51 protein-coding genes and 1 pseudogene (1 of these 52 cut by a window edge) are annotated in these 55527 nt (G+C 71.7%); 23 read left to right on the top strand and 29 right to left on the bottom strand.

Translation table 11 applies throughout. The annotated features are described in order from the left end of the window. The first annotated feature begins 71 nt into the window (after positions 1-71). Together AQI94_RS15780 and AQI94_RS15775 are read left to right on the top strand one after the other, a co-directional pair. The gene (locus AQI94_RS15780) at positions 72-2126 is read left to right on the top strand and encodes a phosphocholine-specific phospholipase C (RefSeq protein WP_031042301.1); all 2055 of its coding nucleotides are present in this window, start codon (positions 72-74) and stop codon (positions 2124-2126) included. A 63-nt stretch (positions 2127-2189) separates the two neighbouring features. Further along, a complete protein-coding gene (locus AQI94_RS15775) occupies positions 2190-3047 on the top strand; it encodes a phospholipid scramblase-related protein (protein ID WP_031042303.1) in 858 nt (285 codons plus the stop codon). 6 nt (positions 3048-3053) lie between these two features. Here the strand turns inward: AQI94_RS15775 and AQI94_RS15770 are convergent, their stop codons facing one another. Then, positions 3054-4004: a DMT family protein gene (locus AQI94_RS15770; RefSeq protein ID WP_031042306.1), complete on the bottom strand. Its 951-nt coding sequence runs from the start codon at positions 4002-4004 to the stop codon at positions 3054-3056. Continuing rightward, positions 4001-4804 carry a phosphatase PAP2 family protein gene (locus AQI94_RS15765; RefSeq protein ID WP_031042309.1) on the bottom strand — a complete coding sequence of 268 codons (804 nt, stop codon included), beginning with the start codon at positions 4802-4804 and terminating at the stop codon, positions 4001-4003. Before AQI94_RS15765 ends, AQI94_RS15770 begins: the two co-directional genes overlap by 4 nt. 232 nt (positions 4805-5036) lie before the next feature. Between AQI94_RS15765 and AQI94_RS15760 the strand changes: the two genes are divergently transcribed. Next, positions 5037-5651 (top strand): TetR/AcrR family transcriptional regulator, encoded by a 615-nt coding sequence (locus tag AQI94_RS15760; RefSeq protein ID WP_031042312.1) that lies wholly within the window; start codon positions 5037-5039, stop codon positions 5649-5651. A gap of 150 nt (positions 5652-5801) precedes the next feature. On the opposite strand, the gene AQI94_RS15755 is transcribed toward AQI94_RS15760, so the two are convergent. From AQI94_RS15755 to AQI94_RS15745, 3 genes and pseudogenes are all read right to left on the bottom strand, one after another. Then, positions 5802-6791 (bottom strand): DUF2510 domain-containing protein, encoded by a 990-nt coding sequence (locus AQI94_RS15755; RefSeq protein ID WP_031042315.1) that lies wholly within the window; start codon positions 6789-6791, stop codon positions 5802-5804. A gap of 49 nt (positions 6792-6840) precedes the next feature. Then, positions 6841-6987, bottom strand: a pseudogene (locus AQI94_RS46710) (anhydro-N-acetylmuramic acid kinase); the annotation flags it as partial. A gap of 94 nt (positions 6988-7081) precedes the next feature. Beyond that, the gene (locus AQI94_RS15745) at positions 7082-7327 is read right to left on the bottom strand and encodes an MFS transporter (protein ID WP_391270259.1); all 246 of its coding nucleotides are present in this window, start codon (positions 7325-7327) and stop codon (positions 7082-7084) included. A gap of 239 nt (positions 7328-7566) precedes the next feature. On the opposite strand from AQI94_RS15745, the gene AQI94_RS15740 reads away from it, so the two are divergent. After that, complete coding sequence (locus tag AQI94_RS15740; RefSeq protein ID WP_031042320.1) at positions 7567-10236, top strand: ATP-binding protein; 2670 nt, start codon at positions 7567-7569, stop codon at positions 10234-10236. A 55-nt stretch (positions 10237-10291) separates the two neighbouring features. On the opposite strand, the gene AQI94_RS15735 is transcribed toward AQI94_RS15740, so the two are convergent. The 8 genes from AQI94_RS15735 to AQI94_RS15700 are packed head-to-tail and all read right to left on the bottom strand — an operon-like array spanning position 10292 to position 17581. Continuing rightward, complete coding sequence (locus AQI94_RS15735) at positions 10292-11083, bottom strand: SDR family NAD(P)-dependent oxidoreductase (protein ID WP_031042323.1); 792 nt, start codon at positions 11081-11083, stop codon at positions 10292-10294. A gap of 49 nt (positions 11084-11132) precedes the next feature. Then, a complete protein-coding gene (pcaDC, locus tag AQI94_RS15730) occupies positions 11133-12254 on the bottom strand; it encodes a bifunctional 3-oxoadipate enol-lactonase/4-carboxymuconolactone decarboxylase PcaDC (protein ID WP_031042326.1) in 1122 nt (373 codons plus the stop codon). Continuing rightward, entirely contained in the window at positions 12251-13582 is a 1332-nt protein-coding gene (gene pcaB, locus AQI94_RS15725; RefSeq protein WP_062229767.1) for a 3-carboxy-cis,cis-muconate cycloisomerase, read from the bottom strand. The genes pcaDC and pcaB overlap by 4 nt, the downstream gene beginning before the upstream one ends. Then, positions 13579-14184, bottom strand: coding sequence for a protocatechuate 3,4-dioxygenase subunit alpha (pcaG, locus tag AQI94_RS15720; protein ID WP_031041729.1), 606 nt, complete (start codon positions 14182-14184; stop codon positions 13579-13581). The genes pcaB and pcaG overlap by 4 nt, the downstream gene beginning before the upstream one ends. Positions 14185-14190: 6 nt before the next feature. Continuing rightward, on the bottom strand, positions 14191-14964 hold the full coding sequence (gene pcaH / locus AQI94_RS15715; RefSeq protein ID WP_031041731.1) for a protocatechuate 3,4-dioxygenase subunit beta: 774 nt from the start codon (positions 14962-14964) through the stop codon (positions 14191-14193). A gap of 18 nt (positions 14965-14982) precedes the next feature. Beyond that, positions 14983-16185, bottom strand: a complete 1203-nt coding sequence (locus tag AQI94_RS15710) for a thiolase family protein (protein ID WP_031041734.1) — start codon at positions 16183-16185, stop codon at positions 14983-14985. Continuing rightward, the gene (locus tag AQI94_RS15705; protein WP_031041736.1) at positions 16182-16826 is read right to left on the bottom strand and encodes a CoA transferase subunit B; all 645 of its coding nucleotides are present in this window, start codon (positions 16824-16826) and stop codon (positions 16182-16184) included. The genes AQI94_RS15710 and AQI94_RS15705 overlap by 4 nt, the downstream gene beginning before the upstream one ends. Then, on the bottom strand, positions 16826-17581 hold the full coding sequence (locus AQI94_RS15700; RefSeq protein ID WP_031041739.1) for a CoA transferase subunit A: 756 nt from the start codon (positions 17579-17581) through the stop codon (positions 16826-16828). The genes AQI94_RS15705 and AQI94_RS15700 overlap by 1 nt, the downstream gene beginning before the upstream one ends. Before the next feature lie 135 nt (positions 17582-17716). Between AQI94_RS15700 and AQI94_RS15695 the strand changes: the two genes are divergently transcribed. Further along, a complete protein-coding gene (locus tag AQI94_RS15695; protein WP_031041740.1) occupies positions 17717-18181 on the top strand; it encodes a MarR family winged helix-turn-helix transcriptional regulator in 465 nt (154 codons plus the stop codon). On the opposite strand, the gene AQI94_RS15690 is transcribed toward AQI94_RS15695, so the two are convergent. Continuing rightward, the gene (locus AQI94_RS15690) at positions 18182-19195 is read right to left on the bottom strand and encodes a DUF3048 domain-containing protein (RefSeq protein WP_225890197.1); all 1014 of its coding nucleotides are present in this window, start codon (positions 19193-19195) and stop codon (positions 18182-18184) included. It lies immediately after the preceding gene. 195 nt (positions 19196-19390) lie between these two features. On the opposite strand from AQI94_RS15690, the gene AQI94_RS15685 reads away from it, so the two are divergent. Then, positions 19391-20581 (top strand): zinc-dependent alcohol dehydrogenase, encoded by a 1191-nt coding sequence (locus AQI94_RS15685; protein ID WP_031041744.1) that lies wholly within the window; start codon positions 19391-19393, stop codon positions 20579-20581. A 272-nt stretch (positions 20582-20853) separates the two neighbouring features. Here the strand turns inward: AQI94_RS15685 and AQI94_RS15680 are convergent, their stop codons facing one another. After that, entirely contained in the window at positions 20854-21915 is a 1062-nt protein-coding gene (locus tag AQI94_RS15680; protein ID WP_031041745.1) for an ATP-dependent DNA ligase, read from the bottom strand. Positions 21916-21980: 65 nt separating this feature from the next. Here AQI94_RS15680 and ligD point away from each other — a divergent pair, with 65 nt between their 5' ends. Beyond that, entirely contained in the window at positions 21981-23012 is a 1032-nt protein-coding gene (ligD, locus tag AQI94_RS15675; protein WP_031041747.1) for a non-homologous end-joining DNA ligase, read from the top strand. On the opposite strand, the gene AQI94_RS15670 is transcribed toward ligD, so the two are convergent. Both AQI94_RS15670 and AQI94_RS15665 read right to left on the bottom strand, forming a co-directional pair. Beyond that, positions 22999-25194 (bottom strand): OmpL47-type beta-barrel domain-containing protein, encoded by a 2196-nt coding sequence (locus AQI94_RS15670; RefSeq protein ID WP_031041748.1) that lies wholly within the window; start codon positions 25192-25194, stop codon positions 22999-23001. The genes ligD and AQI94_RS15670 overlap by 14 nt on opposite strands. Then, entirely contained in the window at positions 25194-27689 is a 2496-nt protein-coding gene (locus AQI94_RS15665) for a ThuA domain-containing protein (RefSeq protein ID WP_199814305.1), read from the bottom strand. Before AQI94_RS15665 ends, AQI94_RS15670 begins: the two co-directional genes overlap by 1 nt. 189 nt (positions 27690-27878) lie before the next feature. Here AQI94_RS15665 and AQI94_RS15660 point away from each other — a divergent pair, with 189 nt between their 5' ends. The 3 genes from AQI94_RS15660 (at position 27879) to AQI94_RS15650 (ending at position 30941) form a co-directional block, all read left to right on the top strand. Continuing rightward, on the top strand, positions 27879-28859 hold the full coding sequence (locus AQI94_RS15660; protein ID WP_031041751.1) for a multicopper oxidase domain-containing protein: 981 nt from the start codon (positions 27879-27881) through the stop codon (positions 28857-28859). 14 nt (positions 28860-28873) lie between these two features. Beyond that, positions 28874-29797 carry an ornithine cyclodeaminase family protein gene (locus AQI94_RS15655; protein ID WP_031041762.1) on the top strand — a complete coding sequence of 308 codons (924 nt, stop codon included), beginning with the start codon at positions 28874-28876 and terminating at the stop codon, positions 29795-29797. A gap of 118 nt (positions 29798-29915) precedes the next feature. Further along, positions 29916-30941 carry a LacI family DNA-binding transcriptional regulator gene (locus AQI94_RS15650; protein ID WP_031041765.1) on the top strand — a complete coding sequence of 342 codons (1026 nt, stop codon included), beginning with the start codon at positions 29916-29918 and terminating at the stop codon, positions 30939-30941. Positions 30942-30969: 28 nt separating this feature from the next. Here AQI94_RS15650 and AQI94_RS15645 read toward each other — a convergent pair whose 3' ends face one another. Continuing rightward, positions 30970-31764, bottom strand: a complete 795-nt coding sequence (locus AQI94_RS15645) for a VOC family protein (protein ID WP_031041766.1) — start codon at positions 31762-31764, stop codon at positions 30970-30972. A 231-nt stretch (positions 31765-31995) separates the two neighbouring features. Here AQI94_RS15645 and AQI94_RS15640 point away from each other — a divergent pair, with 231 nt between their 5' ends. Then, the gene (locus tag AQI94_RS15640) at positions 31996-32244 is read left to right on the top strand and encodes a WhiB family transcriptional regulator (protein WP_031041769.1); all 249 of its coding nucleotides are present in this window, start codon (positions 31996-31998) and stop codon (positions 32242-32244) included. A gap of 58 nt (positions 32245-32302) precedes the next feature. Here the strand turns inward: AQI94_RS15640 and AQI94_RS15635 are convergent, their stop codons facing one another. The 5 genes from AQI94_RS15635 to AQI94_RS15615 all read right to left on the bottom strand — a co-directional run bounded on the left by AQI94_RS15635 (position 32303) and on the right by AQI94_RS15615 (position 37226). After that, complete coding sequence (locus tag AQI94_RS15635) at positions 32303-33511, bottom strand: PP2C family protein-serine/threonine phosphatase (protein WP_078902675.1); 1209 nt, start codon at positions 33509-33511, stop codon at positions 32303-32305. A gap of 95 nt (positions 33512-33606) precedes the next feature. Beyond that, positions 33607-34368: an IclR family transcriptional regulator gene (locus tag AQI94_RS15630; protein WP_031041773.1), complete on the bottom strand. Its 762-nt coding sequence runs from the start codon at positions 34366-34368 to the stop codon at positions 33607-33609. A 332-nt stretch (positions 34369-34700) separates the two neighbouring features. After that, complete coding sequence (locus AQI94_RS15625; protein WP_031041775.1) at positions 34701-35681, bottom strand: acyl-ACP desaturase; 981 nt, start codon at positions 35679-35681, stop codon at positions 34701-34703. Between the two features lie 204 nt (positions 35682-35885). Further along, positions 35886-36662, bottom strand: a complete 777-nt coding sequence (gene ddaH, locus AQI94_RS15620) for a dimethylargininase (RefSeq protein WP_031041778.1) — start codon at positions 36660-36662, stop codon at positions 35886-35888. Positions 36663-36791: 129 nt separating this feature from the next. Beyond that, entirely contained in the window at positions 36792-37226 is a 435-nt protein-coding gene (locus AQI94_RS15615; protein ID WP_031041781.1) for a DUF6194 family protein, read from the bottom strand. A 51-nt stretch (positions 37227-37277) separates the two neighbouring features. On the opposite strand from AQI94_RS15615, the gene AQI94_RS15610 reads away from it, so the two are divergent. Next, positions 37278-37985, top strand: coding sequence for a MerR family transcriptional regulator (locus AQI94_RS15610; RefSeq protein WP_037941778.1), 708 nt, complete (start codon positions 37278-37280; stop codon positions 37983-37985). On the opposite strand, the gene AQI94_RS15605 is transcribed toward AQI94_RS15610, so the two are convergent. After that, positions 37954-39576, bottom strand: a complete 1623-nt coding sequence (locus AQI94_RS15605) for an ABC-F family ATP-binding cassette domain-containing protein (RefSeq protein ID WP_031041786.1) — start codon at positions 39574-39576, stop codon at positions 37954-37956. The genes AQI94_RS15610 and AQI94_RS15605 overlap by 32 nt on opposite strands. Positions 39577-39861: 285 nt before the next feature. Here AQI94_RS15605 and AQI94_RS15600 point away from each other — a divergent pair, with 285 nt between their 5' ends. Further along, the gene (locus AQI94_RS15600; protein ID WP_031041789.1) at positions 39862-40509 is read left to right on the top strand and encodes a GOLPH3/VPS74 family protein; all 648 of its coding nucleotides are present in this window, start codon (positions 39862-39864) and stop codon (positions 40507-40509) included. Positions 40510-41270: 761 nt separating this feature from the next. Here the strand turns inward: AQI94_RS15600 and ssgD are convergent. Then, positions 41271-41687 carry a spore wall synthesis regulator SsgD gene (ssgD, locus tag AQI94_RS15595; RefSeq protein WP_031052579.1) on the bottom strand — a complete coding sequence of 139 codons (417 nt, stop codon included), beginning with the start codon at positions 41685-41687 and terminating at the stop codon, positions 41271-41273. 241 nt (positions 41688-41928) lie between these two features. Here ssgD and AQI94_RS15590 point away from each other — a divergent pair, with 241 nt between their 5' ends. Together AQI94_RS15590 and AQI94_RS15585 are read left to right on the top strand one after the other, a co-directional pair. Continuing rightward, positions 41929-43041, top strand: coding sequence for a WD40/YVTN/BNR-like repeat-containing protein (locus AQI94_RS15590; protein WP_051832554.1), 1113 nt, complete (start codon positions 41929-41931; stop codon positions 43039-43041). A 50-nt stretch (positions 43042-43091) separates the two neighbouring features. Next, positions 43092-43421 (top strand): hypothetical protein, encoded by a 330-nt coding sequence (locus AQI94_RS15585; protein WP_031052576.1) that lies wholly within the window; start codon positions 43092-43094, stop codon positions 43419-43421. A gap of 3 nt (positions 43422-43424) precedes the next feature. On the opposite strand, the gene AQI94_RS15580 is transcribed toward AQI94_RS15585, so the two are convergent. Continuing rightward, a complete protein-coding gene (locus AQI94_RS15580; protein ID WP_031052574.1) occupies positions 43425-43721 on the bottom strand; it encodes a YciI family protein in 297 nt (98 codons plus the stop codon). Between the two features lie 42 nt (positions 43722-43763). Here AQI94_RS15580 and AQI94_RS15575 point away from each other — a divergent pair, with 42 nt between their 5' ends. After that, a complete protein-coding gene (locus AQI94_RS15575; protein ID WP_031052572.1) occupies positions 43764-44477 on the top strand; it encodes an endonuclease V in 714 nt (237 codons plus the stop codon). Between the two features lie 62 nt (positions 44478-44539). After that, the gene (gene mmpA, locus AQI94_RS45040; protein ID WP_167364504.1) at positions 44540-44698 is read left to right on the top strand and encodes a morphogenic membrane protein MmpA; all 159 of its coding nucleotides are present in this window, start codon (positions 44540-44542) and stop codon (positions 44696-44698) included. 7 nt (positions 44699-44705) lie between these two features. On the opposite strand, the gene AQI94_RS15570 is transcribed toward mmpA, so the two are convergent. Beyond that, positions 44706-45884 carry a saccharopine dehydrogenase family protein gene (locus AQI94_RS15570; protein WP_208611842.1) on the bottom strand — a complete coding sequence of 393 codons (1179 nt, stop codon included), beginning with the start codon at positions 45882-45884 and terminating at the stop codon, positions 44706-44708. 228 nt (positions 45885-46112) lie between these two features. On the opposite strand from AQI94_RS15570, the gene AQI94_RS15565 reads away from it, so the two are divergent. From AQI94_RS15565 to AQI94_RS15550, 4 genes are read left to right on the top strand one after another with little or no spacing between them, the layout of a single operon-like run. Next, entirely contained in the window at positions 46113-47261 is a 1149-nt protein-coding gene (locus AQI94_RS15565; RefSeq protein WP_031036766.1) for a CaiB/BaiF CoA transferase family protein, read from the top strand. A gap of 10 nt (positions 47262-47271) precedes the next feature. Next, positions 47272-48414, top strand: a complete 1143-nt coding sequence (locus AQI94_RS15560; protein WP_031036764.1) for an acyl-CoA dehydrogenase family protein — start codon at positions 47272-47274, stop codon at positions 48412-48414. A gap of 21 nt (positions 48415-48435) precedes the next feature. Further along, positions 48436-49650, top strand: a complete 1215-nt coding sequence (locus AQI94_RS15555; RefSeq protein ID WP_031036762.1) for an acetyl-CoA C-acetyltransferase — start codon at positions 48436-48438, stop codon at positions 49648-49650. Positions 49651-49692: 42 nt separating this feature from the next. After that, the gene (locus AQI94_RS15550; protein ID WP_031036758.1) at positions 49693-51885 is read left to right on the top strand and encodes a 3-hydroxyacyl-CoA dehydrogenase NAD-binding domain-containing protein; all 2193 of its coding nucleotides are present in this window, start codon (positions 49693-49695) and stop codon (positions 51883-51885) included. A gap of 66 nt (positions 51886-51951) precedes the next feature. Here the strand turns inward: AQI94_RS15550 and AQI94_RS15545 are convergent, their stop codons facing one another. After that, entirely contained in the window at positions 51952-52671 is a 720-nt protein-coding gene (locus tag AQI94_RS15545; protein ID WP_031036755.1) for a MerR family transcriptional regulator, read from the bottom strand. Between the two features lie 221 nt (positions 52672-52892). Between AQI94_RS15545 and AQI94_RS15540 the strand changes: the two genes are divergently transcribed. Both AQI94_RS15540 and AQI94_RS15535 read left to right on the top strand, forming a co-directional pair. Continuing rightward, positions 52893-54359 carry an amino acid permease gene (locus AQI94_RS15540; RefSeq protein WP_031036751.1) on the top strand — a complete coding sequence of 489 codons (1467 nt, stop codon included), beginning with the start codon at positions 52893-52895 and terminating at the stop codon, positions 54357-54359. Positions 54360-54517: 158 nt separating this feature from the next. Further along, positions 54518-55459, top strand: a complete 942-nt coding sequence (locus AQI94_RS15535; protein ID WP_078902564.1) for a PfkB family carbohydrate kinase — start codon at positions 54518-54520, stop codon at positions 55457-55459. On the opposite strand, the gene AQI94_RS15530 is transcribed toward AQI94_RS15535, so the two are convergent. Next, positions 55456-55527 carry the 3' end of a M1 family metallopeptidase gene (locus tag AQI94_RS15530; RefSeq protein WP_031036745.1) on the bottom strand. 1422 nt of this gene lie beyond the right edge of the window, so the window shows 72 of its 1494 coding nt (coding positions 1423-1494); its start codon lies off the right edge, out of view — the gene reads right to left on this strand; its stop codon occupies positions 55456-55458. The two genes, AQI94_RS15535 and AQI94_RS15530, sit on opposite strands and share 4 nt — an antisense overlap.

Here is a 55527-nt window from a genome sequence, read left to right as displayed (position 1 = left end):
GAACACTCGCTGCGCGCACCTTCCGTCACATGCGGGCCATCGATGCGCAGGATTGAGAGGTCTCCTCACTCATGTCCGACGTCAACCGGCGCAGATTCCTCCAGCTCGCGGGCGCCACCACCGCCTTCACCGCGCTGTCGAACAGCATCCAGCGCGCCGCCGCGCTCCCCGCCCACCACCGCACGGGGACGATCGAGGACGTCGAGCACGTCGTCGTCCTGATGCAGGAGAACCGGTCCTTCGACCACTACTTCGGCTCGCTCAGGGGCGTTCGCGGCTTCGGCGACCCGCGCCCTGTGACGCTGGAGAACGGCAAATCGGTCTGGCACCAGACGGACGGGAACGGCAAGGAGATCCTGCCGTTCCGCCCCGAGGCCGACGACCTGGGCCTGCAGTTCATCCAGGACCTCCCGCACGGCTGGAACGACGGACACGCCGCCTTCAACGGGGGCAAGTACGACAAATGGGTCCCGAACAAGGGGTCCACGACGATGGCGTACCTGAACCGCGAGGACATCCCGTTCCACTACGCCCTCGCCGACTCCTTCACCATCTGCGACGCCTACCACTGCTCGTTCATCGGCTCGACCGACCCGAACCGCTACTACATGTGGACGGGTTACACGGGCAACGACGGCCAGGGCGGCGGCCCGGTCCTCGGCAACGACGAGGCCGGCTACGGCTGGACCACCTACCCCGAACGCCTGGAGAAGGCGGGCGTCTCCTGGAAGATCTACCAGGACGTCGGCGACGGCCTCGACGCGAACGGCTCCTGGGGCTGGATCCCGGACGCCTACCGGGGCAACTACGGCGACAACTCGCTGCTCTACTTCAACCAGTACCGGACCGCCAAGCCCGGCGACCCGCTGTACGACAAGGCCCGCACCGGCACCGACTACACCAAGGGCGAGGGCTACTTCGACCAGCTCAAGGCCGACGTCAAGGCCGGCAAGCTCCCCCAGGTGTCCTGGATCGTCGCTCCCGAGGCCTTCACCGAGCACCCCAACTGGCCCGCGAACTACGGCGCCTGGTACATCGCCCAGGTCCTGGACGCGCTCACCTCCGACCCGAAGGTGTGGGCGAAGACGGCCCTGTTCATCACCTACGACGAGAACGACGGCTTCTTCGACCACGTGGTCCCGGCCTTCCCGCCCGGCTCGGCGGCCCAGGGCAAGTCCACGGTCGACCCCGCGCCCGACCTGTACAAGGGCGACAGCAGCCACCCGGCCGGACCCTACGGACTCGGCCAGCGCGTGCCCATGCTCGTCGTCTCGCCGTGGAGCAAGGGCGGTTACGTCTGCTCCGAGACGCTCGACCACACCTCCATCATCCGCTTCCTGGAGAGGCGCTTCGGCGTCCACGAGCCCAACATCTCGCCCTGGCGGCGCGCGGTCTGCGGCGACCTGACCGCGGCCTTCGACTTCTCCCGCCGGGACACCAAGCCGGTCGCCCTCCCGGACACCGACGGCTACGAACCGCCGGACCGCGAGCGCCACGCCGACTACGTGCCCGTCCCGCCCGCCGTCGGCGCCCTGCCGAAGCAGGAGCGCGGCCTGCGCCCCGCCCGACCGCTCAAGTACGTCCCGTACGTGGACGGTTCGGTGGACGCGAAGAGCGGGAAGCTCACGCTCACCTTCGCCTCCGGCGCCAGGGCCGGCGGCGCCTTCCTGGTCACCTCCGGCAACCGCACCGACGGGCCCTGGAGTTACACCACCGAGGCCGGCAAGACGGTCTCGGACGCCTGGAACTCGGCGTACTCGAAGGGGTCGTACGACCTGACCGTGCACGGCCCGGCGGGCTTCCTGCGGGTCTTCCAGGGGTCGAACAAGAGCGCCGGTCCCGAGGTCACCGCCCGCCACGAAGGCGACGACGTCGAGCTGACCTTCACCAACAAGGGCTCCGCGACGGTCCGTCTGAAGGTGGCGAGCGGCTACGGCGACCCGGCGAGGACCTTCACCGTGCGGGCCGGTGCCACCGTCCGGCACACCTTCTCTCTCGCCAAGAGCCGTCGCTGGTACGACCTCACGGTCACCTCCGACACCGATCCGGCGTTCCGCAGGCGATTCGCCGGACATGTCGAGAACGGGCGTATCGGAGTGAGTGATCCGGCCGTCATCACCAGGTAAAGCCGCCGCCGGAGCGGTTGTTCACCTGGCCGGATCGCCGTGGTCCCGGGGTAGTGTGCCCCGGTGACCACGCATTCGAACACACCTGCAGGCTGGTACCCCGATCCGCACGGGGCGTCCCAGGCGCTCCGTTACTGGGACGGGGCGCAGTGGACCCAGCACATCCACCAGGACCAGCAGGGGGCGGGGCAGGCGCAGGCCGTGCAGGCCCCGCCGGTCCAGCAGGCGCCGCAGATGCCCCAGCAGTCGGCCGGTCCGGACCCGCGCGTGCAGCGTCAGGTGCAGCAGCAGGCCGGGGTCAGCGGGGGCGGTGCGGGCGGCGGCACGCTGTTCTCCGAGCCGGTCCTCGTGGTCAACCAGAAGGCCAAGCTCATCGAGCTGACCAACGAGTACAAGGTCATGGACCAGAACGGCAACCAGCTCGGCGCCGTCAGCCAGGTCGGGCAGAGCGCCTTCCGGAAGATCGTGCGGTTCTTCTGGAGCATCGATCAGTTCATGAAGATCAAGCTGGAGATCCGCGACGCCCACGGGCAGCCGGTCATGCTCCTGACCCGGCCGGGCAAGATCTTCAAGTCGCGGGTGATCGTGGAGCGTCCGGACGGTTCGCCGGTCGGTGAGATCGTCCAGCAGAACATGATCGGCAAGATCAACTTCGCGCTGATGGTGAACGGCCGGCAGGTCGGCGCGATCAAGGCGGAGAACTGGCGGGCCTGGAACTTCGCGATCGTCGACCACACCGAGAACGAGGTCGCCCGGATCACCAAGACGTGGGAGGGGCTCGCCAAGACGATGTTCACGACCGCGGACAACTACGTGCTCCAGATCCACTACCAGCTGCCCGAGCCGCTGCTGAGCCTGGTCGTGGCCACCGCGCTGACGGTGGACACGGCGCTGAAGCAGGACGCCCGCGGGTTCGGCTGAGCCTTCCTACAGTCGTGTGAGGTGCCCCGGCTCCGGTTGCCGGGGCACGGTCATGTCCCGCAGGGCCGGTTCCACGGACGCGGTCGACGGCTCCAGGGCCAGCACCGCCGCCACCGGGTGCTCGTCGTCGTCCACCGGCACCGGGGGCATCCGGGTCAGCAGCACCACACCCCAGGCGGCCAGGCCCGCGCCCGCCAGGGCGAGCAGCACGCCCGCCGCGCCGCCCCGCAGGCTCTCGCCCAGCAGGGAGAGGCCGATCGCCGCGGCGGCCACCGGGTTGGCCAGGGTCACCACCGCCAACGGGGCGCCCAGGCCGTCACGGTAGGCGGTCTGGGAGAGCAGGAGCCCGCCCGCGGCGAAGGCCGCGACGAGCAGGGCCACACCGATCACCTGGACGCTGAGGATCGACTCGGAACGGTCCGTCGCGGCCACCGTCACGGTCTGGGTGAGCGCGGAGGCCACGCCCGAGGCGATGCCGGACGCCGACGCGTGCCGTATGCCGGGCCGGGCGCCGGGGCGGGCCAGCAGACCGATCAGGGCCGCCGTCACCGCCGCCACCGCCACCGCCTCGGACGTGCTCAGCACCTTGCCGGGTTCGGACCCCGACGCCACCACCAGGATCGCGGCGAGACCGGCCAGCGTGCTGGCGGTGCCCCGCCATTCCGTCGCGCTGACCCGGCGCCCCGCGATCCGCGCGCCCAGCGGCACCGCGGCGACCAGGGTGAGCGCGCCGAGCGGCTGGACGACGGTCAGGGGACCGTACTTGAGGGCGACGACATGCAGCAGCGCGGCCCCCGCGTTGAGTCCGACCGATCCCCACCAGGCGCCCGAGGTCAGCATCCGCAGCACACCCGAGCCGGGGTTGCGGGAGGCGAGGCGTTCCTGGGCGACGGCGGCGGCCGCGTAGGCCACGGAGGAGAGCAGGGAGAGCGCGAGGGCGAGCAGGGTGGCGTTCATCGGCCCGCTCCGACCAGGACGTTCTCCTCGGGTTCGGCCGGGGCGAGCTTCTCCTGTGCCCGGCCCGCCGTGGTGGCCGTCCGGTGCGGCAGGTGGACGACTGCGAGGGCGATGCCCAGGAGCGCCGCCGCGACGATCGCGTCCATCCAGTAGTGGTTCGCGGTACCGACGATGACGACCAGGGTCACCAGCGGGTGCAGCAGCCACAGCCAGCGCCACCGCGAGCGGGTCGCCACGATCAGGCCGATGGCCACCATCAGGGCCCAGCCGAAGTGCAGCGAGGGCATCGCGGCGAACTGGTTGGAGAGGGTGTCGGTCTGCGGCGGGCCGTACACGGAGGGGCCGTACACCTTCGCGGTGTCGATCAGGCCGGCCGCCGCGAGCATCCGCGGCGGGGCCAGCGGGAAGACGAGGTGCAGCACCAGGGCGGCCCCGGTGAGGAGGGCCAGGACGCGGCGGGCCCAGACGTAGTGGGCGGGACGCTTCAGGTACAGCCAGACGAGGAAGGCGACCGTGGCCGGGAAGTGGACGGTCGCGTAGTAGGTGTTCGCGAGGTGCGCGAGGGTGTCGCCGTGCAACAGCAGGGACTGCACCGAGCCCTCACCGGGAAGATGCAGGGTCCGCTCCCAGTCCCACACGCGACCGGCGTTGCGATAGGCCTCGGTGGTGTGGCCCGTGACCAGTTGCCGGCCGAACTTGTAGACGAGGAAGAGTCCTACGACGAGCAGGAGCTCACGGACGAGCGGCGGCCGCGCTGTCGCGCTCTGCTCCGCTTCTGAAGGCTCGGTGCGGGCATTCATTCCCCCGGCCCTTTCGCTGGCGGTGGTGCTGATACTGAGTCCGAACAAGGGGATGACCCGTCCGGATTCCAAAACTCATCGATACGACATCGTACCGATACGCCAGTGTACCGATACGGTCGGGTACCGGTACACTGGCGTATCGATTGACATACGCCACACTGGAATCCGGGAATGAAACGCGGCGGCCGCGCAGCAGCCCGGCCGCCGGAGCGAAGGAAGGGAAGAGCTGATGACGTCGCAGGCCGCGGACGGACCGGAGACGGTCGCCGCCTCGCGCCGCTCCAAGATCACGCCCGAGCGTGAGCAGGAGTTCTTCGACGCCGTGCTCGAACAGGTCCGCGAATGCGGATACGAAGCCGTGACCATGGAGGGCGTCGCCGCCAGCACCCGCTGCAGCAAGTCCACCCTCTACCGGCAGTGGAAGACCAAGCCCCAGTTCGTGGTGGCCGCCCTGCGCTCCCGCCGCAGGTCGAAGTTCGACGGGATCGACACCGGGACGCTCGCCGACGACCTGCGCGAGGCCGCCCGGGCCGCGGGCCGGTGGTCGATGCACGACACCAAGCTGCTCCAGGCGCTCGGCCACGCCGTCACGCAGGACGCGGAACTCGCGCAGGCCCTGCGTGAGGCGCTGGTCGAACCGGAGATCGCCGCACTGAGGCACATTCTCCAGCGTGGGGTCGACCGGGGAGAGATCGCCACCGGACACCCGGCGCTGGAATACATCCCGGCCCAGATGTTCGGCGTCATCCGCGCCCGGCCCGTCGTGGACGGGAAGTACGCCGACCCGGACTACCTGGTCCGCTTCGTCGAGGCCGCCGTACTGCCGGCTCTCGGCCTGACCTGAGACCCAGGCCGCCGTCCACGGGATGACTGGACGGTGACCTGCTCGCGCCGCACCGTGGGGACGGGGGCGGCGCGCACCCCCCGGCCGGGTGGGGTTCCTCCTGAGCGGGGAGGCGCCCCACCCGGCCGACCGGTGTCCGGGGACCGGACCTCAGACGCCCTGGCCGCTGCCGCCGCCCGTCGACACCTTGATGCCCTTGGTGATGTCGTCGATGACGCCCTGGCCCTCCTCGACATCCACCCCGAAGCGCACCACGACGATCTGCTGCGGGTTCGCCGGGGACGGGAAGGCCAGCGACTCGACATAGCCGTCCGAGCCCTTGCTGGTGACCGCCTTCCAGCGGACCAGATAGCCCTTCTGCCCGGCCACGGTCACCGCCTTCGAGGCGAGGACGTCGTGCGAGGTGATCGACCCGTAGGTCTTGCCGCCGTAGGACTGCTCGGCGTTGGCCTGGATGTCGGCCTTGGCGACCGCCTCGGCCGTGGCGCCCTTGGTGCGCAGTGCCAGGGCGGGCGCCGAGTAGGCACCGCCCTTCGTGCACTTCTCGGAGGTGTCGCCGGGGCACGCGTAGGAGTCGTTGGAGGTCACGGACGCGCCGACCTGCAGCTCCTGGCCGTACCAGTCGTCCGGGACGGGAAGGCTGATCCCGTCGATCGAGTCGGTCACCGAACCGCTCTTGATTTTGGGCGGCTCGGACCCCTGCGGGGACGGCGAGGCGCCCCCGCCGCCTCCGGAGCCGCCCGACCCTCCGTTGCCGCCGAAGGGCCCGCCCTGGCCTCCCGTGCCGCCGGGGCCGCCCGGCCCCTGCGAGGTGGCGGAGTCGTCGTTGCCGTTTCCGCTGTCGGCCAGCGCGTACACACCCACGCCTATGCTCGCCAGGACCACGGCCGCCGCCGCCACCGCCACGACTATGCCCGTGCGGCCGCGCCGCGAGCCGCTCGGCGGCTGGGCGGGATACGGCGGGAACGCCGGGTACTGCCCGGGGCTCGCGACCTGTTCCGGGGGACCCCATGCGGCGGCCGATCCGGCGGGCCGGGTCTGCTCGGTCCACGCCTTGCCGTCCCACCAGCGCTCGGCGGCGGGACCGTCACTTGTCTGTCCGGGATCGGGGTACCACCCGGGGGGAGTCTCCTGCGTCATGCCCCCACCGTATGAGCACTCGGTGAAAGAGGGATGAGAGGGGCGGCGATCACCCCAGCACGAGCCGCACCGGCCGCCACCGCGCGGGCGGGGGCAGCCGCAGTCCGTCGCGGCCGGGGTTGAGCGAACCCAGCACGCGCGCGTGCCGTGCGCCGGTGCTCGCCGGTTCCGTGCCGGGCAGGCCGTGCGCGGTCAGGGAGCAGCACCTCGGAAAAGTGAGCAGCCATGGCCCGAGCACCCCCACCGGTGGTACGTCGGCAACGCGCCGGTCAGCTTCGTCGCCCCGGTCATCAGCGCGCGATCACCGGGATCGGCACCGGCCGCCGGCCGATCCGGTCGCCGAGCCGGCCGAACAGGGCCGCGCCGACCGGCCGGAAGAAGAACGCCGGCCCGAACGAGGCGTACGCCCGCACCAGCGCCTCGGCCTCGCTGCCGCCCTCCGCGGTGAAGAAGCGGGTCGCGATGATCGTCGCGAAGCAGCCGTAGACGCCGAACTCGTAGCACTCGACGAAGTTGCCCACCGAATCGGTCGGCAAGGTGCGGCGAGGCGCGGTGCGCGCTGCTCTCGGGGGATCGCTGCCTCCAGGCCTCGCACGGCCCGTCACTGACTGTCGGTCAGGTTTGTCTGCGGCAGGTCAGGGGCAGTGCGCGTCGCCTGCCCGTACCCCAGGTCACCCGTGAAGGCAACAGGTACCCCGACCGCCCTCCGCTTCCGCAGCCGGACGGCTACGCTCGAGATCTGTACGTCGTTCGGGCGACTTGGGGAGGTAGCGGGATGACGGAGGTACGGCCGATTGCGGCCGCCCCGGCCTCGCTGTGGGAGCGCGACGAGGAACTCGCCGCCGTCGAAGGGGTGATCGACTCCCTGTGCGCGGGACGCACGTCCTCGGGCAGTGTGCTGCTGATCCGCGGCGAGGCGGGCTTCGGCAAGACCGCCCTGCTGGCCCAGGCCCGCCGCATCGCCGAGGCCCGCGGCTGCACGGTCTGGTCGGCCCGCGGCGGCGAGACCCTCAGGTCCGTCCCCTTCAACGTCGTACGGCAACTGCTCCAGCCGGCCCTCCTGTCGCTGATGCCCGAGGAGGCCCGCGAGTATCTCGGGGACTGGTACGACATCGCCGGCCCCGCCCTCGGCATCGCGGACCCGGGGGAGCGGCAGGCCGACCCTCAGGGCGTGTGCGACGGCCTGGTCGCCGCGGTGCGCAGGCTGGCCCGCCGGGACTGGCCGCTCGTGCTGATCGTCGACGACGCCCACTGGGCCGACCAGGAGACCCTGCGCTGGCTCGCCGCCTTCGCCGAGCGCCTGGACGACCTGTCCGTCCTGGTCGTGGTGGCCCGGCGGCCCGGTGAGGCCACCACCGAGAGCGCCCGCCTCCTGGAGACCGTGGCCTCCGCCGCGGGCCACCCCGTCACCAGCCTCAGCGCCCTCACCCCGGAGGCCACCGCCGGCCTCACCCGCGCCACCCTGGGCGAGCACGCCGACGCCCCCTTCTGCCGCGAGGTGTGGGCGGTGACCGGCGGCAACCCGTACGAGACCGTCGAACTGCTCGCCAAGGTCCGCGACAGCGAGATCGAGCCCAGCGAGGGCTCGGCCGACGCCCTGCGCGAGCTGAACCGGTCGGCCCGCGGCGGCGGACTCGTCGCCCGCCTGGAGGAACTCGGCATCGACGCCACCCGGTTCGCCTGGGCGGCCGCGATCCTCGGCACCGACATCTCCGTCGACCTGGTGGCCAGGCTCGCCACCCTGAAGCCGGACCAGGCGACGCTCTGCGCCGAACTCCTGCGCAACGCCCGCATCCTGACCGATGCCGGCTCGGAGGACGGCGAGCTGGAGTTCGTGCACCCGCTGATCGCCACCGCCGTCTACGACTCCATCCCCGACGCCCTGCGCACCGCCATGCACGGCATCGCCGCCCAACTCGTCACCGACTCCGGACTCGGTGCCGCGGCCGCCTCCCGGCACCTGCTCCAGGTCCACCCGGACGACGACGAGGAACTCGTCGAGCAGCTGCGCGAGGCCGCCCGCGAACACCTCCTCGTCGGCGCCCCCGACGCCGCCCGCCGCTGCCTGGAGCGCGCCCTGCTGGAGCCCCCGGTACCCGAGGTCCACGCGCGCGTGCTCTTCGAACTCGGCTGCGCCACCCTGCTGACCGCACCCGCCAAGACCATCGGTCACCTCCAGACCGCGCTCGCCATGCCCGGCCTGGAGGGCGCCGCCCGGGTGGACGCCGTGATCCGCCTGTCCCAGGCGCTCATGCACAACAACCAGCTGGAGGAGGCGGTCCGCACGGTCGAGGCGGAGGCCGCCCGGCACGATGAGGGCCCGTTCCGCATGCGCCTCCAGGCCGTGCAGTACACCTGGGAGGGCCTCTACCCGGGCGAGGCCACCTCCCCGGGGCGCTCCGAGCGTCTCGCCGCCCTGGCCGCGAAGTGCACCGGCCGGGACAACTCCGAGCGGGCCCTGCTCATCCTGCGCGGATTCGACGCGATGGCCCACGGCGAGAGCGCCGAGGAGATCGCCGAAGTGTGCGACCGCGCCCTCGTCAACGGCCGCCTCGCGCCCGGACTCGGCTGGACCGACACCGAGTGGGGTCTCGAACTGCCGCTGATGCTGGCCAGCGCGTACGCCTTCACGGACCGGCTCGACCGCGCCGAGGCCCTGTACACCGACGCCCTGCGCACCTACGAGTCGGCCGGCTGGAGCGGCGGCCACCTCGCGCTAGCCCACGCCTACGTCGGCCTCAACCACCGTCGGCGCGGCCGGCTCCGGGAGGCGGAGACCTCGTTGCGCGAGTCACTGCGGCTCGCGGAGCGGGTGGGGCGAGGACTGCCGCTGTACTGGTCGGCCACGTGCAACCTGGTCGACACGCTGCTCGCGCGCGGGCATGTCGAGGAGGCGTGGGCGATCGCGGAGCAGTACGGGTTCGCGCCGCCGTACCCGTCCACGATCGTGCTGCCCGACCCGCGGTCCGTGCGCGGGCGGCTGCTGCTGGCCGTCGGCAGGACCAAGGACGGGATCAACGAACTGGACGCCGCGGAGAAGGCGGCGGCGGTCCGAGGCCACCACAATCCGGTGCTGGTGCCGTGGGCGGCCGATCTCGCGCGCGCTCTCGCCGTCGAGGATCCGGTGCGGGCCGCCCAGCTGGCCACGGAGCTGCGCCGGCACGCCGAGCGCCTCGGCACGGACACGGCGATCGGTGAGGCCCTGCGGTGTGCGGCGGCGTTGGAGACCGGGCAGCGGGCGGTACGGCTCGCCGCGCAGGCCGTCGCCTACCTGGAGGCCTCGCCGTGCCAGTACGAGCACGCGGCGGCCCGGGTCGAGTACGGCATCGCGGCACGGTCCGTGGCCGAGCTCAATCGCGGGCTGGCGCTCGCGCGTTCGTGCGGCGCGGACGGATTGGTGGCGCAGGCCAGGGAGGTACTGGAGACGGGGCGGGGACTGCGCTGATCTCGTCTGCGGGCCGGTGGGGGCTGGTCGCGCGGTTCCCCGCGCCCCTGGGGAGCTACGGCGCGAGGAGTTGATCCGTCAGCGTCGCCAGGCGCTTCTGCACCTCCCCGTTGTACGTCTCCTCGTGCGCCCGGGCCGGACGAGTCCCGTCGAAGTAGCGGCCCGTACCCACGTCCTGCGTAGCCAGGGCCAGCACACCCGGCGCCCCGTCCGCAACCGTCGACCAAGGCACCACCCCGCCCTCCCTGACCATCGCCGTGTCCATGAAGGTCGCCGGGTGCAGGACGTTGACCGCGACCTCCGTTCCCGCCAACTCCTCCGCCAGGGCGAAGGTATGGGCCGCCAGGGCGAACTTGGCACGGCAGTACGCGGCGAAACCCGCGTAGCCGCGGGTGAACTCCGGGTCGTCGAAGTCGATCGGCTCCTGGCCCGCCGAACCCACGTTGACGATCCGGGCGGGCGCGTTCGCCCGCAGCACCGGAAGCAGGGACCGGGTCAGCGCCACCGGCGCCAAGTAGTTCACCGCCAGCCGCAGTTCATGCCCGTCCACGCTCACCTCCCGGCCCGAGCCGGGCGAACCGGCGCCAACCCCCGCGTTGTTGACCAGGACGTCGAGTCCGGGACGGGCCCCGGCGACCTGCGCACCCAGCTCGCGCACCTCGGCCAGGGAGGCGAGGTCGGCCACGTGTCCCTCGGCCTCTCCCTCGGTCCGCAGCTCGGCCACCAGGCTCTCGGTGCGGCCCCGGTCCCGCCCGTGGGCGAGGACGGTGTGGCCGGAGCGGACCAGTTCGAAGGCCAGGTGACGGCCGAGGCCGGAGGTGGCGCCGGTGATCAGGATGGTCGACATGCCCCCACGGTAGGCACATCGCCGTCCCGCGTGCCTGTCCCTGCCGGGGTCACCCTTCCGTTTCCTCCGCCAGCACCCGCTGGGCCGTGGCGAACGCCGAGTTCGCCGCCGGCACCCCGCAGTAGACGGCCGACTGGAGCAGGACGGCCCCGATCTCCTCCGGCGTGAGGCCGTTGCGCCGGGCCGCCCGCACATGCATGGCCAGCTCGTCGTAGTGGCCGTGCGCGACCAGCGCGGTCAGCGTGATCATGCTGCGTTCGCGGCGGCTCAGCGTCGGGTCGGTCCAGATCTCACCCCACGCGTAGCGTGAGATGAAGTCCTGGAAGCGCGCGGTGAACGGCGTCTGCCGGGCCTGCGCCCGGTCCACGTGGGTGTCCCCGAGCACCTCGCGCCGCACCTCCATGCCGCGCCTGGCACCCCCGTCGAGGTGCGCGCGCACAGCGGTGAGAACGGCTTCCGGGCACTGGGCCGGGGCCAGGTGCGAGGCCCCCGGCAGCTCGACGAGCGTGGCGCGCGGCACCGCGTCGGCGATCTCCCGCAGATGGGGCGGCGGGGTCGCCGGGTCCTGGCGGCCGGCGATCAGCAGGGTCGGCGCGGAGATCCCGGCCAGCGCGTCCCGCAGGTCGAAGGCGGCCAGGGCGTCACAGCAGGCCGCGTACGCCTGCGGATCGGCCTCGGCGTGGTCCCGTACGAGCTCCGGAACGCTGAAGTCACCCGCGAACCAACGGGAGTTCGCGCTGTCGAGGAGCCACTCCACGCCCTCCCGGCGGACCCGCTCGGCCCGCTCCTGCCACGGCTTGCTGCCGTTGAAGTGGGCCGAGGAGCAGATCACCGCAAGCGACGCGATCCGCTCCGGGTGGTGCACGGCCAGATGCAGACCGACCGCGCCCCCGAGCGACACCCCCGCGTACGCGAACCGCTCGACGCCGAGCGAGTCGGCGAGTGCCAGCACCAGGTCGGCGAGGTCGCCCACGGTGGCACCGGGACCGATCAGGCCGGCCGGCGAACCGCCGTGTCCGGGCAGGTCCCAGCGGATCACCCGGTGGGTGAGGGACAGCTCGGGCGCCACCTTGTCCCACAGGGCGTACGACGTCCCGAGCGACGGCCCGAGCAGCAGCGGGGGAGCGGTAGCGGGGCCCTCGGCACGGTGGTTGAGGAGTTTGCCGGTCAACGTCGCTCCAGGGCACGGTCGGTGAGAGCACCGGCGGAGCCGGTGTAACGGACGGGGTCGGTGAGCTCGTCGAGGTCGACGCCCTTCAACTCGGGTTCCTGCGCCAGGAGTTCCCCCAGTGAGCGGCCTTCGGCATAGGTCCGCCGAGCGAGCTCCGTCAGCAGTGCCTTGGCGCGGGCGCGGCCCAGCACGGGTGCCAGCTCGGCGGACAGCCGCTCGGACACGATCAACCCATGGGTGAGATCGAGGTGTTCACGCATGGTGCCGGCGTGGACCCGCAGACTCCCGGTGAGTTCGGCCGCGTCCCGGGCGGCTCCGCCGACCAGCCGCAGCAGGTCCCTGAGCGGCTCCCACTCGGCGTGCCAGGCACCGGAGGGCCGCTCGTCCTCCGCGGCCAGCGAGCCGTACAGCGTGGCCGCGAGCTGCGGCGCGCGCCGGGCGGCGGCGGCGATCAGGGTGGACCGCACGGGATTCGCCTTGTGCGGCATGGCCGAGGAGCCGCCGCCGCTGCCCTCCGCGACCTCGGCGATCTCGGTGCGGCCGAGCACGAGCACATCCGCGGCGATCTTGCCCAGCGCGCCGGCGGTGAAGGCCAGGCATCCGGCGAGATCGGCGACCGGGGTGCGCAGGGTGTGCCAGGGGAGCGACGGCACCCTCAGACCGAGCTCATCGGCGAAGGCCGCCGTGAGGGCCCGGCTGTCCTCGGTGCCGTACGCCGTGAAGGCGGCCAGGGTCCCGGCCGCACCACCGAGTTGGACGGGCAGGGAGCTGCGTACGGCCGTGACCCGGTCCCGCGCGTCCAGCACCAGCGCACGCCACCCGGCCGCCTTGAGTCCGAACGTCGTCGGTACGGCGTGCTGGGTGAGCGTCCGGCCGGGCATCGCAGTGTCGCGGTGGTCGGCGGCGAGCCGGGCCAGGGCCCGCTGGACGCGGTCGAGGTCGGTCAGCGCGAGATCGAGTGTGCGGGCCGCGACCAGCATCGTCGCCGTGTCCAGGATGTCCTGGCTGGTGGCGCCCCGGTGGACGTAGGCGCCGTACTCCTCGCCGGCCGCCTGCGTGAGGTCGGCGACCAGGGGGATGACGGGGTTGCCGCCGGCGCGGGCACGGTCGGCGAGCGAGCGTACGTCGAAGCGGCCCGCGTCGGCCGCCTCGGACACGGCGGTGGCCGCCCCCGCCGGAGCCAGACCCAGCGCGGCCTGCGCCCGGGTCAGCGCGGCCTCCGCGTCCAGCAGCGCCTGCAGGTAGGCGCCGTCGGAGGTCGACGCGGCGGCGGGGGAGCCGGCCCACCCGGGGGCGAGCAGACCGGTGTCCGGATCGGGAGAAGTCACTGGTACTCCAGGAAGACCGTTTCGCCTTCGCCCTGAAGGCGGATGTCGAAACGGTAGGTGCCGTCGTCCTGCTTCCGTGCGATCAGCGTGTCGCGCCGCTCCGCGGGCACGCGGTTCAGCAGCGGGTCGGCGGCGAGGGCCGCCTCGTCGCCCGGCAGGTAGATCCGGGTGTACAGGTGCACCAGCAGTCCGCGGGCGAAGACGCACACGCTGATGTACGGCGCGCTCTGCCCGCGCGCGCCCGGCCGCAGGGTGCGCGCGCTCCAGTGGCCGTTGGCGTCGGTCTGGATGCGGCCCCAGCCGGTGAACTCCACGCCGTTGCGGCCGAGGTAACCGCCGCTCGCGGGGTCGCGCCGGATCGAGCCGTCGACCTGCGGGACGTTGCCCTCGGGGTCGGCGCTCCACAGTTCCAGGAAGGCGTCCGGCAGCGGGGTGCCCGCGCCGTCGGTGATGTAGCCCTGGAGGGTGAGGGTGTCCGGGTGGCCGACGGGCGCGATGTCGCCGCCGCCGGGGAAGGGCAGGGCGTGGCCGTAGAAGGGGCCGACCGTGTGCGACGGGGTCGGCAGCACGGTCTCAGGACGGCTCGTGTCGATCTTCGTCATGGTGGGTCAGCGTCCTTCTTCGATCCAGGTGGCCTGCGGTCCGTCGAGCACGATGTCCCAGTGGTAGCCCATCGAGAACTCCGGTACGGACAGGCTGTGGTCGTACGTGGCGACGAGCCGCTGACGGGCCGCGTCGTCCGTGACCGACTGGATGATCGGGTCGTAGGGGAACAGCGGGTCGCTCGGGAAGTACATCTGCGTCACGAGCCGCTGGGTGAACGCCGAGCCGAAGATCGAGAAGTGGATGTGGGCGGGCCGCCAGGCGTTGACGTGCTGGCGCCACGGGTAGGGGCCCGGCTGGACGGTGGTGAAGCGGTAGCAGCCGCTGTCGTCGGTCAGGGTGCGGCCGACGCCGGTGAAGTTCGGGTCCAGCGGGGCGTCGTGCTGCTCGCGCTGATGGGCGTAGCGCCCGGCCGAGTTGGCCTGCCAGATCTCGACCAGCTGCCCGCGCAGCGGACGGCCGTCGCGGTCCAGGAGCCGGCCCTCGACGGTGATCCGCTCACCGATCGGCTCCCCGTTGTGCTGCCGCGTCAGGTCGTTGTCGATCTCGGTGATGTCCCGCTCCCCGAACGCGGGCGAGTGCAGCTCGACCAGCTCCGGGTCCTTGGACACGTCGATGCTGATCGGCGGCTGCTTCGGGTGCCGCAGGACCGAGGAACGGTAGGGCGCGTAGTCGCGGCGCGGCTGGTGCTCGACGGGAGCGCCGTCGGCGAGCCGCTTCTCGTAGGCGGCGTGCTCGGCGGCGATTTCCCGGTCGATGTCGTGCTGGGTGAGAGTCATGGGGTTTCCTGCGTTCCGTTAACGTTCGAGGACGAGAGCGAGACCCTGGCCGACGCCGATGCACAGGGTGGCGACACCGACTCCGCTGCCCCTGCGGGCGAGTTGATGGGCGACCGTGCCGGCCAGACGCGCACCGGAGGCACCCAGCGGGTGGCCGAGGGCGATCGCGCCGCCCTGCGGGTTGAGGATCGCCGGGTCGAACTCGGGCCACTCGGCGACACATCCGAGCACCTGGGCCGCGAAGGCCTCGTTCAGCTCCAGTACTGACAGATCGTCAAATCCCTTGCTGGCCTTGGCGAGTGCACGGTTGACCGCCTCGACGGGGGCGAGCCCGAAGTAGTGCGGGTCCAGTGCGTTCACCCCGGTCGCGGAGATCCGGGCCAGCGGCTCGCGACCGGTCGCGGCCAGGCCCTCGTCGTCCACCAGCAGCAGTGCCGCGGCTCCGTCGTTCAAAGGCGACGCGTTGCCCGCGGTGACCGTGCCACCGTCCTTGCGGAACGACGGCTTCAGCTTCGCCATCGCCTCCAGCGACGCGTCCGCCCGTACGCACTCGTCGGCGCCGAAGACGACCGGCTCGCCCTTGCGCCGCGGGACGGCGACGGGCGCGAGCTCCGCGTCGAACAGGCCCTCGTCCTGCGCCCTCGCCGCCTTCTGATGGCTGCTCAGCGCGAACTCGTCCTGCTGCTCACGCGTGATCTTGTGCTTGTCCGCGATCAGCTCCGCCGACTCGCCCAGCGGAATGGTCCACTGCGGCTCCATCCGTGGGTTGACCATGCGCCAGCCCAGCGTGGTCGAGTACAGCTCGGCGTGCCCGGCCGGGAACGGCCTGTCGGACTTGGGCAGCACGTACGGCGCCCGGGTCATCGACTCCACACCACCGGCGACGGCGACGGAGGCGTCCCCGAGGGCGATCGCGCGGGCCGCCTGGATCACCGCCTCCAGCCCCGAGGCGCACAGCCGGTTGACGGTCACCCCCGGCACCGAGGTCGGCAGGCCCGCCAGCAGCGCGGCCATGCGGCCCACGTTGCGGTTCTCCTCGCCCGCGCCGTTGGCGTTGCCGAAGTAGACGTCCTCGATCCGGGCCGGGTCCAAGTCGGGCGTACGGCCGAGCAGTTCACGGATCGCGTGGGCGCCCAGGTCGTCCGGGCGCACCGAGGCGAGGCCGCCGTTGTAGCGGCCGACCGGGGTGCGGACCGCGTCAACGATGTAGACGTTCTTCACTGCAGGCCCTCCGCGACGGTCAGTTTGGCGTCGGTCTTGGCGGTGATCTCCTCGACGCCCACCCCGGGCGCCGTCTCGACCAGGACGAGACCGTCCTCGGTGACGTCCAGGACGCCGAGGTCGGTGATGATCCGGTTCACGCACGCCTTGCCGGTCAGCGGCAGCGCGCACTCCGTGAGGATCTTGGGCGAGCCGTCCTTCGCGGTGTGCGTCATCACCACGATGACCGTGCGGGCGCCGTGGACCAGGTCCATCGCCCCGCCGATCCCGGTGATCATCTTTCCGGGGACGGCCCAGTTGGCCAGGTCGCCGGTCTCGGACACCTGCATGGCACCCAGCACGGCCACGTCGATGTGCCCGCCCCGGATCATCCCGAAGGACAGCGCCGAGTCGAAGAAGGACGCCCCCGGCAGGACCGTGACGGTCTCCTTGCCCGCGTTGATCAGGTCGGGGTCGACCTGGTCCTCGGTGGGGTAGGGGCCGGTGCCCAGGATGCCGTTCTCGGACTCCAGGATCACCTCGACGTCCTCGGGGAGGTGGTTCGGGATCAGCGTCGGCAGACCGATGCCGAGGTTGACGTACTGGCCGTCCCGGAGCTCGCGCGCGGCCCGCGCGGCCATCTGTTCCCTGGTCCAGGCCATCAGCTGCTCACCGTCCGCTGCTCGATCCGCTTGTCCGTCGCCTGCTCGGGCGTCAGCGCGAGGACCCGCTGCACGAAGATCCCCGGCAGGTGCACCGCGTCCGGGTCGATCTCGCCGGGCTCCACCAGCTCCTCCACCTCGGCGATCGTGACCTTGCCGGCCATCGCCGCGAGGGGGTTGAAGTTCCGGGTGGACTTGTTGAAGACCAGGTTGCCGTGCCGGTCGCCCTTCGCCGCCCGCACCAGCGCGAAGTCGGTGCGGATGCCGTGCTCCAGGACGTACTCCGTGCCGTCGAACTCCCGCACCTCCTTCGGCGGCGAGGCGAGGGCGACGCCGCCCTGGCCGTCGTAGCGCCACGGCAGTCCGCCGTCGGCGACCTGGGTACCCACCCCGGCCGGCGTGAAGAACGCGGGGATCCCGGCGCCGCCCGCCCGCAGCCGCTCGGCGAGCGTGCCCTGCGGGATCATCTCGACCTCCAGCTCGCCGGCCAGGTACTGGCGGGCGAACTCCTTGTTGGCGCCGATGTAGGAGCCGGTCACCCGGGCGATCCGCCCGGCGGCGAGCAGGACCGCGAGCCCGGACTCCATCGCCCCGCAGTTGTTGGAGACCACCGACAGGGAGCCGGTGCCCTGCTCGTAAAGGGCCTGGATGAGCACGTTCGGCACACCGCTCAGGCCGAAACCGCCCACCGCGAGCGACGCGCCCTCCGGCACATCGGCCACCGCCTCGGCGGCGGTGGCGACCACCTTGTCCATTCGCGTAGCCCATCTCTCGAAGTGCTCAGTGCACTGAGTATTTCAGCGAGGTTTCTCTTAAGCTGCCACTGTGGCAGCCTGGCGTCAAGGCTCACTACTCTTCAGTGCACCAACCAACACGACTCGGGAGCGCACATGGCCGCGGTGGACCTCACCACCCATCCCGGGCACCTCGCCCGGCGACTCCAGCAGGCGCACTACCTGTTGTGGAACACGATGGTCTCCGAGGAGATCACCTCGCCCCAGTTCGCGGTCCTGAACGCGCTCGTCGCCGAGCCGGGCCTCGACCAGCGCACGGTGGGGGAGCGGGTGGGGCTGGACCGGTCCACCATCGCCGAGGTCATCAGCCGGCTCGGCCGGCGCGGACTGCTCGACAAGGTCCGCGATCCCCAGGACGGCCGCCGCTTCCTGCTGCGCCTGACCGACGACGGGGTGCGCACCCACCGCAAGCTGACCGTGCGCACCGCCCGGATGAACCAGGTCTTCCTGGCCCCGCTCTCCGACGACGAACAGGGCCGGTTCTTCGAGCTGATCCGCCGGGTCGCGGACGCGGCGGAGGGGCTCCGCAATCCCGCGGAACCCCTCGTCACCCAGCGCTGATCAGGACGCCTTCGCGAAGACGACCCACACCTGCCCCTCGGCGAAGTTCATCGGGGAGCCGTCCTTCGTGGTGAACTCCGTGCCGTCCGTGGCCTTCGCCCGCTTCCAGTTCACGTCGTAGGCGCGGCCGTCGCGCAGCACCTTGGCCTTCCCCGAGCCCACCGTCACCGTGTACGGCGTGTTGTTGCCGAGGAAGTCGTGGAAGGCGGACTTGCGGACCTTCACGTACTGCACGACGACGGTGGCGGGGGCCAGCCGCTTTCCGTCGGCCGTCACGTCCGGTGCGCCGTCCATCGAGACCAGCCAGCGCTTGCGGCTCTGCGACCAGGTGAAGGCGAAGCGGGCGGCGGGGTAGCGGACCGTCTCCGAGGTGTCCGCGGTGCCGCCGGCCGGCGCCGGGCCGTAGCGGAATCCGTTCGTCAGCGCGGCCGCGCCCGGCGTGACGGGCATCAGGCGCTTCGGGCGCAGGTAGAGGTTGTGCGGGACGACCTTGCCGGCGCCGCGGAAGTAGGCGTCGGAGGCTTTCTCGGGGGTGCGGGCGTCCAGCGGCGCCCGGTTGATCAGGGGCATCAGCTTGCCCTGGGCGCCGGAGAAGGCGAGCGTCGGGTCGTCGAACTGCCGCAGCAGCTCCAGGTCCGACTCGCGGGCGCTGCGCACGGGTCCGACGGCCTTCGGCAGCTTCGTCGCGTACACCGCCATCAGGCGGCTGAGCCCGCCCTCGACCTGCTCGGCGTACACGACGTCCGCGGAGTCGAGGCCGGTCTGCGGGCGCGCCTCCCGAACGTTGTCGATCTTCACGGCGAGCACGGAGGGGCCGTCGGCCTTCGCGCTGGGCCGTGCGGTGTCCGGTGGCGAACTGCCCGGTCGTTCCGTGTGGAGCTGTCCGCGTCCGTCGTCGGCCGGGACGGGGGTGCCGTGCCCCGTGCAGCCCGCGGCGAAAAGGCCCGTGACGGTCAGCAGTGCCGCCGCCGTACGGGCGCGTCTAGCGCGCGTCCCTTGCTCCGTACCCACCATGCCCACCATGCCCACCCGTCTCGTGTCTTTGATTGTGCGCTTATAAGTTCTTTGGTGGCCATACCCGTCTGTTTCTGATTAGTCGCGTCGACTACGCCGATCGGCCCTGGATCGCGGTTCGGCGGGAGCACGCCCGGGTACCCGGGCGGCCTACCCCAGGACCGACACGCGACGTGACGGAGGGAGTGCCGGGCGATGAAGGCTGTGACCTGGCAGGGCAAGCGGGACGTACGGGTGGAGGAGGTCCCCGATCCCAAGATCAAGGAACCGACGGACGCCGTCATCCGGATCACCTCGACCGGACTGTGCGGCTCCGACCTGCATCTCTACGAGGTGCTCACGCCGTTCATGACCCCGGGCGACATCCTCGGCCATGAGCCGATGGGCATCGTCGAGGAGGTCGGCGCGGGGGTGCCGGACCTCGCGGTGGGTGACCGGGTCGTCGTGCCCTTCCAGATCGCCTGCGGCAGCTGCTGGATGTGCATGACCGGGCTGCCGACCCAGTGCGAGACCACCCAGGTCACCAGCGAGGGCATGGGTGCCGCCCTGTTCGGCTACACCCGCCTGTACGGTGCCGTGCCGGGCGCCCAGGCCGAGTATCTGCGGGTCCCGCAGGCCCAGTTCGGACCCATCAAGGTCCCCGAGGGCCCGCCGGACGACCGTTTCGTCTATCTCTCCGACGTGCTGCCCACCGCCTGGCAGGCCGTGGTCTACGCGGACGTCCCCGAGGGCGGCAGCGTCGCCGTGCTCGGACTCGGGCCCATCGGGGACATGGCCTGCCGGGTCGCGCAGGTGCGCGGCGCCGGGCGCGTCTTCGGCGTGGACCTGGTGACCGAACGGCTGCGCCGGGCCCGCACACGGGGCGTGGAGACGTACGACCTCAGGAGCTTCGACAGCGAGAAGGAGCTGGTCCAGGCGATCCGGGACGAGACCGACGGACGCGGCCCGGACGCCGTGATCGACGCCGTCGGCACCGAGGCCCACGGCAGCGCGGTCGCCCGCCTCGCCCAGAACGCCTCGGCCCTGCTGCCCAGGAAACTCAGCGGACCCTTCGCCGAGCGCTTCAGCGTCGACCGGCTCGCCGCCCTGCACACCGCCATCGAGCTGGTGCGCCGCGGCGGCACGCTCTCCCTCACCGGTGTCTACGGCGGCACGGCCGACCCGATGCCCATGCTCACCATGTTCGACAAGCAGATCCAGATCCGGATGGGCCAGGCCAACGTGCGGCGCTGGGTCGACGAGATCATCCCCTACCTCACGGACGAGGACCCGCTCGGAGTCGACGACTTCGCCACCCATCACGTACCGCTGTCGGACGCCCCGCACGCGTACGAGATGTTCCAGAAGAAGCAGGAGGGCGCGGTCAAGGTGCTGATGCGGCCCTGACCTCGGGCGGGCTGGGCCGGTGCGGTCCTGGCCGGGTGGGTCGCCGGCGGCCTCCCCGGGGAATGGCCCGCGCGGACCCGCTCGGCCGATGCGGCCCCGATCGCACGGGTCCGGCGCCGAGTCCTCAAGTCGGCTGGTACGGCTCAGGTCGCGCCGGCTCGTCCCACGCGGCGCCGATCGCATGGCTCCGGCTCGTGCAGTCCAGGCCCGCGGGCCCCGCCGGCGTCAGCTCCGACGGGTCGGCCCGGTCGAGGCCGGCCCTGACGCCCCACTCAGCCCAGGATCTCGTCGAGGTCGTAGCGCACCGGCTCCTCCAGCTGCGCGTAGGTGCAGCTCTCCGGGGTCCGGTCGGGCCGCCAGCGGCGGAAGTGGGCGGTGTGGCGGAACCGTACGCCGTTCTCCATGTGGTCGTACGCCACCTCCGCCACCCGCTCCGGCCGCAGCGGCACCCACGACAGGTCCTTCTTGCCCGACCAGCGGCTCGGCGCCCCGGGCAGCCGCGCGCTCTCGTGCGCGGCCTCCTCGGCCCAGGCCGCCCAGGGGTGCCCGGACACGTCCGTCATCCGCAGTGGCTCCAGCTCCTCGATCAGCTCGGCGCGCCGCTTCATGGGGAAAGCCGCGGACACGCCGACGTGCTGGAGCGTGCCCCGGTCGTCGTGGAGGCCGAGCAGCAGGGAGCCGACGACCGGGCCGCTCTTGTGCAGCCGGTAGCCCGCGACCACCACGTCCGCCGTGCGCTCGTGCTTGATCTTGAACATCGCGCGCTCGTCCTGGAGATAGCGCAGGGTGAGCGGCTTGGCGATGACCCCGTCCAGGCCCGCTCCCTCGTACTCCTCGAACCACTGCCGGGCCACCTCGATGTCCGTGGTCGCCGGCGCCACGTGCACGGGCGGGGCCGTCCCGGACAGCGCCGTGGTCAGCAGCTCGCGGCGCTCGGTCAGCGGGACGTTCAGCAGTGATGCGTCCTGCAGCGCCAGCAGGTCGAAGGCGACGAAGGAGGCCGGCGTCCGCTCCGCGAGGGTGCGCACCCGGGAGGCCGCCGGATGGATCCGCTCGGTCAGCGCGTCGAAGTCCAGCCGTCCGTCCCGCGCGATGACGATCTCCCCGTCCATCACGCAGCGCTCGGGCAGCCGCTCCCGCAGCGCCTCCACCAGCTCGGGAAAGTACCTGGTCAGCGTCTTGCCGGTACGGCTGCCCAGCTCGACCTCCGCCCCGTCGCGAAACACGACGGCCCGGAACCCGTCCCACTTCGCCTCGTAGTGCATGTCCGGCGGGATCTTCGCCACGGACTTGGCGAGCATGGGCTTCACAGGGGGCATCACCGGCAGATCCATGGTCCGATTCTGCACGCGCAGGCCCCGAAATGCCTGATATGCCGGGCTCGCTTACCGTGGCTCGCATGGGTGACGCGGTGGAACTGGAGGCGGGTGGCCGGACCGTACGGCTGTCCAGCCCGGACAAGATCTTCTTCCCGGAGCGCGGGTTCACCAAGCTGGACCTCGCCCGCTACTACCAGGCCGTCGCCCCCGGCATCCTGCGCGCCCTGCGCGACCGCCCCACCACCCTGGAGCGCTACCCGGACGGCGTGACCGGCGAGAACTTCTTCCAGAAACGGGCGCCCAAGAACATGCCCGACTGGATCCCGACCGCCCACATCACCTTCCCCAGCGGCCGCAGCGCCGACGAGATGTGCCCCACCGAGGAGGCCGCCGTCCTGTGGGCCGCCCAGTACGGCACCCTCACCTTCCACCCCTGGCCGGTCCGCCGCGACGACGTCGACCGCCCCGACGAACTGCGCATCGACCTCGACCCGCAGCCCGGCACGGACTACGACGACGCCGTGCGCGCGGCCCATGAACTGCGGGCGGTGCTGGAGGAGTTCGGCGGCCTGCGCGGCTGGCCCAAGACCTCCGGCGGTCGCGGTCTGCACGTCTTCGTGCCCATCGAACCGCGCTGGACCTTCACCCAGGTGCGGCGGGCCGCGATCGCCATCGGGCGCGAGATGGAACGCCGGATGCCGGACCGCGTGACCATCAAGTGGTGGAAGGAGGAGCGGGGCGAGCGCATCTTCATCGACTACAACCAGACGGCCCGCGACCGCACGATCGCCTCCGCCTACTCGGTACGGCCCCGCCCGCACGCCCCCGTCTCGGCGCCCCTGCGCTGGGAGGAGGTCGGCCGGGCGCACCCCCAGGACTTCGACCTCGCGACCATGCCCGCGCGCTTCGCCGAACTCGGCGATGTGCACGCGGACATGGACGATCACGCGTTCTCGCTGGACACCCTGCTGGAGCTGGCCCGCCGCGACGAGCACGACCACGGACTGGGCGATCTGCCGTACCCGCCCGAGTATCCGAAGATGCCGGGGGAGCCCAAGCGGGTACAGCCGAGCAGGGCCGCTGCGAAGAAGGCGCCTCCTACAGCTCCTTGATCCTGACGTCCCGGTACGAGACCACGTCCGTGGTGCTGTGCACCTGGAGCCCGATGTAGCCGGCGGAGAACCGCCGCCCGTCCGTGCCCGGGTCGTCCGAACGGGCGGGATAGAAGTCCTGGCCTCCGATGTTGTCGAACTCGTTGATCAGCACGCCGTTGCGGTAGACCGAGTAGTGCTGGTCGACCACCCGGATCTCGTAGTCGTTCCACGTGCCCTTCTGGGTGACGCCGGCACCGGCGAGCCCGACCCGGTCGAAGCCGTAGACCGACCCGGTCTTGTACATGTCGCCGTCGGGACGGTCGAAGACCTGCACTTCGTGGCCGTACTTGATGGCCGCCCACTCGGGGCGTGGCTCCTCCGGGTGGTCGTGGACCCACGGGAACCGCACGAACACACCGGAGTTGGCGTTGCCGGTGCCCGGGGCGTCGTCCCGCCACTGGAGCTTGAGCGAGAAGTCGCCGTACGTGCGCTCCGGGAACCAGAGCATGCCGAGGCCGTCCTTCGTGGTGCCGGACGTGATCGAGCCGTCGCCGTTCGGCGCGAACGAACCGCCGCCCACCTGCTGCCACCTGGCGAAGGAGGCCGCGCTGCCGTCGAGGATCGTCCGGTAGCCCTCGGTCTGTCCCGGCTTCCCGATGCCGGACTCACGGGCCGCCGCGTCGATGGCGTCGTACTCGCGCTCGTCGAGCACCCCCTCCTTGAAGAGCCTGTCGAGGACCGTCTTCACGTGCTTGAGGAACAGCGCGTGGGACGTCCACTCCTTCTCGTCCTCGATCAACTCGTTGATGCGGCACCGGCTGTTGGTGATCCGGTTCGGCACCCCGGAGTCGACCGTGCCCACGATCACCGTCAACCGCTCGTCGAGCTCGGCGCAGGGGGGCGCCGGGACCTGACTGGAGACCACGGTGAAGGTCACCGTGCGCGCGGCCGAGGTGTTGCCGGCCTTGTCGCGGGCCCGGTACGCCAGGGTGTGCGTGCCCGCCCGGTCGACGACCACCGCAGCGGTGTACGCGAGGTAGGGTCCGGCGTCGATCGAGTACTCGACGCCGGCGACCCCCGAACCGCCCTCGTCCGTGGCGCTCACCGTCACCTTGGCGTTGCCCACGTAGGCCCCGTCGGAGTTCCGTGTGCCGTCCACGGTCACGCCGGTCACCGGCGGGGTGGTGTCCTGCGGGGCCGCCGCGACGACCGTGAACCGGACGCTCTTGTCGGCGGCCACGTTGCCCGCCTTGTCGGTCGCCCGGTAGCGCACGGTGTGGGAGCCGACCTGGTGCACCATCACGGGCATCGTGTAGGGCTGCCAACTCCCGTCGTTCACCGCGTACTCGATGGTGTTGACGCCGGAGCCGGTGTCGGAGGCCGACACGGTCACCGTGGCCATGTCGATGTACGTGCCGTCCGGGTTCTGCTCGCCGCTCACCGTCGCCGAGGTGTCCGGCGGGGCGGTGTCGTCGGAGGGCGGCGCAACGACCGTGAAGGCGGCGCTCTTCTCGGCGGAGACGTTGCCCGCCTTGTCGACGGCCCGGTAGCGCACCGTGTGGTCGCCGACCTGGTCGACGACGACCGGGGCGGTGTACGGCTGCCAGGCGCCCGTGTCCCCGATCGCGTACTCGATCCGGTCGACGCCGGAGCCCCCGGCCTCGTCGGTCGCCGTGACCGTCACACGCGCCGAACCGACGTACTGGCCCTGCGCGTTCTGCGTGCCGGTCACCTGGGCCGCCGCCGAGGGCGCGGTGGTGTCCTCGCCGCTGCCCTCCGTCACCACGAGGATGCCCTGCATCTGGCCGTGGCCCGGGATCGTGCAGTGGTAGAAGTACCGGCCCGGGGTGAGCGTCACCTCGGCGGTGTGGCGGCCGCCCATGTCGTCGTTGGGGTTGGCGAGGATGTTGAGTTCGACGTCGTCGTTGAACTCGGGGTCGCTGGTCACGAAGGTCAACGTGTGCGGCATTCCGGTGGTGTTGCCGGTGGCCGTGCTGTTCTCGAAGACGATCGTGGCCGTGCCCGCCACGGCGGTCGTCGGGACCGAGGTGTACCTGGTGATGTCGTCGCCGGCGGTCCAGGTGAGTGTCTGGGCCGCCGCCGGGGCCGTCATGTCAGGCCGTGCCTGGGACGTCGACTGAAGGCCGAGCACCATCAGCAGGGCGGCCAGCAGGACGGTCAGAGCTCTACGGGGATGCATCACTGCCCTCCTCTCGCCAGCTGTCCGGCGGCCGGTGTCGGTCCACCGCCCGTGTAAGTGATGCGCCACAGAGCCGACTTGGCGTCCGAGGTGAAGAACCCGCGCCCGTAGTCGAGGACGTAGAGCGCGCCGTCCGGGCCGAACTTCCAGTCCATGAGGTTCTTGATGCCGTCGTTGCCGATCGGCACGATCTTCTTGAGCGACTCGGAGTGCACGGGCAGTCCGCCCTCGCCGTGGTTCTTCGGGTCGGTGATGACCGCGTTGCGCGGCTGGTCGGCGTCGTAGAAGTCGCCGACGAACCATTTGCCGTCCCAGTACGAGGGCCACTTGGTCGTGCTCGCGCCGGCCGCGTCGTAGCGGTAGACCGGACCGTTCATCGCGGCCTGGCCACCGCCCTTGAGCCACGGCAGCAGGTACGTGGCCTCCTCCTGCTTGTAGGACGGGACGCCGTTCGCGTCGCGCGGGTAGTCCGGGGCGCCGCCCTGGGGCGAGTACCAGATGTTGTTGCCGGTGACCGGCGGGAGGTTGACGAGACCGTCGTTGTTGGGCGACTCGTTCTTCGGGTGGTCGCAGTCGTACCAGCCCAGTGGTTGGTCGGGGTTGGGCAGGTTGCGGTCCCGGTAGGGCTGCTTGTTGCCCATGCAGTACGGCCAGCCGCGGTTGCTCGCCCTGGTGATGACGGCGAAGGTGTCGTACTTGGCCGGTCCCCAGGTCGTCGAGGGAGCGCCTGCGTCCGGCCCGACCCAGCCGGCGTAGAGGACGTCGGTCTTCTTGTCGACGAAGATCCGGGCCGGGTTCCTGACCCCCATCACATAGATCTCGCCGCGGGTCTTGCCGCCGCCCTCGGCGGTCTCCCTGCCCGTGAAGAGGTTCCCCTCGGGCAGCGTGTACGTCCCGTCGGCCTCCGGATGGATGCGCAGGATCTTGCCGTTGAGGTTGTTGGTGTTGCCCGCGGTGCGGCGCGCGTCCGCGAAGGAGACGCCCTTGTAGTTCGGCTGCGGGTTGTTGCCCGAGTAACCGCCGCTGAATCCGCTGGAGTTGTTGTCACCCGTCGCGATGTACAGGTTGCCCTTCGAGTCCCAGGACATCCCGCCGCCCGCATGGCAGCAACTGTGCACCTGAACCGGCCACTTGAGCAGGACCTTCTCGCTGTTCAGGTCCAGCTTGTTCGTGGCGAGGTCGAGGGTGAAGCGGGAGACGCGCCGCTCGGCCATCTGCGTGTCGCGGTTGAGCTGCGAGTGCGGGGTGTAGTGCAGGTACACCCAGCCGTTCTCCTCGAAGCGCGGGTCGAGCTCGATCCCGAGCAGGCCCTCCTCGACCTTGACCAGTTCGTCGCCGCCGCCCTTGTTGCCGAACACGGTCAACGCGCCCGCGAGGGTGACCTTCCTGGTCCTCGGGTCGTAGACGTGGATCTCACCCCTGCCCTTGCCGATGTCGGGGTTGTTCCAGTCGGTGATCACCGGCTGGGAGGAGTCGGCACCGCCCCGGCCGATGTACAGGACCCGTCCGTCGGGGGCGGTGACCAGCCCGTGCGGCTCGCCGATCTGGTCGTTCTGCCCCGCCTGGTTGGGCTGGGTAAGGCGCTCCGCCTTGTAGTTGCCGTTGATCGTGGCCTTGCAGTCTGCCTGCACGAGCCGCGAGGTCCACAGCAGCGCGCCGCGCAGATGGGCCCGGAAGTCGGTCTCGTCGTACGAGGACACCGTGCCGCCCATGCCGGTGTAGAAGGACCGGCCGCCGTCGTAGTCCCGGCACCAGCTCACCGGGTGGTCCCAGCCGTTGGCGCTCGCGCCCGGACGGTAGGTCGACTCGCGCACCCGGGCCACGGTGTGCACATCGCCTGAGGGGTTCTTCGTCCAGTTGAACCACTGGTCGGGGCGCTTCCACTGCACCGGCAGATCCCGGGTCGCCGGATGCTGACGGTCGCCGACCTCAACGGTGGCCCGCTGCACGGTCGTCGGGCTGGAGGCGGCCGGACGGGCGCCCAGGAGCCCCGTGAACCAGTCGGAGTACGGCTCGGCGCGGGCCGCGTCATGGATGCCGACGAAACCGCCGCCCGCCTCCATGTAGGCCTCCAGACCCGCTTCCTGCTCGGGGTCGAGGACATCGCCGCCGCCGGTCAGGAAGACGATCGCGTTGTAACTCCCCAGCGCCTTCTCGTCGGTGAAGACCCTCGCGTCGTCGGTGGCCTCGGTCTCGTACCGCTGGTTCGCCGGTCCGGACAGCCCGATCCGCTCGATCGCGGCGATACCGGCGTTGACGACCGGCGATTCGTCGCCGCCCGCCGCGGACCCGTAGAAGACCAGCACCCGTACATCCCCGCCGCCCGGTGGCGACTTGACGGACATCGTTGTCGCGGACGGGTCGGGAGCGGGCAGCGCGCCCGCCGCCGGTCCGGACATCAGCCCGGCGGCGACGACCCCCGCGGTCACGGTGGCCGTCCAGACCCGTCTCCTCGCGCTTCCTCCGCTTCTCGCGCTCAACCCTCGTAAGTGCATGGGCACCTCCTCGGTCACAGCAACAGCGCCATGGAAGCTAGACCCCTTTGCCTCACTCGCCAATACCTATGACCGGGATCGCACGAACTTTGTCCTGAGTGTGGATAAACGGCCTCGGGGCCGGTACCGTCGCACAGGTTCATCACAGGTACGTCTCCGCAAAACCCGTATCACGGTGGGGAGTTCCGCATGGGCGCACTGGACAGACGTGGCTTCAACCGGCGGGTGCTGCTCGGTGGCGCGGCGGTCGCGACATCGTTGTCCCTGGCCCCGGAGGCCCGCAGCGACGCAGGTCCGGCGCAGGCCGCCCCGGGCGGCGGCGAGGTCAGGCGCATCAAGCTGTACGCCGAGAAGCTGGCCGACGGACAGATGGGCTACGGCCTGGAGAAGGGCAGCGCGACGATCCCCGGCCCGCTGATCGAACTCAACGAGGGCGACACCCTGCACATCGAGTTCGAGAACACCATGGACGTCCGGGCGAGCCTGCATGTGCACGGTCTGGACTACGAAGTCTCCAGCGACGGCACGAAGTTGAACAAGAGCGACGTCGAGCCGGGCGGTACCCGCACCTACACCTGGCGCACCCACACGCCGGGCCGCCGCGCCGACGGCACCTGGCGGGCGGGCAGCGCGGGCTACTGGCACTACCACGACCACGTGGTCGGCACGGAACACGGAACCACCGGCATCCGCAAGGGCCTCTACGGAGCGGTGATCGTCCGGCGCAAGGGCGACATCCTCCCGGACGCGACCCACACCATCGTCTTCAACGACCTGCTCATCAACAACAAGCCGCCGCACTCGGGGCCCGACTTCGAGGCCACGGTGGGCGATCGGGTCGAGTTCGTGATGATCACGCACGGCGAGTACTACCACACCTTCCACCTGCACGGTCACCGCTGGGCGGACAACCGCACGGGCATGCTCACCGGACCCGACGACCCGAGTCAGGTCATCGACAACAAGATCGTGGGCCCGGCGGACTCCTTCGGCTTCCAGGTGATCGCGGGGGAGGGGGTCGGGGCGGGCGCGTGGATGTACCACTGCCATGTGCAGAGCCACTCCGACATGGGCATGGTGGGCCTGTTCCTGGTGAAGAAGACGGACGGGACGATTCCCGGCTACGAGCCGCACGAGCACACCGGACAGCGGGCCGAGCACCACCACTGACGGATCATGGACGGGTGACTCTGCTTCTCACGCGCGGCGACCTGGAGACGGTGCTGACGCCGGACACCTGCCTCGACGCACTGCGGGACGGCTTCCGGAACGCGGACGGCGGGCCGATCGCGGGACAACGGGTGCGCACGGACCTCCCCTTCCCCGGTACGGCCACCGCGCTGATCCCGGGCCTGCTCCCCGGCGTTCCCGCCTACACGGTGAAGGTCAACGCCAAGTTCCCGGCTGCCCGCCCGGCCCTGCGCGGGGTGATCTGCCTGCACAGCGGAACCGACGGCGAACTGCTGGCCCTCATGGACTCGGCGACGGTCACGGCGTGGCGGACGGGGCTGGCGGCCGCGCTGGGCACGCACCTGCTGGCCGGGACGGGTGAGGCGGTCGGCGTGATCGGCGCGGGCGCGCAGGCCGAGTTGATGGTGCGCGGCCTCGCGGTGCTGCGACCCCGCGGCGCCCTCGTCGTCCACGACACCTCCGCCGGCCGCGCCGCCCGGTTCACCGCCCGGCACGGCGGCCGGGTGCTGTCCTCCGCCGCGCAGATCGCCACGGCCGCCGACATCGTCCTGTCGGCGACCTGGTCCCGGCAACCGCTGCTCCGCCTGGCCGACACCAGGCCGGGCCAGCACTTCACGAGCCTCGGCGTGGACGAGCCGGGCAAGGCGGAGCTGGCGGCCGATCTGCTGGACGCCTCCGTGGTCGTGGTCGACGACCGCCCGTCGGCCGTGAGCATGGGCGTGCTGGCCGACGGCGGGACCGCGGCGGCGACCCTGGCCGAAGTGGTGCGGGGCGACCACCCCGGCCGCACCAGCGACACGGACCGCACGGTCTACGCGCCCGTGGGGCTGCCCTGGCAGGACCTCGCGGTCGCCTGGACGGCGTACCGGCGGGCCGAGCGGGAGGGGATCGGACGGCGGGTGGACCTGCTGGCATGAGGCCTTTCACCGGACGCCCCCGCTCGTAGGTGCCGACCGCCCTGCGCCGGGAGAGCGCTCTCACCGGGTCCTGGTCCGGGGCTATCCTGATCCGCATCCGCCGATGAGGAGCCCCGAAGTGACCGAGACAGCGCCGCGCCCCACACTGGAGGCCGTGGCGGCCCGGGCCGGGGTGTCGCGGGCCACCGTGTCCCGGGTGGTGAACGGCGGGGACGGGGTCAGGGAGCCCCTCGTCGAGCGGGTGCGCAGGGCCGTCGAGGAGCTCGGCTACGTGCCCAACCAGGCCGCCCGCAGTCTCGTCACCCGCCGCCACGACGCCGTCGCGGTCGTCGTGGCCGAGCCGGAGACCCGGGTCTTCGCCGACCCCTTCTTCGCGCTGCAACTGCGGGGAATCAGCAAGGAGTTGACCGCCCACGACAATCAGCTCGTGCTGCTGCTCACCGAGGGCCGCGACGACCACGCGCGGGTGGGACGCTACCTCGCCGGAGGCCACGTCGACGGCGCGCTCGTCTTCTCGCTGCACCTCGACGACCCGTTGCCCGGACTGATCCAACGGGCCGGTGTCCCCACGGTGTTCGGCGGCCGGCCCGGCTGGAGCGACGGGACGACGGACGTCGTGTACGTCGACAGCGACAACCGGGGCGGTGCCCGCGAGGCCGTACGGCATCTCGCCGCCCTCGGGCGGACCCGTGTCGCCCACATCACCGGACCCCTCGACCAGACCTCCGCGGCGGACCGGCTCGACGGCTACCGGGACGTCATGGGCGAGGCCGACCCTAGGCTCGTCGTACGCGGCGACTTCACCCCGGGCGGCGGGGAGCTGGCCATGCGGGAACTCCTCGACCGGTGCCCGGACGTGGACGCGGTGTTCGCCGCCAACGACCTCACCGCGTCCGGCGCCCTGCGCGTGCTGCGCGAGCGCGGGCGCCGGGTGCCCGAGGACGTGGCGGTGATCGGCTTCGACGACATGCTGCCCCTCGCCGAGCAGACCGATCCACCGCTGACTACGGTCCGTCAGGACATCGAGGAGATGGGCCGGTTGATGGCCCGCCTCCTCCTGGGCGGCCTCGGCCCCGGGGACGCGGGAGCCGCACCGGCCGGTGTCGTCCTGCCCACCACGCTGGTGCGGCGCGCCTCGGCGTGAGCCGCCTGCGCCCCCGCCTTCGCCCGCGTCACGTCTGCTGCGGCGGCGCGCTCTTGATCACCGCGAAGCGGGCGCCGTACGGATCGGCCAGCTTGGCGATCCGACCCACCCCCGGCACGTCGGTCCCGGGCAGCCGGACGCTGCCGCCCAGCTCCCGCGCCTTCGCCACCGTCCCGTCCGTGTCCGTGACCTCGAAGTACGGCATCCAGCACGCCCCGGCCCGCGCCTCCAGCGGATCCTCGGCGAGCGGGACGATGCCGCCGAACATGCCGTCCTCGTCCTGCCCGTCCGGCAGCACGGTGGTGTACGTCCCGCCGGGGAACTCGACCGCGTAGGTCTCCAGGCCGAGCGCCGCGCGGTAGAAGTAGGCGGCCATCGGCAGGTCCGCCGTGTACAGCTCGACCCAGCACAGGGAGCCGGGCTCCTGGGTGACGTCGAGCCCCTTGTTCCGCGCGGGCTGCCAGATGCCGAAGGGCACGCCCGCCTTGTCGGCGAGGATCGCCATGCGGCCCTGGTCCAGCACGTCCATGGGCTGCATGAGCACCGAGCCGTGCGCCTCCTCGGCCGCCTTCGCGGTGGCGTCCACGTCCGGGGTCTGGAAGTACACCGTCCAGGACGGCGGGCCCTGCTCCGGCGCGGTCTGCATGCCGCCCGCGGCGATCTTGCCGGCGAGCCGGAACATGCCGTAACCGCCGACTTCGGGCGGGCCCGGCTGGAACTCCCAGCCGAACAGTCCGCCGTAGAAGGTGGTGGCGCCGTCGATGTCGGGGGTGCCGAGGTCGATCCAGTTCGGAGCGCCGGTGACATAACGGGTCGTGAGCATCTCTGCCCTCCTCTGAGGGGTCCCGTTGCCTGTACCGCCGAGTCTCGCACCGTCCACTGACAATCGCTGCCGGGACGCGGGCACAGGTCGGTGACGCCCGCGAAGGGTTTCCGCGCGCCGCCGTGCGCCCTCGGGCCGGGCGCGGGACCATCAAGGCGGCCCGAGGCCGATGACGCAGCCGTTGATCCCGCGTTGATCGAACGTTTTTCGCCGCCCGGCACGATCTCCGCCATGCACATCGACACCATCACCCCGACCGACCCCGCCTGGCAGGCGCAGGCGTTGTGTGCGCAGACCGGGGCGGACTTCTTCTTTCCCGAGCCGGGCAGTTCGGTACGGGAGGCGAAGCGCATCTGCGGCATGTGCGAGATGCGCCCGGCCTGCCTGGAGTACGCCCTGGCCAACGACGAACGCTTCGGCGTCTGGGGCGGCCTGTCCGAGAAGGAACGGCTGGCGATCAGGCGCGTGGAAAACCGATGAGCCGACGGGCCGGGAGTGCGGTGAGCGGATGAACCGCCCCGGCGGCAGCGGCCCGGGATCAGGACGAGACGCAGGGCGAGCCGCGACCGGCGTCCGAGAAAGCCTCGGGAACGGCGGCTTCGCCTGAGGAGGCGGCCGGCTTGCGGAGCAGGAGCAGCGCCGCGTCGTCGTGCAGCCGGCCACCCACATGTGCCAGCAGTTCGTCATGGATCGCGGTGAGGGTGCCGGCCGGCTCGTCGGACAAGTGGCGGGCCAGCCCTTCTGCGAGCGGGTAGAACTCACGGCTGTGGTCGCGGGCCTCGGTGACCCCGTCGGTGTAGAGCAGCAGTTGATCCCCGTCGGCGAAAGCCAGCACCTGGAGGCCGGGTGTCTCGTCCGTGAGGGCGCGCAGCCCGAGGGGCGGGGCCGGACGGGCGGGCTCCACCGCCACGACGGTGCCGGATCCGCGCACCAGCAGGGGAGGGGCGTGGCCGCAGTTGACCACCTCCAGATGGCCTGCCCGCGGGTACCCGGCGACCACCGCGGTGACGAAGTCGTCGACACCGAGGTTGCGCGCCAGGCTCCGCTCGATCCTGTCGACGACGGCGAGGAGGTCGGGCTCGTCGTAGGCGGCCTCACGGAAGACACCGAGCACGAGTGCGGCGGTCCCTACGGCCGGCAGCCCCTTGCCTCGCACATCGCCGACGATCAGCCTGACCCCGTACGGGGTCGGCACCAGTGCGTAGAGATCCCCGCCGATGCGGGCCTCGGCAGCCGCGGCGCTGTAGCGGACGGCCGCCTGGAACGGGCCGACAGTCGCCGGAACGGGCTTGAGGAGCGCGTGCTGGGCGGCCTCCGCCACGGACCGGACGGCCGCGAGCACCCGTTCACGACGCCCGCGCAGCGCGCTGGCGAGGCCACTCGCCAGCGTGACGGCCGCCAGGGCGGACAGTACGGCCGTCAGCTCACGTCCCGGAACGCCGTCCCGGGTGCCGAGCGTCGCGCCCAGCACCGCGGCGAGGAGGCCGACACCGAGGACTCCGCGCGGCCCGCCGGTGGTGGCCGCCAGTGCGGGTCCGGCCGCGAGCAGGGGCAGCCAGATCGTCCCTGCTTCGCACGCGACATCGACGAGCACGATGACGGAGACGATCAGTACCGGCAGCGCGCGTGTGGCGGCGGCCAGATGCGCGGCGGCACGTTTCCGGGTCGCTGACCCGGGACCGCGCACCCGGTTTCGGAACGGCCGTATCAGCCAGGGGTCGCCGCCGTGGTCTCGAGCCTGACTCATGCTTCGTCCGTAGTCCTCACCTGATGCGGGGGCTGCTGAAATGTCTCTTTCATCCAGGAAAGGGGTACGGCTCGGGTGTCACAAGGAGGGGGATTTCAGATAGTGAGCGAGAGGCCCCTGGTCACGCGGCTCGCGGCCGGGATCAGCCGCGCCAGGACCTCGTCGAGTCGTGAGAGCCGGTCCGCCCGCAGTGAGACGCCGAGCGAGCCGAGCGTGTCCCCGTAGTAGACGGGCACGGCGACGCAGACCGTGCCGAGGGCGTACTCCTCCAGGTCCGTGACGGCCGGGGCCACGGGTGAGGAGTCGAGTCGCCGGAGCAGTTCCGGACGGCTGGTGATGGTCCGCGGTGTGAGGTCGGCGAGGGAGTGCCGGGAGAGGTAGTCCTTGCGGGAGGCGTCGTCCAGTTCTCGCAGCACGGACTTGCCCAGTGCGGTGGCGTGCCCCGCGTCCTCGAATCCCACCCAGAGATCGACACGGGGCGCCTGGGGGCCGTCGACGATCTCGGCGACGCGGATCTCGCCGTCCTCGTAGAAGGTGAGGTAGGCGGCGGTCGCGAGCTCGTCCCGCAGAGCGGCGAGCGTGGGGCGGACGCGGCTGAGCAGCACCTGCCCGCGGCCCGTGCTGTGCAGGGACTGCAGCTTGTCGCCCAGGACGAACCCGCCGTCGTCCAGCTTCCGTACGTATCCGTCGTGGACCAGCGTCCGCAGCAGGTGATACGCGGTGGCCAGGGGCAGTTCCGTCTCACGCGCCAGCTTCTTCGCGGGCGCACCGTTCTCGTGCGAGCTCACCGCCTCCAGCAGGCGGAGGGCACGCTGCACGGAAGCGATGAGCGTAGGGCCACCGTCTTGAGCACCCATACGACCAGCGTGCGCCGAGCACACGGAGCAGGCAAGACGCGCGCCCCTGGCCGGCTCGCCGGGGCAGGCGATCGTGACGGCCGTCAGGATCGGCTCCGGCGCCGCTCAGGCCACCGCGCTTCCGGCCGGCCCCGTGACGGCGGAGTCCCCAGGGCGGTGCCGGCCGTGCGCGCGGAGGACGCGGTCCACGGGCGGGGGCCGATACGGCACGCCCCGCAGCACCGCCCGCCGCCTCGTCGGTCGGCCGAACCGTGTTGCGGAGGGGCGGCGATCAGACCCGGCAGGGAGCCGACGGCCCGCACCGGATGCTCACGGGGCCCGCCGGACCGGCGTCAGGCCCCGGCCGCGCGTGCCGCCATCCGCGCCTTGCGCGCCGCCAGCTTCTCGTCGAACTTCAGGGCCTCCGCGTCCAGACCGCTCATGTACAGGCCGAGTTCGTCCTGTGCCTTCTGGCCCTCGGGGCCGAGACCGTCGATCTCCATGACCTTCAGGAAGCGCAGGACGGGCTGGAGCACGTCGTCGTGGTGGATGCGCATGTTGTAGATCTCGCCGATGGCCATCTGCGCGGCGGCCCGCTCGAAGCCGGGCATGCCGTGGCCGGGCATCCGGAAGTTCACGATCACGTCGCGCACGGCCATCATCGTCAGGTCGGGCGCGAGCTCGAAGGCCGCCTTGAGCAGGTTCCGGTAGAAGACCATGTGCAGGTTCTCGTCGGTGGCGATGCGCGCCAGCATGCGGTCGCAGACCGGGTCGCCGGACTGGTGGCCGGTGTTGCGGTGCGAGACGCGGGTCGCGAGCTCCTGGAAGGACACGTAGGCGACCGAGTGCAGCATGGAGTGGCGGTTGTCGGACTCGAAGCCCTCGCTCATGTGGGCCATGCGGAACTGTTCGAGCTTGTCCGGGTCCACCGCGCGCGAGGCGAGCAGGTAGTCCCGCATCACGATGCCGTGCCGGCCCTCCTCGGCGGTCCAGCGGTGCACCCAGGTGCCCCAGGCTCCGTCCCGGCCGAAGAGCGAGGCGATCTCGTGGTGGTAGCTGGGGAGGTTGTCCTCGGTCAGCAGGTTCACGACCAGGGCGATCCGGCCGATCTCGGTGACCTTGGACTGCTCCTTGTCCCAGGCCTCGCCGTCCTCGAAGAAGCCGGGGAAGTTGCGGCCGTCGCTCCACGGGACGTACTCGTGCGGCATCCAGTCCTTGGTGACCTTCAGATGCCGGTTCAGTTCGGTCTCGACCACTTCCTCCAGCGCGTACAGCAGTCGCGCGTCGGTCCACGCGGAGGACGGGCTGCCGAGGTGCGGGGAAGTGATCGTCATAGGTACTCCAGGGGGACGCGACAGACAGGTAAGGGTGCGGCGAGCGGCGCCGGGAACCTACGGAATCGTAGGCTACGAAACCGTAGGTTACGAGACCGTAGGTTAAGAGCCCCGTAAAGATCCCTGATCAGCCGTGTTCCCCGGGCATGACAAAGGAGTCCGGGAACCGCTGGTCCGAGGCCCTTGACCTGATGCGTCCGGTCATCAGGAGTACAGGTCCCGCAGTCGAACTGAGAGGCACGTCACACAGCCTTCGAGCTTCTCGAACTCGCTGATGTCCACCACGACCGGTTCGAATCCGAGGTCGGTGAGCAGCTCCGCGGTCTTCGGCGCGCTCGCGGCCATGAGCAGCTTGGGGCCGCCGAGCAGGACGACATGGGCGCCGGCCTCCTCCGGGACGGACAGGAAGCGCGGGAAGAGCGCGGGACGGTCCACCTTGGGGATGTGCCCGATGACGGTCCCGTCGGGCAGCGCGGTCACCGCCGACTTAAGGTGCAGCACCTTGCTCACCGGTACGGCGACGACCCGCGCCCCGAGCGGTTCGAAGGCGGCCCGCAGCTGCTGGACGCCGGCCGCGTTGGTACGTCCGCCGCGGCCGACGTAGATCGTGTCGTCGATCTTCAGCACGTCGCCGCCGTCCAGGGTGCCCGGTTCCCAGATCCAGTTCACCGAGCAGCCCAGACGCGCCACGGCCTCCTCGACGCCGATGGTCTCCTCGCGCCGGGACTCCGCGCCGGACCGCGCGATCAGGGCGACGTTCCTGTACATGACCACGGTGTCCTCGACGAACACCGAGTCCGGGCAGTCGTCCTCCGGGTCCACCTCGACGGTCTCCCAGCCGTGCGCGCGCAGGGCCTCGACGTAGGCCTCCCACTGTTCGAGCGCGAGGTCGACGTCGACCTTCTCCCGCTCGACGTGCGTCACCAGACCTTCGGCGAGGCGCGGACCGGGGCGGCGGACGAGGGCCTTCTTGCTGGGCACGAGGGAACTCCGTATCGGCGGGACAGGGGCGGCGCGCGTGACGGGCGCCGGTCAGCCATCATGCAGCGCCGGTCCGTGTCGACAAAACCCCCGTACTCAGGCTGTGGCCCTCCTGAGACGCTCCACGGCTCACGAGCGCCGTCGCGCCGCACGCGCGCGTGCCGCCTCATGGGCCTCACGCAGCAGCCGTACGACGGTCCCGGTCGTCCGCTCGCCGGGATTCACCACGCAGATCCAGCCGAGAGAGCCGTGGACCGGGTGCGGCAGCAGCACGTCGGCCGCCGCGGCGTCGTGCCGCTCCCCGAGGAGCTCCGGGAGCGCCGGGCGCCCGACCTGGACGTTGACCCGCCAGCGGCCCGGCGGGTCCAGGGCGGAGGCGGTGTCGTCGGGGTAGTCCTTGGTGACGATCGTCCCGTAGGGCTGGGTGTTCTGGGGCGTTCGGCCGTCGGGGACGTAGTAGAAGAACGCGTCGCCCCACGCGATCTCGGGAGAGTCCCCACCCGGCTCCGGGACGACCACGAGTGCCCCGTCGAAGCCGCGCACGGTCGCGATGATCTGCTCCATACTCATGGTTCAAGCGTGGCCTTCAAGTGCTGGTGTGGGGTTGAGCGAACGATGCGCACGACCGATGTCGCCAGGGAGTCCGGGTACTCGGCGCAGCAGGTGCGCGACCTGGAGCGGCTGGGGGTCATTCCGGCCGCGCGGCGCTCCGGCAACGGCTACCGCTCCTACACGCCGCTCCACGTCCGTGCCCTGCGCGCCTACCGGGCTCTCGCCACGGCCACCGGACCCGTCGAGGCCCGGCGGCTGCTCGCCGAGCTGCGGACCGCGACGGTCACGGAGGCGGCCTCGGCGGTCGACGAGGTCCACGCCCGGCTCGCGCGGGAGCGCGCGGAGGTGCTGCGCGCCCAGCGGGCGCTGGAGGGCATCCGGGCCGAAGAGGCCGGCGGGGACGACGACTTCATGACCATCACCCAGCTCGCGCAGGCGCTCGGCGTACGGTCCTCGACCCTGCGGTTCTGGGAGGAGGAAGGGCTGGTCCGGCCGGAGCGGGTGACCACCCTGCGCGCGCGGCGCTACGGCCTCGCGGCGATCAGGGCGGCACGCGTCGTCGTCGCCCTGCGCGCCGGCGGGTACGGCATCCCGGCCGTGCGTGAGGTGATGGCCGCCCTGGACGGCGCCGACGGGCTGGAGGACGCCCGCCGGATCCTGCGGGAACGGCTCGACCGGATCGCCGCCCGGAGCGTGGCGCTGCTCCGGGCGGGGACCGACCTGGCTGCCGTCGTGGACGCTACGCGGGGAACTCCAGAGCCTCCGGCGTGACCTCCCGCAGCTCGCCGTCCAGCATCAGCCAGCGCGTGATGCCGATCGACTCCAGGAACGGCAGGTCGTGACTGGCCACGACCAGCGCGCCCTCGTACGACTCCAGGGCCGAGGTCAGCTGTCGCACGCTCGCGATGTCGAGGTTGTTCGTCGGCTCGTCGAGCATGAGCAGCTGCGGTGCGGGCTCCGCCAGCATCAGCGCGGCCAGGGCCGCCCGGAAGCGTTCGCCGCCGGACAGCGTCGACGCCCGCTGGTCGGCCCGGGCACCCCGGAACAGGAAGCGGGCGAGACGGGCCCGCACCCGGTTGTTGGTGGCGCCCGGCGCGAACCTGGCCACGTTCTCGGCGACCGACAGCTCGCCGTCGAGGACGTCCAGGCGCTGGGGCAGGAAGCGGAGCGGGACATGGACCGTCGCCTCGCCCGACACCGGTGGCAGCTCCCCGGCGATCGTGCGCAGCAGCGTCGTCTTGCCCGTGCCGTTGCGCCCGATCAACGCGACCCGCTCGGGGCCCCGCAGATCGAGACCGCCCTTCACCCGCGCGCCGTGGGCGAGTTGCAGATCCATGAGGGTCAGGACCGTGCGGCCCTGCGGTACGGCCGTGTACGGCAGGTCGACGCGGATCTCGTCGTCGTCCCGTACGGCCTCCACCGCCTCGTCGAGCCGGTCCTTGGCCTCGGCGAGCTTCTCCTCGTGCATCACACGGTGCTTGCCCGCGGAGACCTGGGCCGAGCGGCTCTTGAGCTTCATGACGGCCCGGGGCTCGCGCTTGTTGTCGTACATCTTCTGGGCGTAGCGCCTGCGATGGGCCAACTTGATCTGCGCGTCCACCAGTTCGCGCTTCTGCCGGCGCAGGTCGGACTCGGCGACCCGCACCATGCGTTCGGCCGCCTCCTGTTCGACGGCGAGGGCCTCCTCGTAGGCGGAGAAGTTCCCGCCGTACCAGGTGACCTCCCCGGCGCGCAGATCGGCGATCTGGTCGACCAGGTCGAGGAGTTCGCGGTCGTGGCTGACCACGACCATCACCCCGGGCCAGGAGGCCACGGCCGAGTACAGCCGCCTGCGGGCGTACAGGTCGAGGTTGTTGGTGGGCTCGTCGAGGAGCAGGACGTCCGGTCGGCGCAGCAGCAGCGCGGCCAGCCGCAGCAGCACCGACTCGCCGCCCGAGACCTCGCCGATCCTGCGGTCCAACCCGATGTGGCCGAGCCCGAGTTCACCGAGGGTGGCCAGGGCCCGCTCCTCCACGTCCCAGTCGTCGCCGACCGTCTCGAAGTGCTCCTCGGACACGTCGCCCGCCTCGATGGCGTGCAGGGCGGCGCGCCGCGCGGCGACACCGAGCGCCTCGTCGACCCTCAGTGCGGTGTCGAGCGTGACGTTCTGCGGGAGATGGCCGACCTCGCCCGCGACGCGCACGGTGCCCTCGGCCGGGATGAGTTGACCGGCGATCAGTTTCAACAGGGTGGACTTTCCCGACCCGTTGGCGCCGACGAGCCCGGTCCGGCCGGGGCCGAAGGCGATGTCGAGGCCGTCGAAGACGGGGGTGCCGTCGGGCCAGGAGAAGGCGAGCGAGGTGCAGGTGAGGGAAGCAGACATACGGGTCTCCGCGGTTGCTCGAAGCGAGAAGGGGCAAACGCGTGTCGAGACACCCGCGACCACGGGAGAGGAACAGGGGACCGGAGGGCGGGGACAAGGTCCTGCTCGTCGGGAACGGCTCGTATGCCGAGGTCGCACGCGGCGCACACACCTCAGGTGTGTGACACGGTGTCTCAAAACCTCAGACGAGCAACGTCCTACTCCGATCGACGGCAACAGAAGCGTTCTACACCGTACGAGGCGGCCATAGGGCTGTCAACGAGTTAATGCGCCTTAGGAGGCCCCGTGCCCGACGGTCCGCTCTCCCTGCCGGCCCACCTCTACCTGCTGGCCTGGGACACCTCGAAGTCCGAGGCCACCGGTGCCGGGCAGGTTCCCCAGCTGGTCCGGGCCGGTGCCCTCACCGAGCTGGCCCGGCGCGGTCTGCTCCTCGACGTGGACGGCATCGCCACACCGGTCGACATGGACGCCGACACCGGGGACCCCGTCCTGGACGGGCTGCTCGAACTGGTCCGCGAATCCCGCCCGCACCGGTGGCGGAGCTGGGTGACACCGCACACCCGGATCACCCTGGACGCCGTACGGGAACAGCTCACCGCGGGCGGACAGCTGCTCGCCCGCAAGCGGCGGGTCCTCGGGCTGTTCCCGACGGTGGAGCACGACCTGGCCCGTCCGGCCGCCGTGGAGGCGCTCCAGGAGGAGGCCCGGCAGGTCCTGCGGGGACCGCTCACGCCGGTGGACGTCACGGACCGGGACGCGGCCCTCGTCGCGCTGGCCGCGGCGGCCGAACTGCGCACCGTGCTGCCCCGCGGGGAACACCACGGGGCGCGCGTCGAGGAACTGGTCGAGCGCAGCGGGCAGGTGGCGCCGGTGCTGCGGGAGCTCGTCCACGGGGTGCGCGGGGCGGTGGCCTCGGTCGCGGCGCGCGCCTGAAGGCCGGTGCCGGATTCCTGACGGCGGTGCCGCGGGGCCGATCGTCGAGCGAGGCGCACGGCGCGCCAGGACACGCTCCGCGACGGCACTCCTGGCTTCCGCCCCCGGCACGTCCCCGCCACCCTGTTTGCCCTGCCGATATGCCTGGGCCTGGGAGCCCACGAGTGACCGGGTGGTCGACGACGCCGGCCCGCCGCCCTGGCCACCAGGAGCTCCGGGCTCGCCCGGGCCCTGGGCGCGGCGGACGGCGACCGCCTGGACCGGGAGCGGGTGCCAGACGCCGTGGGGCGGATCGCCGCCGAGGCGGGTGCGCCGGTCGGGGCCGCGTGCCGTTGGCTCCGGGGCGAGCGCGGACAACCCCGACCCAGCCCGCCCCGAGCGGACGGCGCACCCTCCTCGCCGGTTCGGTACGTCAACGCCCCGATCGACACCTTCCGCGCGGCGCCGGAAGAGCCGCCCCCACTCCGGAGCGGGCCGCCGGCTTCCTCGCCGCGGGCGCCGACGGGATCTTCGTCCCCGGGGCCGTCGACCCGGGGACCGGCGAACTCCTCGCCGACGCGATCGACGGTCGGTTGCACGGCGTGGCCGGGCCCGACCTCCAGGGGGCGTGTCAGTCTCGGCCAGGGCATCGCGCAGGCCGCGCACGCCCTGGTGGCCGCGCACGCCCCGCTCCGCCGCGTCGCGCGGGTGCCGCTGGACGCGTGGGCGTACCACGCGCCGACCGGCGGCTCGAACACGGCGAGCTCGACGGGTGACCGACGTCAGTAGGCGTCGCGCATCAGCTCGACCAGATCGTGGTCGAGGTCGAGCTGGAGGTGCTCCAGGCCGGTCGGCACGAGCTCGTTCGTCGCCTCCAGGAACCGGCGCAGCTCACCCGTGCGCACATGCACGACGGCGGTGCCCTCGGGGGCGTGGAACTCGAGAACGGTGCGGTCGTAGCCGTACGGCCGCACCCGGACGTCGCCGTGGCCCTCGGGTTCGTGCAGGCCGGTGGTGAGCAGTTCGCGGCTGAAGGTCCAGCAGACCTCGACGCCCTCCAGGGTGGCCGGGGCGGGGAAGGTCATACGGACGGCGAACGGATCACAGCGGTCGTAGTGCAGGGTGGCGGGAATGCTCGGCATCCGCGGTGCCGCGGCGACGAGACGGGCCTCGACGGGCTGCTCGATGACGGTGGACAACGCCTTGCTCCCTTGTGACGGCTGGTGGGCTTCCGGAGTGGGACGGGCACTGGAAGAGACGTCGGAATGAGCCAATCCGTGTACACGAAAGTCGAGTGACCTCTGTCACCGTCCTCATGCACGGCTGTGATCCAGTGCTTCTCCCGTGCCCCGAGAGGCACTTGTGACACCCCGCGCGCCGCCGGGCGGTCCACCGAGGGCATCTGGACGGCGCCGGGAGGGTGGGCTAGCTTCGCCCGCCATGAGGCGCTGGGGAAACACGCGAGGCAAGAGACCGACGGGCCTGACGAGGCGCACCGCTGCCGCCGGGGCGGCCTGTGCGGCGGCGCTGGCCGTCCTGACCGCCGTACCCGCCGAGGCACATGACCCGGACGGCCGTACGCCGCGCTGGGAACTGAAGGACAGCGGCGCTCCCGAGGTGCGGTTCCGCGGGCTGTCGGCGGTCAGCCGGGACACCGCCTGGCTGGCCGGCACCCAGGGCACCGTGCTGCGCACCACGGACGGCGGGACGAGCTGGCGAAACGTCTCACCGCCCGGCGCCGCCGAACTGCAGTTCCGGGACATCGAGGCCTTCGACGCGCGCCGGGCGGTGGTGCTGGCCATCGGGGAGGGCGAGGCGTCCCGCGTCTACCGCACCGAGGACGGCGGCGCGACCTGGACCGAGTCCTTCCGCAACGCCGACGCCAAAGCCTTCTACGACTGCCTCACCTTCTTCGACCACCGCCACGGCCTCGCCATGAGCGACCCGGTGGACGGGAAGTTCCGCATCCTGTCGACCGCCGACGGCGGCCGCTCCTGGAAGGTGCTGCCGGACAAAGGCATGCCCGCCGCGCTCGACGGCGAGGCGGGCTTCGCGGCGAGCGGGCAGTGCCTGGTCAGCTCCGGGCCCCGGGACGTCTGGCTGGCCACCGGCGGGGCGGCACGCGCGCGTGTACTGCACTCCGCCGACCGGGGCCGCACCTGGACGGCCTCCGACACGCCGATCCCGGCGGGCGATCCCGCCAGGGGGATCTTCGCGCTCGCCTTCCGCGACCGCGTCCACGGACTCGCGGTCGGCGGCGACTACCGGGCCGACCAGAGCTCTCCGCAGGCCGCCGCCCTTACCGGTGACGGCGGCGCGACCTGGCGGCCCGCCGCGGCCCCGGTGAACGCCTACCGCTCCGGTGTGGCCTGGCTCCCGCACAGCCGCAGCGCGGCCCTCGCGGTCGGCCCCACCGGCACGGACCTCACCAGGGACGGCGGCCGGACCTGGCGCACCGTGGACACCGGCTCGTACGACACCGTCGACTGCACGGTCGACGGCGGCTGCTGGGCGGCCGGGGAAAAGGGACGGGTGGCTCGTCTGGAGGGCTGAGAGGCGGAATGTGGGTACCCGGTCGCCGACGACGAAAGGAGTGATCCCCCATGCCGGCCGGTTCGAACTCGAAGCGGGAACGCCAGTACGAGCACATCAAGAAGAGCGCGGAGGACCGGGGCGAGAGCACCGGACGGGCCAAGGAGATCGCGGCGCGGACGGTCAACAAGGAACGCGCCCGCTCCGGCGAGTCCAGGACCGCCAGCCGTACCTCGACCAAGGACATGTCCTCCGGCGAGCGCGGCGGCCGGCGGTCGGGCAAGGGCTCCCAGGGACCGACCTACGACCAGCTCTACGAAGAGGCCAGGCGCAAGGGCGTCAAGGGCCGTTCCGACATGAACAAGAGCCAGCTCCAGCGCGCCCTCGGCAACAAGAGCTGACCGTCAGCCGGGGGTCTGCCGGTACGGCTCCAACGCCGGAGCCGTCTTCGTCGCGGCGAATTCGGTGACGCGGTAAGCGCACACCCCGGCCGTGACGAACGGGTCGCCCGCGGTGATCTCCCCGATCCCCGCCCGATCCTCCGCGACGGCGATGATGATCCCGCCGTCGCGGGGGCTCTTGGGCCCGGACGCCAGGAAGACGCCCCGTTCGTACTGCTCGTCCAGCCAGGCGACATGCGCCGGCAGCACGGCGTCCACGGCATCGAGCGGGGCGGTGTAGGTCAGTTCCAGTACGAACATGATCGCGAGCCTACGCCGACCGGCCGTACGCTCGTCTCCACCATGACGACAGTGGACATTCCCGCGGGCTGGCCCGCGACCGAGGAGCAGGCCCGCGCGGTCCAGGACGAGTTGAGGCCGAAAACGGTCCTCGACGGGCCGGGCCCGCCGCCCGGCACCGGCCGTGTCACCGGGGTCGACGTGGCCTACGACGACGAACGGGACATCGTCGCGGCGGCGGCCGTGGTGCTGGACGCGGCCACCCTGGAGGTCGTGGCCGAGGCGACCGCCGTCGGGCGCGTCTCCTTCCCGTACGTGCCCGGCCTGCTCGCCTTCCGTGAGATCCCCGCGGTCCTCGCCGCCCTCGACGCCCTGCCCTGCCCGCCCGGCCTGGTCGTCTGCGACGGCTACGGCCGCGCCCACCCCCGCCGCTTCGGCCTCGCGAGCCACCTCGGCGTCCTCACCGGCCTGCCGACGCTGGGGGTCGCCAAGAACCCGTTCACCTTCACGTACGACGACCCGGAAGCCCGGCGCGGCGCGTGGACGCCGTTGCTGGCGGGGCCGGAGGAGGTCGGCCGGGCCCTGCGCACGCGTGCGGGGGTGAAGCCGGTCTTCGTCTCGGTCGGCCACCGCGTGAGCCTGGACAACGCCTGCGCCCACACCCTCGCGCTCACCCCGGCGTACCGCCTGCCGGAGACGACGCGCAGGGCGGACGCGCTGTGCCGGCGGGCGCTGCGGGCGGCGACCACCGGCCCCGGGGTCCGAGAGGCGTACTGAGTACGTCGTCTGAGTATCTGTACGGATGTGCGGGCCCCGGTGCGCTCGGCAGGCTGGTCCGCATGACGACGCACCGCATGACCCAGCGTTCCCCCAAGCCCCTCGCCGACCCGAACCGGCCCGTCGAGCGTGCCGTGACCGCCGCCCTGGTCCTCGGCGTGCTCGCGGGGCTCGGCTGGATCGCGGGGATGATCTACACGGTGGCGGGCTGGTCCCTCTGACGCGGCCTCACCGGCTCGACGCCACCCGGAAGGTGATCCCGGCCCGTCGCAGCCGCTCGATCAGCGCGTCCCCCATCGCCACCGCCGTCGTGACCTGACCGGACGTCTCCGGGAGGTCGTCGAAGGCCAGGGACAGCGCCGACTCGGCGAACATCTTCGCGGTCTCGTCGTACCCCGGGTCCCCGCCCGTGACCTCGGTGAACACCCGCCGGCCACCGCCCTCGCCGACGAAACGCACCGAGAACCAGCTCTTGGCACGCTTCTCGGCGCTCGGTCCGTCACCCGGCCTGACCCGGCCGGACAGCCAGCGCCGCGCGGGCGGCACCTGGGCCGCCGCGAACAGCGCGCCCACGGCCGCCACCGCGCCCACCGCGACCGGCAGCCGCCGTACGGCCGCGTAGTGGCGGTAGCGGAAGTCGGGGCCGTAGCGCTCCAGTGCCTTCGCCGAGCGCCTCACGATCTGCGCGTCGATGGTCGGCAGCGGCAGGGCCCAGGCGCCGACCTCCGGCGCGTACCTCGGGGTGCCGGTCGGCGCGGCGGCCCGCCGGCCCACCAGTCGCGGCTCGTGCCGGCCGCGGTCCCGGGCGGCGGCGACCATCTGCCGGCCGCGGGCGAACTGGTTGAGCGCCGAGGCGAAGGTCCCGCCGGAGAACATGGCGTCCGCGGTCACGAACCCGTCGACGGTGAGCGGAACGCCCTCGGGCAGCTGCCGGACCGTGAAGTACGCGCCCAGGTCGTGCGGGATGGAGTCGAATCCGCACGCGTGCACCAGCCGTGCGCCCGTCTCCCGCGCGCGTGCGTCGTGCCGGACGTACATCAGGTCCACGAACTCGGGCTCGCCCGAGATGTCGAGATAGTCCGTGCCCGCGTCCGAGCAGGCGGCGACCAGCTCCTCGCCGTACGTCAGGTAGGGGCCGACCGTGGTGGCCACCACGCGCGCCTGCCCGGCGAGGGCGCGCAGCGAGTCCGGGTCCGACACCTCGGCCGTGAGGACCCCGACGTCGGTGCCCTCCGGCAGTCGCTCGCGCAGCGCCCCGAGCTTGTCCGCGCTACGGCCGGCGATCGCCCAGCGCAGATCGTCGGGGCCGTGCGCGGCGAGGTACTGCGCGGTGAGCGCTCCCGCGAAACTCGTCGCCCCGAACAGCACGATGTCGTAGGGACGGTCCGACTTTTTCAGCCTGCTCATGACACTCCTGGATCCCGCCGCACGCGCCGTTGTCGGTGGCCGAGGCTAGCGTGAGGAGTGCGGAGCCAGTGGAGGGGGCCTGATGTCGACGTGGATGGCGAAGCCGGTAAACCATTGTGACCGGCCGATAATTGGCTAAGCGCTTGCTCGTTCAGGTCTTGTGTCCACTGGGACGCGTTCATAGCATCACTGGTGTTACATCGGTTGTGTCACGCCAATGGGGGCTGCATGACAACGGCAACGACGCCCGGGCACGGCCCGCTCACCGGCGTGCGCGTGGTCGAGCTCGCGGGCATCGGGCCGGGCCCGTTCGCCGGCATGCTCCTCGCCGACCTGGGAGCCGACGTCGTCCGCGTCTCCCGCCCCGGCGGCGCCGCCCTCTCCATCGACCCCGACCACGACCTCACCAACCGCAACAAGCGCTCGGTGGTCGTCGACCTCAAGGCCCCCGATGGGCCCGCGCGCGTGCTCGACCTCGCCGCCCGCGCCGACATCCTGATCGAGGGCAACCGCCCCGGTGTCGCCGAGCGCCTCGGCGTCGGCCCCGAGGACTGCCACGCGCGCAACCCCGCCCTCGTCTACGGCCGGATGACCGGCTGGGGCCAGCAGGGACCGCTGGCCCAGCGCGCCGGGCACGACATCGCCTACATCGCCCTCACCGGCACCCTCGGCATGATCGGCGAACCGGGCCGCCCCCCGGCCGTCCCCGCCAACCTCCTCGGCGACTACGCGGGCGGCTCCCTCTACCTCGTCGTCGGCGTCCTCGCCGCCCTCCACCACGCGCGCGCGACCGGCACCGGCCAGGTCGTCGACGCCGCCATCGTCGACGGCACCTCCCACCTCTCCGCGATGATCCACGCCATGACCGCGGCCGGCGGCTGGCAGGACCGGCGCGGCGCCAACCTGCTGGACGGCGGCTGCCCGTACTACGGCACCTACGAGACCGCCGACGGGAAGTACATGGCGGTGGGCGCGCTGGAGCCGCAGTTCTACGACCTGTTCCTCGACCTGCTCGGCGTCCCGGACTTCGCGGACGCCCGCAAGGACTGGACCCGCTGGGGCGAGCTGCGCGAGGCGGTCGCGGCCCGCTTCCGCAGCCGTACGAGGGACGAGTGGGCGGCCGTCTTCGAGGGCACCGACGCGTGCGTGGCCCCCGTCCTGTCGCTGCGCGAGGCCCCGCACCACCCGCACCTCGCCGCCCGCGGCACCTTCACCGACCACGGCGGCATCACCCAGCCCGCGCCCGCCCCCCGCTTCTCCGCGACCCCCACGGCCGTCCGCACCGGGCCCGCCCGGGACGGCGCCGACACGGAGGACGTGGCACGCGACTGGGACGTACCGGATCTTCTGAAAGGCCCGAATGAAGGCCCCGCGTGAAAGGCCCCGAATGAAGCGGCAGCTCTTCGCCCCCGAGCACGACGCGTTCCGCGAGACCGTGCGCGCCTTCCTGGCCAGGGAGGTCCTGCCGCACTACGCGCAGTGGGAGAAGGACGGCATCGTCTCGCGCGAGGCCTGGCGGGCGGCCGGCAAGCAGGGCCTGCTCGGGCTCGCCGTGCCCGAGGAGTTCGGGGGCGGCGGCACGAGCGACTTCCGCTACGCCACGGTCCTGGCCGAGGAGTTCACGCGCGCGGGCGCCCCCGGGCTCGCCCTGGGCCTGCACAACGACGTCATCGGCCCGTACCTCACCGGCCTCGCGACCGACGAGCAGAAGCGCCGCTGGCTGCCCGGCTTCTGCGACGGCTCGCTGATCACCGCCATCGCCATGACCGAGCCCGGCGCGGGCTCCGACCTCCAGGGCATCCGCACACACGCGGAGGACCGCGGCGACCACTGGCTGCTGAACGGCTCCAAGACCTTCATCTCCAACGGGATCATCGCCGACCTGGTGATCGTCGTCGCGAAGACCACCCCCGAGGGCGGCGCCCGCGGACTGTCGCTGCTGGTGGTCGAGCGCGGGGCGGAGGGCTTCGAGCGCGGCCGCAACCTCGACAAGATCGGCCAGAAGGCGCAGGACACGGCCGAGCTGTTCTTCCACGACGTGCGCGTGCCCAAGGAGAACCTCCTCGGCGAGCGCGACGGCGCCTTCGGCCACCTGATGACCAACCTCGCCCAGGAGCGCCTGAGCATCGCCGTCTCCGCGATCGCCGCCGCCGAGCACCTCCTGGAGATCACCACCGAGTACGTCAAGGAGCGCGAGGCCTTCGGCCGGCCGCTCGCCACCAAGCAGCACATCCGGTTCGAGATAGCCGAGATGGCCACGGAGTGCGCGGTCACCCGGACGTTCGTCGACCGCTGCGTCGAGGACCACTGCGACGGGGGACTGGACGCCGTCCACGCCTCCATGGCCAAGTGGTGGGCGACCGAGCTCCAGAAGCGGGTCGCGGACCGCTGCCTGCAACTGCACGGCGGCTACGGATACATGAGCGAGTACCCGGTCGCGCGGGCCTTCACCGACGGCCGGATCCAGACCATCTACGGCGGCACGACCGAGATCATGAAAGAGATCATCGGCCGTTCCCTGCTGAGCTGACCCTCATTGAAAGGCTTCCCCGTGAGCACCGAAGCGTACGTGTACGACGCGATCCGCACCCCGCGCGGCCGCGGCAAGGCGAACGGCGCCCTGCACGGCACCAAGCCCATCGACCTGGTCGTCGGACTCATCCACGAGATCCGCGCCCGCTTCCCCGACCTGGACCCGGCGGCGATCGACGACATCGTGCTCGGTGTCGTCGGCCCGGTCGGCGACCAGGGCTCCGACATCGCCCGGATCGCCGCCGTCGCCGCGGGCCTCCCGGACACGGTCGCGGGCGTGCAGGAGAACCGCTTCTGTGCCTCGGGCCTGGAGGCCGTCAACATGGCCGCCGCCAAGGTGCGTTCGGGCTGGGAGGACCTGGTCCTCGCGGGCGGCGTCGAGTCGATGTCCCGGGTGCCGATGGCCTCCGACGGCGGCGCCTGGTTCAACGACCCGATGACCAACCTCGCCGTCAACTTCGTGCCGCAGGGCATCGGCGCCGACCTGATCGCCACGATCGAGGGATTCACCCGCCGGGACGTCGACGAGTACGCGGCCCTCTCCCAGGAGCGCGCGGCCACCGCCTGGAAGGAGGGCCGCTTCGACCGCTCCGTCGTCCCGGTCAAGGACCGCGCCGGCCTGACCGTCCTCGACCACGACGAGCACCTGCGGCCCGGCACCACCGCCGACTCCCTCGGCAAGCTCAAGCCGTCCTTCGCGGACATCGGCGACCTCGGCGGCTTCGACGCCGTGGCCCTGCAGAAGTACCACTGGGTCGAGAAGATCGACCACGTCCACCACGCGGGCAACTCCTCCGGCATCGTGGACGGCGCCTCGCTGGTCGCGATCGGCTCGAAGGAGGTGGGGGAGCGCTACGGCCTCACCCCGCGCGCGCGGATCGTCTCCGCCGCGGTCTCCGGCTCCGAGCCCACCATCATGCTCACCGGCCCCGCGCCCGCCACCCGCAAGGCGCTCGCCAAGGCCGGGCTGACCATCGACGACATCGACCTCGTCGAGATCAACGAGGCCTTCGCGGCGGTCGTCCTGCGCTTCGTCAAGGACATGGGACTCTCGCTGGACAAGGTCAACGTCAACGGCGGCGCGATCGCGCTCGGCCACCCGCTCGGCGCGACCGGCGCGATCATCCTGGGCAGCCTGATCGACGAACTGGAGCGCCAGGACAAGCGGTACGGCCTCGCGACCCTCTGTGTCGGCGGCGGCATGGGCATCGCCACCGTCGTCGAGCGCATCTGACCCCCTCCCACGGATACGACGGATCACACGGAGCACTTCCACATGAGCACTCAGTCCACGACCATCCGCTGGGAACAGGACCGCACGGGCGTCGTCACCCTCGTCATCGACGACCCCGACCAGTCCGCCAACACCATGAACCAGGCTTTCCGCGACTCCCTCGCGGTGATCACCGACCGCCTGGAGGCCGAGAAGGACACCATCCGCGGTGTCATCATCACCTCCGCCAAGAAGACCTTCTTCGCGGGCGGCGACCTGCGCGACCTGATCCGGGTCACCCCCGAGACCGCGCAGGACCTCTTCGACGGCGGCCTCGCGATCAAGCGCAACCTGCGCCGCATCGAGACCCTCGGCAAGCCCGTCGTCGCCGCCATCAACGGCGCGGCCCTGGGCGGCGGTTACGAGATCGCCCTGGCCTGCCACCACCGCGTCGCCCTCGACGCACCCGGCTCCAAGATCGGCTGCCCCGAGGTCACCCTCGGTCTGCTCCCCGGAGGCGGCGGAGTCGTCCGTACGGTCCGCATGCTCGGCATCGCCGACGCCCTCCTGAAGGTCCTGCTCCAGGGCACGCAGTACGCCCCCCAGCGCGCCCTGCAGCACGGCCTGGTCGACGACGTGGCCGTCACACAGGACGAACTCCTCGCCAAGGCCCGCGCGTTCATCGAGGCCAACCCCGAGTCCCAGCAGCCCTGGGACAAGCCGGGCTACCGCATCCCCGGCGGCACCCCCGCCAACCCCAAGTTCGCGGCGAACCTGCCCGCCTTCCCGGCGAGCCTGCGCAAGCAGACAGGCGGCGCGCCCTACCCGGCCCCCCGCAGCATCCTCGCGGCCGCGGTGGAAGGCGCCCAGGTCGACTTCGAGACCGCGCAGGTCATCGAGGCGCGCTACTTCGTCGAACTGGCCGCGGGCCAGACCTCGAAGAACATGATCCAGGCGTTCTTCTTCGACCTCCAGGCGGTGAACTCCGGCGCGAACCGCCCCAAGGGCGTACCGCCCCGCCAGGTCCGCAAGGTGGCCGTGCTCGGCGCCGGGATGATGGGCGCGGGCATCGCGTACTCCTGCGCCCGCGCCGGCATCGACGTGGTCCTCAAGGACGTGTCCCCGCAGGCGGCGGCCAAGGGCAGGGCCTACTCGGAGAAGCTCTGCGCGAAGGCGGTCTCCCGAGGCCGTACGACCCAGGAGAAGGCGGACGCGCTGCTGGCCCGCATCACCGCGACGGCGGACCCGCAGGACCTGGCCGGCTGCGACGCGGTCATCGAGGCCGTCTTCGAGGACTCGGCGCTCAAGCACAAGGTCTTCCAGGAGATCGAGCACATCGTCGAGCCGGACGCGCTGCTGTGCTCCAACACCTCGACCCTGCCGATCACCGCGCTGGCCGAGGGCGTGGAGCGCCAGGACGACTTCATCGGCCTGCACTTCTTCTCGCCGGTCGACAAGATGCCGCTGGTCGAGATCATCAAGGGCGAGCGCACGGGCAAGGAGGCCCTGGCGAGGGCCTTCGACCTGGTGCGGCAGATCAACAAGACGCCGATCGTGGTGAACGACTCCCGCGGCTTCTTCACCTCGCGCGTGATCGGCCAGTTCCTGAACGAGGGTGTCGCGATGGTCGGCGAGGGCATCGAGCCCGCGTCGATCGAGCAGGCCGCGGCACAGGCCGGCTACCCGGCGAAGGTCCTCTCCCTGATGGACGAACTGACGCTGACGCTCCCGCGCAAGATCCGCAAGGAGACGAAGCAGGCGGTGGAGGAGGCGGGCGGAACCTGGACGCCCCACCCCGCGGAGGCCGTCATCGACCGCATGGTCGACGAGTTCGGCCGCACCGGCCGCAGCGGGGGCGGCGGCTTCTACGACTACGGCGACGACGGGAGGCGCACCTCCTTGTGGCCCGGCCTGCGCGAACACTTCACGCGCACGGGTGCGCAGAACCCCGACGAGACGGTGCCTTTCGAGGACATGCAGGAACGCATGCTCTTCGCCGAGGCCCTGGACACGGTCAGGCTCCTGGAGGAGGGAGTCCTGACCTCGGTCGCCGACGCCAACATCGGCTCGATCTTCGGCATCGGCTTCCCCGGCTGGACGGGCGGCGTCCTCCAGTACATCAACGGCTACGAGGGCGGCCTGCCCGGCTTCGTGGCACGCGCGCGTGAACTGGCGGACCGGTACGGGGAGCGCTTCACGCCTCCGGCGCTGCTGGTCGAGAAGGCGGCGGACGGAGGCCGGTTCGGGGACGAGTGAGGCGGACACCGCGAACGCCGGGCGGGCGAAGCAGCCCGCCCGGCGCTCGAGGTGGTGGGGCTCAGCTCAGGACTCCCCACCCACCTGTGACGTCCACTCCCGCAGTTCCTCCTTCAGGGACCGCTGGAAGGTCGTCAACAGGGCCTGCACGACCAGGGGTTCCATGTGCGCGGACAGCGACTTCACGTCCTGCGCGTCACGTTGGGCCACCTCGCCCCGGAACAGCTGCGACAACTCGCGCGCGGCGGACCGGGAGTGCTCGATGAGCACCTTCCGCGAGGCGAGGATCGCCTCCTGCGACAGCGGGACGTCGAGCAGCGCGACGCCGAGCCGCAGCAGGCCCAGGTCGACGCGGTAACCGTCACCGTCCCGCCGTACGACGTCCATCGCGGCGAGCCGCTCCAGGTCGTCGTCGCTCAGCGCCCGCCCCGCCCGCCGCCGGAGTTCCCCGGGTGTCACCCGCTCGACGACGTCCGGGGCCCAGGAGGCCACGACCGCCCGGTGGATCGCGAGGTCGTGGGCGCTCAGCTCGGCCGGCAGCTGCTGCATGTACCGCTCGATCGCCGCCAGCGTCATCCCCTGGTGCTGGAGCTCCTCGATCAGCGCGAGACGCGCGAGGTGCTCGCGGCCGTAGCGGCCGACCCGGCGCGGACCGATCACCGGCGGCGGCAGCAGCCCTCGCGTGCCGTAGAAGCGGACGGTGCGGACCGTGACCCCCGCCCGCGCGGCCAGCTCGTCGACGGTGAGGGACGGCTCCTCGGCGGCGGGGGAGGGGTCGGTCGTCATGTGCAGCAGTATCGCTGTCTCACCACTGCTGTGACACCCGATCGGCGGACCCTTTCCGATCATGTGCGCACCGCCTGCGCTGTGACGACCGCCACCGCGTGGGGGGACGCTTCCGGGGCAGGCGACTCCTCGGCCTGTGCCTTTCACCAGCGGGTACGGCCCGACGCACGTCCGACATCCCGAGCGGGACCCGCCGGGGCGCACCAGAGAGTGGATCCACCGTGAGCAAGGACGCCGTGCACTCGGCACAGGCCGCCTCCCGCACCGACGTGGCCCAGGTGCCCGCCGACGCGGGCGACGCCGGCTACAGCAAGGACCTCAAGCCCCGCCACGTCAACATGATCGCCATCGGTGGCGCGATCGGCACCGGCCTCTTCCTGGGCGCCGGAGGACGTCTGCACACCGCGGGCCCGGCTCTGGCGCTGGCCTACCTGGTCTGCGGAATCTTCGCCTTCTTCGTCGTCCGCGCCCTGGGCGAGCTGGTCCTCTACCGCCCTTCCTCGGGCTCCTTCGTCTCGTACGCGCGCGAGTTCCTCGGGGAGAAGGGCGCGTACGTCGCCGGCTGGATGTACTTCCTGAACTGGTCGACGACCGGCATCGCCGACATCACCGCGATCGCGCTCTACACGCACTACTGGAGCCTGTTCACCGACATCCCGCAGTGGACGCTGGCCCTGATCGCACTGGCCGTGGTCCTCGCCGTGAACCTGATCTCGGTGAAGATCTTCGGCGAGATGGAGTTCTGGTTTGCGATCATCAAGGTGGCCACGCTCATCGGCTTCATGCTGATCGGCATCTTCCTGCTGGCCACCCGGCACGAGGTGGGCGGCGGCACCCCCGGCCCGAGCGTGATCACCGACAACGGCGGCTTTCTCCCGTACGGCGTGATGCCGGTCGTCCTCGTCATGCAGGGCGTGATCTTCGCGTACGCCGCAATCGAACTGGTCGGTGTCGCGGCGGGCGAGACGGCCGAGCCGGAGAAGGTCGTCCCGCGCGCGGTGAACTCGATCATGTGGCGGGTGGGCCTGTTCTACGTGGGCTCCGTGGTCCTCCTGGCCCTCCTCCTGCCGGGCTCGGTCTACTCGGCCGACGAGAGCCCCTTCGTCACGGTCCTGTCGAAGATCGGGGTCCCGGCGGCCGGTGACGTCATGAACCTGGTCGTCCTCACGGCTGCCATGTCCTCGCTGAACTCCGGGCTGTACTCCACGGGCCGCATCCTGCGCTCGATGGCGATGGCGGGCTCCGCCCCGAAGTTCACGTCCCGGATGAACCGCAGCCAGGTGCCCTACGGCGGCATCCTGCTCACCTGTGCCGTCTGCGTCCTCGGCGTGGTCCTGAACTACCTCATGCCGAGCCAGGCCTTCGAGATCGTCCTGAACGTCGCCTCCCTCGGCGTCATCAGCACCTGGGTGATCATCATGGTCTGCCACCTGGTCTTCGTCCGCCGCGCGCGCTCGGGTCTGGTCACCCGCCCCTCCTTCCGGCTCCCGTTCAGCCCGGCCACCGAGATCACCACCATCGCCTTCCTCCTGGCCTGTCTGGGCATGATGGGGAACGACCCCGAGGTGGGCCGCAAGACGCTCCTGCTCATCCCGGTGATCGCGGTACTCCTGGTCGGCGGCTGGTACGGCGTCCGCCGCAGGGTGGAACGGACAACGGATAGCGAGCTGAGCGGTTTCACGGACTGACGGGGGGCCACTGTCAGTGGTGACCTCTACGGTGGCGTCATGGGGGAGATCAAGTACGACATCGTGCCGACAGGCGGCGAGGGGCGCGGGGAACTGCGCGGCCGCCCACTGCCGGCCGGCGGAAAGCGGTCCTGTCCACGACCGGGGAGAGGACTGACGTGAGCCGGGACATCGACGTGCTCGTGCTGGGCGGGGCCGGGGTGGACACCATCGTGTACGTCCCCGAGCTGCCCCTGCCCTACGCCGACAGCTACATGATCGACTCCGGCATCCGCACCCGCGCCGGACAGACCGGGGACTTCGTCGCCGTAGGACTGAGCGCCCTCGGAATGAACACCCACCACCTCGACCTCCTCGGCGCCGACCCCGAGGGCGAGCTGGTCCGCGCCCTGCACCGCGACCGCGGCATCGCGCTCACCGCCGTACCCCAGCCCGCCGGCACCAAGCGGGCGGTCAATCTCGTCGGCCCGGACGGCAGGCGCCTGTCCCTGTACGACACCAGCCGGGCCCACGCCGACGACCGCATCCCGCCGGACACCCTGCGGCCCCTGGCCGAGGCGAGCCGCCATGTGCACGTCTCGATCACCCACCCCTGCGCCCACGCCCTGCCGCTCCTCCGGGAGACCGGCGCCGGCCTCTCCACCGACCTGCACGACTGGGACGGCGAGAACCCGTACCACGAGCCGTTCGCCCTCGCCGCCGACGTGGTCTTCCTGTCCGCCGCCGCCCTCACCGACCCCGAGCGCACCCTGCGCGACATCGCCGGCCGGGGCCGTGCCGAGGTGGTCGTCGCCACCGCCGGCGCCGAGGGCGCGTACCTCCTTGCCGACGACCGGCTCACCCACATCCCACCGGTCACCCCACCCGCCCCCGTGATCGACTCCAACGGAGCCGGTGACGCCTTCGCCGCCGCCTTCCTCTTCGGCCGGCTGACCGGCGAGCCCCCGCACCGGTGCGCCCTGTACGGCGCGGTGGCCGGAGCCCACGCCTGCACCGTGCCGTCGACCGAGACGGACGCGATCACCCGCGACGCCCTCCTCGCCCGCGTGGCCGACGAGCGTCGAAGAACAGGCCGCCCCGGTCCGCCCACCGTGCCCTAGCCGGCGTGCACGTCGTTCGTCGCGGCGATCCCCTTCCACGACTTCGGTCGCGCGGGCGCCTGCGTGCC

This window comes from Streptomyces pseudovenezuelae (genome assembly GCF_001513955.1).
GTDB classification, from domain to species: domain Bacteria; phylum Actinomycetota; class Actinomycetes; order Streptomycetales; family Streptomycetaceae; genus Streptomyces; species Streptomyces pseudovenezuelae.
This window is presented reverse-complemented; position numbering and strand designations above follow the sequence as displayed.

What these genes read in the sequence shown, in the direction of transcription:
- AQI94_RS15780 (WP_031042301.1), top strand. Translation starts at nt 72, where the DNA reads ATGTCCGACGTCAACCGGCGCAGATTCCTCCAGCTCGCGGGCGCCACC.
- AQI94_RS15755 (WP_031042315.1), bottom strand. Translation starts at nt 6,791, where the DNA reads ATGACGCAGGAGACTCCCCCCGGGTGGTACCCCGATCCCGGACAGACA.
- AQI94_RS15610 (WP_037941778.1), top strand. Translation starts at nt 37,278, where the DNA reads ATGCGCACGACCGATGTCGCCAGGGAGTCCGGGTACTCGGCGCAGCAG.
- AQI94_RS15700 (WP_031041739.1), bottom strand. Translation starts at nt 17,581, where the DNA reads ATGGACAAGGTGGTCGCCACCGCCGCCGAGGCGGTGGCCGATGTGCCG.
- AQI94_RS15615 (WP_031041781.1), bottom strand. Translation starts at nt 37,226, where the DNA reads ATGGAGCAGATCATCGCGACCGTGCGCGGCTTCGACGGGGCACTCGTG.
- AQI94_RS15585 (WP_031052576.1), top strand. Translation starts at nt 43,092, where the DNA reads ATGCCGGCCGGTTCGAACTCGAAGCGGGAACGCCAGTACGAGCACATC.
- AQI94_RS15670 (WP_031041748.1), bottom strand. Translation starts at nt 25,194, where the DNA reads ATGCATCCCCGTAGAGCTCTGACCGTCCTGCTGGCCGCCCTGCTGATG.
- AQI94_RS15560 (WP_031036764.1), top strand. Translation starts at nt 47,272, where the DNA reads ATGAAGCGGCAGCTCTTCGCCCCCGAGCACGACGCGTTCCGCGAGACC.
- AQI94_RS15685 (WP_031041744.1), top strand. Translation starts at nt 19,391, where the DNA reads ATGAAGGCTGTGACCTGGCAGGGCAAGCGGGACGTACGGGTGGAGGAG.
- AQI94_RS15565 (WP_031036766.1), top strand. Translation starts at nt 46,113, where the DNA reads ATGACAACGGCAACGACGCCCGGGCACGGCCCGCTCACCGGCGTGCGC.
- AQI94_RS15695 (WP_031041740.1), top strand. Translation starts at nt 17,717, where the DNA reads ATGGCCGCGGTGGACCTCACCACCCATCCCGGGCACCTCGCCCGGCGA.
- AQI94_RS15635 (WP_078902675.1), bottom strand. Translation starts at nt 33,511, where the DNA reads ATGAGTCAGGCTCGAGACCACGGCGGCGACCCCTGGCTGATACGGCCG.
- ligD (WP_031041747.1), top strand. Translation starts at nt 21,981, where the DNA reads ATGGGTGACGCGGTGGAACTGGAGGCGGGTGGCCGGACCGTACGGCTG.
- AQI94_RS15575 (WP_031052572.1), top strand. Translation starts at nt 43,764, where the DNA reads ATGACGACAGTGGACATTCCCGCGGGCTGGCCCGCGACCGAGGAGCAG.
- AQI94_RS15735 (WP_031042323.1), bottom strand. Translation starts at nt 11,083, where the DNA reads ATGTCGACCATCCTGATCACCGGCGCCACCTCCGGCCTCGGCCGTCAC.
- AQI94_RS15760 (WP_031042312.1), top strand. Translation starts at nt 5,037, where the DNA reads ATGACGTCGCAGGCCGCGGACGGACCGGAGACGGTCGCCGCCTCGCGC.
- AQI94_RS15580 (WP_031052574.1), bottom strand. Translation starts at nt 43,721, where the DNA reads ATGTTCGTACTGGAACTGACCTACACCGCCCCGCTCGATGCCGTGGAC.
- AQI94_RS15605 (WP_031041786.1), bottom strand. Translation starts at nt 39,576, where the DNA reads ATGTCTGCTTCCCTCACCTGCACCTCGCTCGCCTTCTCCTGGCCCGAC.
- AQI94_RS15705 (WP_031041736.1), bottom strand. Translation starts at nt 16,826, where the DNA reads ATGGCCTGGACCAGGGAACAGATGGCCGCGCGGGCCGCGCGCGAGCTC.
- AQI94_RS15690 (WP_225890197.1), bottom strand. Translation starts at nt 19,195, where the DNA reads ATGGTGGGTACGGAGCAAGGGACGCGCGCTAGACGCGCCCGTACGGCG.
- AQI94_RS15550 (WP_031036758.1), top strand. Translation starts at nt 49,693, where the DNA reads ATGAGCACTCAGTCCACGACCATCCGCTGGGAACAGGACCGCACGGGC.
- pcaG (WP_031041729.1), bottom strand. Translation starts at nt 14,184, where the DNA reads ATGACGAAGATCGACACGAGCCGTCCTGAGACCGTGCTGCCGACCCCG.
- AQI94_RS15645 (WP_031041766.1), bottom strand. Translation starts at nt 31,764, where the DNA reads ATGCTCACGACCCGTTATGTCACCGGCGCTCCGAACTGGATCGACCTC.
- AQI94_RS15570 (WP_208611842.1), bottom strand. Translation starts at nt 45,884, where the DNA reads ATGAGCAGGCTGAAAAAGTCGGACCGTCCCTACGACATCGTGCTGTTC.
- AQI94_RS15545 (WP_031036755.1), bottom strand. Translation starts at nt 52,671, where the DNA reads ATGACGACCGACCCCTCCCCCGCCGCCGAGGAGCCGTCCCTCACCGTC.
- AQI94_RS15765 (WP_031042309.1), bottom strand. Translation starts at nt 4,804, where the DNA reads ATGAATGCCCGCACCGAGCCTTCAGAAGCGGAGCAGAGCGCGACAGCG.
- AQI94_RS15770 (WP_031042306.1), bottom strand. Translation starts at nt 4,004, where the DNA reads ATGAACGCCACCCTGCTCGCCCTCGCGCTCTCCCTGCTCTCCTCCGTG.
- AQI94_RS15625 (WP_031041775.1), bottom strand. Translation starts at nt 35,681, where the DNA reads ATGACGATCACTTCCCCGCACCTCGGCAGCCCGTCCTCCGCGTGGACC.
- AQI94_RS15740 (WP_031042320.1), top strand. Translation starts at nt 7,567, where the DNA reads ATGACGGAGGTACGGCCGATTGCGGCCGCCCCGGCCTCGCTGTGGGAG.
- pcaH (WP_031041731.1), bottom strand. Translation starts at nt 14,964, where the DNA reads ATGACTCTCACCCAGCACGACATCGACCGGGAAATCGCCGCCGAGCAC.
- AQI94_RS15665 (WP_199814305.1), bottom strand. Translation starts at nt 27,689, where the DNA reads ATGCACTTACGAGGGTTGAGCGCGAGAAGCGGAGGAAGCGCGAGGAGA.
- AQI94_RS15590 (WP_051832554.1), top strand. Translation starts at nt 41,929, where the DNA reads ATGAGGCGCTGGGGAAACACGCGAGGCAAGAGACCGACGGGCCTGACG.
- AQI94_RS15660 (WP_031041751.1), top strand. Translation starts at nt 27,879, where the DNA reads ATGGGCGCACTGGACAGACGTGGCTTCAACCGGCGGGTGCTGCTCGGT.
- mmpA (WP_167364504.1), top strand. Translation starts at nt 44,540, where the DNA reads ATGACGACGCACCGCATGACCCAGCGTTCCCCCAAGCCCCTCGCCGAC.
- AQI94_RS15680 (WP_031041745.1), bottom strand. Translation starts at nt 21,915, where the DNA reads ATGGATCTGCCGGTGATGCCCCCTGTGAAGCCCATGCTCGCCAAGTCC.
- AQI94_RS15640 (WP_031041769.1), top strand. Translation starts at nt 31,996, where the DNA reads ATGCACATCGACACCATCACCCCGACCGACCCCGCCTGGCAGGCGCAG.
- AQI94_RS15630 (WP_031041773.1), bottom strand. Translation starts at nt 34,368, where the DNA reads ATGGGTGCTCAAGACGGTGGCCCTACGCTCATCGCTTCCGTGCAGCGT.